At 36.8% G+C, this 57,671-nt stretch carries 48 protein-coding genes (1 of these 48 running past the window's edge); 25 read left to right on the forward strand and 23 right to left on the reverse strand.

Annotated elements, in window-relative coordinates; genetic code table 11:
* Positions 1–163: 163 nt before the first annotated feature.
* A complete protein-coding gene (locus tag MM239_RS08710) occupies positions 164–733 on the reverse strand; it encodes a hypothetical protein (RefSeq protein WP_241347818.1) in 570 nt (189 codons plus the stop codon).
* 15 nt (positions 734–748) lie between these two features.
* A complete protein-coding gene (locus tag MM239_RS08715; protein WP_241347819.1) occupies positions 749–1,252 on the reverse strand; it encodes a hypothetical protein in 504 nt (167 codons plus the stop codon).
* A gap of 279 nt (positions 1,253–1,531) precedes the next feature.
* On the opposite strand from MM239_RS08715, the gene MM239_RS08720 reads away from it, so the two are divergent.
* The 4 genes from MM239_RS08720 (at position 1,532) to MM239_RS08735 (ending at position 9,169) form a co-directional block, all read left to right on the forward strand.
* Positions 1,532–2,086 (forward strand): RNA polymerase sigma factor, encoded by a 555-nt coding sequence (locus MM239_RS08720; protein ID WP_241347820.1) that lies wholly within the window; start codon positions 1,532–1,534, stop codon positions 2,084–2,086.
* On the forward strand, positions 2,083–2,844 hold the full coding sequence (locus MM239_RS08725; RefSeq protein WP_241347821.1) for a hypothetical protein: 762 nt from the start codon (positions 2,083–2,085) through the stop codon (positions 2,842–2,844). Before MM239_RS08720 ends, MM239_RS08725 begins: the two co-directional genes overlap by 4 nt.
* A gap of 28 nt (positions 2,845–2,872) precedes the next feature.
* Positions 2,873–5,929: a CHAT domain-containing protein gene (locus tag MM239_RS08730; protein WP_241347822.1), complete on the forward strand. Its 3,057-nt coding sequence runs from the start codon at positions 2,873–2,875 to the stop codon at positions 5,927–5,929.
* A 183-nt stretch (positions 5,930–6,112) separates the two neighbouring features.
* Positions 6,113–9,169: a CHAT domain-containing protein gene (locus tag MM239_RS08735; protein ID WP_241347823.1), complete on the forward strand. Its 3,057-nt coding sequence runs from the start codon at positions 6,113–6,115 to the stop codon at positions 9,167–9,169.
* A 141-nt stretch (positions 9,170–9,310) separates the two neighbouring features.
* Here MM239_RS08735 and MM239_RS08740 read toward each other — a convergent pair whose 3' ends face one another.
* The 7 genes from MM239_RS08740 to MM239_RS08770 all read right to left on the reverse strand — a co-directional run bounded on the left by MM239_RS08740 (position 9,311) and on the right by MM239_RS08770 (position 15,948).
* Positions 9,311–9,736 (reverse strand): lipocalin-like domain-containing protein, encoded by a 426-nt coding sequence (locus MM239_RS08740; RefSeq protein ID WP_241347824.1) that lies wholly within the window; start codon positions 9,734–9,736, stop codon positions 9,311–9,313.
* 44 nt (positions 9,737–9,780) lie between these two features.
* Positions 9,781–11,181: an OmpA family protein gene (locus tag MM239_RS08745; protein ID WP_241347825.1), complete on the reverse strand. Its 1,401-nt coding sequence runs from the start codon at positions 11,179–11,181 to the stop codon at positions 9,781–9,783.
* Between the two features lie 212 nt (positions 11,182–11,393).
* Complete coding sequence (locus MM239_RS08750) at positions 11,394–12,764, reverse strand: carboxylesterase family protein (protein ID WP_241347826.1); 1,371 nt, start codon at positions 12,762–12,764, stop codon at positions 11,394–11,396.
* Between the two features lie 619 nt (positions 12,765–13,383).
* The gene (locus MM239_RS08755) at positions 13,384–14,094 is read right to left on the reverse strand and encodes a DUF3784 domain-containing protein (protein WP_241347827.1); all 711 of its coding nucleotides are present in this window, start codon (positions 14,092–14,094) and stop codon (positions 13,384–13,386) included.
* Between the two features lie 31 nt (positions 14,095–14,125).
* Positions 14,126–15,076 carry an alpha/beta hydrolase gene (locus tag MM239_RS08760; RefSeq protein ID WP_241347828.1) on the reverse strand — a complete coding sequence of 317 codons (951 nt, stop codon included), beginning with the start codon at positions 15,074–15,076 and terminating at the stop codon, positions 14,126–14,128.
* 1 nt (position 15,077) lies between these two features.
* Positions 15,078–15,677, reverse strand: coding sequence for a hypothetical protein (locus MM239_RS08765; protein WP_241347829.1), 600 nt, complete (start codon positions 15,675–15,677; stop codon positions 15,078–15,080).
* Entirely contained in the window at positions 15,670–15,948 is a 279-nt protein-coding gene (locus tag MM239_RS08770; protein WP_241347830.1) for a DUF2089 family protein, read from the reverse strand. Before MM239_RS08770 ends, MM239_RS08765 begins: the two co-directional genes overlap by 8 nt.
* Before the next feature lie 256 nt (positions 15,949–16,204).
* Between MM239_RS08770 and MM239_RS08775 the strand changes: the two genes are divergently transcribed.
* From MM239_RS08775 to MM239_RS08785, 3 genes are read left to right on the forward strand one after another with little or no spacing between them, the layout of a single operon-like run.
* Positions 16,205–17,053 (forward strand): SDR family oxidoreductase, encoded by an 849-nt coding sequence (locus MM239_RS08775; RefSeq protein ID WP_241347831.1) that lies wholly within the window; start codon positions 16,205–16,207, stop codon positions 17,051–17,053.
* A gap of 11 nt (positions 17,054–17,064) precedes the next feature.
* The gene (locus MM239_RS08780; RefSeq protein ID WP_241347832.1) at positions 17,065–17,796 is read left to right on the forward strand and encodes an Atu4866 domain-containing protein; all 732 of its coding nucleotides are present in this window, start codon (positions 17,065–17,067) and stop codon (positions 17,794–17,796) included.
* An 18-nt stretch (positions 17,797–17,814) separates the two neighbouring features.
* Entirely contained in the window at positions 17,815–18,732 is a 918-nt protein-coding gene (locus MM239_RS08785; protein WP_241347833.1) for a helix-turn-helix domain-containing protein, read from the forward strand.
* A 58-nt stretch (positions 18,733–18,790) separates the two neighbouring features.
* Here MM239_RS08785 and MM239_RS08790 read toward each other — a convergent pair whose 3' ends face one another.
* The gene (locus MM239_RS08790) at positions 18,791–19,156 is read right to left on the reverse strand and encodes a winged helix-turn-helix transcriptional regulator (RefSeq protein ID WP_241347834.1); all 366 of its coding nucleotides are present in this window, start codon (positions 19,154–19,156) and stop codon (positions 18,791–18,793) included.
* Positions 19,157–19,413: 257 nt separating this feature from the next.
* Between MM239_RS08790 and MM239_RS08795 the strand changes: the two genes are divergently transcribed.
* From MM239_RS08795 to MM239_RS08825, 7 genes are all read left to right on the forward strand, one after another.
* On the forward strand, positions 19,414–19,788 hold the full coding sequence (locus MM239_RS08795; protein WP_241347835.1) for a DoxX family membrane protein: 375 nt from the start codon (positions 19,414–19,416) through the stop codon (positions 19,786–19,788).
* 415 nt (positions 19,789–20,203) lie between these two features.
* Entirely contained in the window at positions 20,204–21,463 is a 1,260-nt protein-coding gene (locus tag MM239_RS08800; RefSeq protein ID WP_241347836.1) for a hypothetical protein, read from the forward strand.
* Positions 21,464–21,661: 198 nt separating this feature from the next.
* Positions 21,662–22,759 carry an MBL fold metallo-hydrolase gene (locus MM239_RS08805; protein WP_241347837.1) on the forward strand — a complete coding sequence of 366 codons (1,098 nt, stop codon included), beginning with the start codon at positions 21,662–21,664 and terminating at the stop codon, positions 22,757–22,759.
* A gap of 283 nt (positions 22,760–23,042) precedes the next feature.
* Positions 23,043–23,249: a hypothetical protein gene (locus tag MM239_RS08810; protein WP_241347838.1), complete on the forward strand. Its 207-nt coding sequence runs from the start codon at positions 23,043–23,045 to the stop codon at positions 23,247–23,249.
* Between the two features lie 287 nt (positions 23,250–23,536).
* A complete protein-coding gene (locus MM239_RS08815) occupies positions 23,537–24,283 on the forward strand; it encodes a hypothetical protein (RefSeq protein ID WP_241347839.1) in 747 nt (248 codons plus the stop codon).
* Positions 24,284–24,305: 22 nt separating this feature from the next.
* A complete protein-coding gene (locus tag MM239_RS08820) occupies positions 24,306–25,382 on the forward strand; it encodes a sensor histidine kinase (protein WP_241347840.1) in 1,077 nt (358 codons plus the stop codon).
* Positions 25,379–26,146 carry a LytR/AlgR family response regulator transcription factor gene (locus MM239_RS08825; RefSeq protein ID WP_241347841.1) on the forward strand — a complete coding sequence of 256 codons (768 nt, stop codon included), beginning with the start codon at positions 25,379–25,381 and terminating at the stop codon, positions 26,144–26,146. Before MM239_RS08820 ends, MM239_RS08825 begins: the two co-directional genes overlap by 4 nt.
* Positions 26,147–26,538: 392 nt before the next feature.
* On the opposite strand, the gene MM239_RS08830 is transcribed toward MM239_RS08825, so the two are convergent.
* From MM239_RS08830 to MM239_RS08845, 4 genes are all read right to left on the reverse strand, one after another.
* Positions 26,539–27,006: a DUF4625 domain-containing protein gene (locus MM239_RS08830; protein ID WP_241347842.1), complete on the reverse strand. Its 468-nt coding sequence runs from the start codon at positions 27,004–27,006 to the stop codon at positions 26,539–26,541.
* Between the two features lie 194 nt (positions 27,007–27,200).
* Entirely contained in the window at positions 27,201–28,157 is a 957-nt protein-coding gene (locus MM239_RS08835; RefSeq protein WP_241347843.1) for a DUF4625 domain-containing protein, read from the reverse strand.
* A gap of 41 nt (positions 28,158–28,198) precedes the next feature.
* Positions 28,199–29,158 carry a DUF4625 domain-containing protein gene (locus MM239_RS08840; protein WP_241347844.1) on the reverse strand — a complete coding sequence of 320 codons (960 nt, stop codon included), beginning with the start codon at positions 29,156–29,158 and terminating at the stop codon, positions 28,199–28,201.
* Positions 29,145–31,571, reverse strand: a complete 2,427-nt coding sequence (locus tag MM239_RS08845; RefSeq protein ID WP_241347845.1) for a TonB-dependent receptor — start codon at positions 31,569–31,571, stop codon at positions 29,145–29,147. The genes MM239_RS08840 and MM239_RS08845 overlap by 14 nt, the downstream gene beginning before the upstream one ends.
* A gap of 247 nt (positions 31,572–31,818) precedes the next feature.
* On the opposite strand from MM239_RS08845, the gene MM239_RS08850 reads away from it, so the two are divergent.
* From MM239_RS08850 to MM239_RS08865, 4 genes are read left to right on the forward strand one after another with little or no spacing between them, the layout of a single operon-like run.
* A complete protein-coding gene (locus tag MM239_RS08850) occupies positions 31,819–32,778 on the forward strand; it encodes a CobW family GTP-binding protein (RefSeq protein WP_241347846.1) in 960 nt (319 codons plus the stop codon).
* Positions 32,775–33,296 carry a dCTP deaminase gene (dcd, locus tag MM239_RS08855; protein ID WP_241347847.1) on the forward strand — a complete coding sequence of 174 codons (522 nt, stop codon included), beginning with the start codon at positions 32,775–32,777 and terminating at the stop codon, positions 33,294–33,296. The genes MM239_RS08850 and dcd overlap by 4 nt, the downstream gene beginning before the upstream one ends.
* Complete coding sequence (yidD, locus tag MM239_RS08860) at positions 33,293–33,532, forward strand: membrane protein insertion efficiency factor YidD (protein WP_241347848.1); 240 nt, start codon at positions 33,293–33,295, stop codon at positions 33,530–33,532. The genes dcd and yidD overlap by 4 nt, the downstream gene beginning before the upstream one ends.
* Positions 33,519–33,923, forward strand: coding sequence for a Fur family transcriptional regulator (locus MM239_RS08865; RefSeq protein ID WP_241347849.1), 405 nt, complete (start codon positions 33,519–33,521; stop codon positions 33,921–33,923). The genes yidD and MM239_RS08865 overlap by 14 nt, the downstream gene beginning before the upstream one ends.
* A gap of 4 nt (positions 33,924–33,927) precedes the next feature.
* Here the strand turns inward: MM239_RS08865 and MM239_RS08870 are convergent, their stop codons facing one another.
* The gene (locus MM239_RS08870; RefSeq protein WP_241347850.1) at positions 33,928–34,323 is read right to left on the reverse strand and encodes a phosphoribosyl-AMP cyclohydrolase; all 396 of its coding nucleotides are present in this window, start codon (positions 34,321–34,323) and stop codon (positions 33,928–33,930) included.
* Between the two features lie 61 nt (positions 34,324–34,384).
* Complete coding sequence (mog, locus tag MM239_RS08875) at positions 34,385–34,912, reverse strand: molybdopterin adenylyltransferase (protein WP_241347851.1); 528 nt, start codon at positions 34,910–34,912, stop codon at positions 34,385–34,387.
* A gap of 353 nt (positions 34,913–35,265) precedes the next feature.
* Here mog and MM239_RS08880 point away from each other — a divergent pair, with 353 nt between their 5' ends.
* Together MM239_RS08880 and MM239_RS08885 are read left to right on the forward strand one after the other, a co-directional pair.
* Positions 35,266–36,438, forward strand: coding sequence for a molybdopterin molybdotransferase MoeA (locus tag MM239_RS08880; protein WP_241347852.1), 1,173 nt, complete (start codon positions 35,266–35,268; stop codon positions 36,436–36,438).
* 5 nt (positions 36,439–36,443) lie between these two features.
* Positions 36,444–37,031 carry a molybdenum cofactor guanylyltransferase gene (locus MM239_RS08885; RefSeq protein WP_241347853.1) on the forward strand — a complete coding sequence of 196 codons (588 nt, stop codon included), beginning with the start codon at positions 36,444–36,446 and terminating at the stop codon, positions 37,029–37,031.
* A gap of 49 nt (positions 37,032–37,080) precedes the next feature.
* Here the strand turns inward: MM239_RS08885 and MM239_RS08890 are convergent, their stop codons facing one another.
* The 4 genes from MM239_RS08890 to nirB all read right to left on the reverse strand — a co-directional run bounded on the left by MM239_RS08890 (position 37,081) and on the right by nirB (position 42,870).
* Entirely contained in the window at positions 37,081–37,764 is a 684-nt protein-coding gene (locus tag MM239_RS08890) for a response regulator transcription factor (protein ID WP_241347854.1), read from the reverse strand.
* A gap of 23 nt (positions 37,765–37,787) precedes the next feature.
* Entirely contained in the window at positions 37,788–39,599 is a 1,812-nt protein-coding gene (locus tag MM239_RS08895) for a sensor histidine kinase (RefSeq protein WP_241347855.1), read from the reverse strand.
* A gap of 202 nt (positions 39,600–39,801) precedes the next feature.
* Positions 39,802–40,182 carry a nitrite reductase small subunit NirD gene (gene nirD / locus MM239_RS08900; RefSeq protein ID WP_241347856.1) on the reverse strand — a complete coding sequence of 127 codons (381 nt, stop codon included), beginning with the start codon at positions 40,180–40,182 and terminating at the stop codon, positions 39,802–39,804.
* A 189-nt stretch (positions 40,183–40,371) separates the two neighbouring features.
* Complete coding sequence (nirB, locus tag MM239_RS08905; RefSeq protein WP_241347857.1) at positions 40,372–42,870, reverse strand: nitrite reductase large subunit NirB; 2,499 nt, start codon at positions 42,868–42,870, stop codon at positions 40,372–40,374.
* A gap of 187 nt (positions 42,871–43,057) precedes the next feature.
* Between nirB and cobA the strand changes: the two genes are divergently transcribed.
* Positions 43,058–43,822 (forward strand): uroporphyrinogen-III C-methyltransferase, encoded by a 765-nt coding sequence (gene cobA / locus MM239_RS08910; protein ID WP_241347858.1) that lies wholly within the window; start codon positions 43,058–43,060, stop codon positions 43,820–43,822.
* Between the two features lie 61 nt (positions 43,823–43,883).
* On the opposite strand, the gene MM239_RS08915 is transcribed toward cobA, so the two are convergent.
* From MM239_RS08915 to MM239_RS08925, 3 genes are read right to left on the reverse strand one after another with little or no spacing between them, the layout of a single operon-like run.
* Positions 43,884–45,341: a rubredoxin gene (locus MM239_RS08915; protein WP_241347859.1), complete on the reverse strand. Its 1,458-nt coding sequence runs from the start codon at positions 45,339–45,341 to the stop codon at positions 43,884–43,886.
* A complete protein-coding gene (locus MM239_RS08920; RefSeq protein WP_241347860.1) occupies positions 45,341–48,844 on the reverse strand; it encodes a nitrate reductase in 3,504 nt (1,167 codons plus the stop codon). Before MM239_RS08920 ends, MM239_RS08915 begins: the two co-directional genes overlap by 1 nt.
* Positions 48,845–48,869: 25 nt before the next feature.
* On the reverse strand, positions 48,870–50,213 hold the full coding sequence (locus tag MM239_RS08925) for an MFS transporter (RefSeq protein ID WP_241347861.1): 1,344 nt from the start codon (positions 50,211–50,213) through the stop codon (positions 48,870–48,872).
* A gap of 411 nt (positions 50,214–50,624) precedes the next feature.
* Between MM239_RS08925 and MM239_RS08930 the strand changes: the two genes are divergently transcribed.
* The 4 genes from MM239_RS08930 to MM239_RS08945 all read left to right on the forward strand — a co-directional run.
* A complete protein-coding gene (locus MM239_RS08930; protein WP_241347862.1) occupies positions 50,625–51,950 on the forward strand; it encodes an alginate export family protein in 1,326 nt (441 codons plus the stop codon).
* 278 nt (positions 51,951–52,228) lie between these two features.
* The gene (locus MM239_RS08935) at positions 52,229–54,658 is read left to right on the forward strand and encodes a TonB-dependent receptor (protein ID WP_241347863.1); all 2,430 of its coding nucleotides are present in this window, start codon (positions 52,229–52,231) and stop codon (positions 54,656–54,658) included.
* Between the two features lie 244 nt (positions 54,659–54,902).
* Positions 54,903–57,281, forward strand: a complete 2,379-nt coding sequence (locus MM239_RS08940; protein ID WP_241347864.1) for a TonB-dependent receptor domain-containing protein — start codon at positions 54,903–54,905, stop codon at positions 57,279–57,281.
* 166 nt (positions 57,282–57,447) lie between these two features.
* Positions 57,448–57,671 carry the 5' end (the start) of a TonB-dependent receptor gene (locus MM239_RS08945; RefSeq protein ID WP_241347865.1) on the forward strand. 2,146 nt of this gene lie beyond the right edge of the window, so the window shows 224 of its 2,370 coding nt (coding positions 1–224); its start codon is at positions 57,448–57,450; its stop codon lies off the right edge, out of view.

Raw genomic sequence — 57,671 nt, forward strand, 5'->3', positions numbered from 1 at the left:
GGATAAACCAACTTTAAAGCTGATTTTCGTACATTAACATACAAATACGCGTCAATACGCTACAAAGGAGCACAAGACTCCAAATACTTGAATATTGGTCAGTAAATAATGTACCTGAGTAGTTACAATTTTTAAAATAGATGAAAATTAAGTTATAATTGATTTAGTCGAAATTATTAACAAATTGGAGGCTTCCTGAAATGTCAGTTGTTTCCTCATCTGATTTGTTTCTGAAAGTCCCAGAGAAGGTCATTTTGAAATCTCTCAAGTTGTAATTCTGATCTTTGATAATAGGGTCTTGGTAAACCACGGTCTTGATATCTGTGACTTGACAAGTGACATTCAGGGATTCAAAAATGGTAGTCTTGTCTCCTTCTACAGCAACTAGCCTGATATATCCTTCATCATACTTTGATTCATCAGGTTGAAAACCGAGTACCCGCTCGCCATCCCAATAGATTTTAAAAAGTGTATTTGTTGAGTAAGACTCAAAAAAAGACACTGATGATGAAAGCAACTCGCCATTCCCTGCTGTTATGAACCCAGGTGAGCCAATAGCAATTTGTTTGCTCATGAATTTTTTACCAGCCAACTCACCCGAGTTTACAGTAAACTCATAGGCAGATTTTCCATCATCAGCGGTGGGAACTGGATCATCGGATCCACAAGATGAAAACACAAGGGTCAAAGCGACCAAAATTAATTTTGAACAATTGATTAGACTAAGTTTCATTGTTTTGATTTTTAATTATTGAACATTGAAAGAAAATATACCTGGTTTGATTTGTCCTTTGTAGTCCAAAGGTTTTGCGATAAGCTTCACTTGGTAGCTACCTTTAGGAAGTTTCCCTGGAGCATCTTTGATCGAAGCTTTTGTCATTTCATTGAAGCTCAAAAGGGAAATAAAATCAAACCCCTCTGTACCGATGATCATATCCCCTGGAATGTATGGCATAGGATTTCTACTGGCCTTTCCTATCAGCTTTCCATTAAAATACACTTCTGTTACGAAGTCAAAAAATATGATTTCTCTATCATTTTTACTTTTGATATTATCCCCTTGAAAAGAAAAAAGAATTGGATATTTATCTTTTCTGAACTCGACAAACAAATCAATAATGTTATCTGATTTGGTTTCAATTTTGAGTTCAGAAGATTTCCCAATGGTGATGCCTCCTTTCACTGTTTGAGCTTGAGTCGCAAGTCCAAAACAAAGCATAATCGCTAAGAGAAGTAGTGTGGGTTTTTTCATGATTTTTTCATTTGATTAAAGACTATTTTACATTTTTTCAGAAGTTTCGATCAAGTAATAGGTCCACTTTACACTTTCTACACCTATGCAAAGGGCAAGTTCACAACAATCACAAAAGACTGATTAACTTAACTTTATAGAATAATACAAATGTGATTTGAACAAAATCCAGATAAATTCATACTATTCTTAGCTTAGTTATCATTTAATTAAAAAAGTAAACATCACTTAAAACTTTTATGACTATGTTTACAATTATGCCACTTTTAAGACTAAGCAATGATGGATAATAATTTACTGGAACGGCTGTCATTTGGAGACACTACCGCACTTGAAGAGATCTATAGGAAATACAGGGAACCATTCATTCAATTCGCATCTAAGTATCATGCTGACAAAAATCAGATTTGCGATATCTATCAAGATGTTATTATCGCCTTGTTTGAAAAAGTAAAAAAAAAGAAGCTTCAATTAACTACAGGTAGCTTGAAAACTTATGTTTTCAGTATGGGCAAATTCATGCTGTTTAGCAGATTGAAAAAAAATGCCAATACAGAATTCATTTCAAATGATAACGATTATTTTGAGGGGTTGGCAGATTATCATGATTTTTTAGATGAGAAAGACCCTCAAGTAATCTTGATAGAGAATGGAATAGCATCCTTGGGTAAAAAGTGCCAAGAACTTCTTAGGCTTTTCTATTATGAAGAGAAAAAGCTTTCAGAAATTCAAGAAATCCTAAACTATAACCATACCGACGTAGTCAAAAGCCAAAAATCCAGGTGCTTAAAGTCACTTAGATCATCAATCGAACTTAATCAAGACAAGATATGAGTAATCATTCTGAACTTATAGACAAATATTTTGAAGGACAACTTACTGAAGAAGAGAGAATTATTTTTGATGAAATGATGGCATCAAATCAGCATTTTCGGGAATCAGTTGAATTTCAAATCAAAACGAAAAAGGCATTTCAAAATCATGAAAGGAAATCCCTGAAAAGTTTATTGGGACAAATTGAAGAAGATATACTAGAATCCGAAAAGGGTGTTAAAATTAAAAAAATAAAGTCACGAAATCTTTGGCCATTCTTGATTGCAGCTGTATTGATTTCGGTAATTGCCATTACCTTCTTTATCAAAAGAAATATTGTTTCTTCTGATAATGAATACCCTCAAGATTTCTATGCCTATTATGAAGCTTATCCTAACGTGGTCAAGCCAATCACACGAGGCGAAGCAATAAATCCAGATGAGCTGGAAAAAGCAGCATTTCTGGCCTATGAAAGCCAGGATTTCAAGCTTGCGGATAGTCTATTTTCTATACTATTAGATCAACAAAAAGAGTATCTCCTTTTCTACAAAGGGATTACAAAAATAGAACTTGAGCAATACGATAGTGCCACAACCTATTTTGAAAACTACATCTATTCAGATGGAATGCAGTTTAGAGATCAGGCCAAATGGTATATGGCATTAAGCTACCTAGTCAAAGGTGACTCGATCAAAGGGAAAGAAGAGTTGATAAAACTCAGGAAAAGCAGTGGCTACAAAATGGAAGAGGTTGAACAGTTATTGTTGAGGTTAGATTGAACTAATTTTTCAGAAAACACAAAGTAATATGACTAGAATTTCAATTATCATTTTGTTGATTTTGCTGTTCGATTTGGCACATAAGAATGTAATTGCTCAACAAAATGCATCAATGGACAGCACGGAATATTGGCAAAAATCAGACCTTTTGGATGCTATAGCCATACAGCTTTCAAGGCAGGAAATAGAAATGGAAGAAGGTCGAAAAACTTTAAATACTTTAGCTAGGTACTTCAAAAAAGTAAATGCTACAGATCGACTTGCTTATGTCTACACATTACATGGTACAAGTTTCCATAGACAAAACAAATTAGACTCAGCTGATTTTTATCACTCAAAAGCCAATGATGTTCTAGACAATCAGGCATCTACAAATATGAGGTTGGTAAATTTGGTCAGAAGTACATATGCTGCGGTATTAGCAGGTAAAAATGAATACACTAAGTCTGCTGAATTTTTCTTGAAATCACTAAATTTTTTAAAAGCTAACAATCATGAAAACCAAAACAACGAGTATATAGCTAAGACTTATAACAATGTTGCTACGGTCTACAAAAGCATTAACGACAATGAACAATCATTACGGTACTATGATAGCTGTCTTGTGATATTACGACAGGACAAATCAGAAATGAATTCGATGCTTGGAGAGATGGTCCACTCAAATATTGCATTGATCTATAGCGCCATGGGTGTGGATGATTTGGCATTAGAGCACTTGAAACAATCTGAAATAATCAGAAACAATATCCCTGACCAATATGACCATATCATGGACAGGTTTCCTCTTGATTTGATATTTGCCAATGTATATTCCAGTAGAAAAAAAGGTCCAGGAGATGGGGAAATTGCGCTACAATACATTAATAGGAACTATGATCAATTCCAAAAACAATATCCGCAAGACCCAAAACTTTTGGAATACTACAACGAGTTCATTAATGCATACTATGTAACTGGGCAATATGATTCTGCTTTGTATTATACAAATAAAGCAGAAAAGTTTCAGCTAGAAGCATATGGAGAAGACAGACCGAATCTTGCTGATACTTATTCGAAATATTCTAAAATTTATAGAGCACTTGGAAATAAGGTTAAAGAAGAAAAATATAGGGATAAAGCGATTAAACAATTTGAGAAGCCAAACAATATAATCAGAGACTCTTACGGAATTTTGTTATTTAACAAAGCTGCATTTGAAATAACAAATAACAATCTTAAAAATGCCGAACTTCAAATTCAGAAAGCAACAAAAGTTTTTTTAGGAATAGAAGGAAAACCAATTACCCACAACCCCGATTTTCAAGAATTATCTGGCAAAGATTTTTTAATAGATTTTTTCTCCAAAAAAGGCTATTTATTGGCTCAAATATATGCTGTAAATAAGGATCAAAAATATCTTGAATCAGCCTTAGAGTCCTATTTACTTTCCATTAGACAATCTTTGAAGACTAAAAAAGGAATCTATGGACTTCGTTCAAAATCAAACATTTACTCCTCTAATTTTGATTTGGTTCAAGAAAGCATTTTGATTAGCAATCAGCTTTACGACCTAAGTGGTGAAAGTAAGTATCTTGACAAAAGCATACTATTATCTGATTTCTCAAGAACCTTGGCAATCAGAGAAGCCTTTTACACTGCTAAACTTGATGCAACTGGTGTTCCTGAGTATTTATTGGATCAGGAATATTCTCTTAGGTCTAAGCTGTTAGAGTATGAAGCAACAAGATTGACAACATTAAATTCAGAAGAAGGTCAGCTTCAAGAAGAATTCTACTTGGTAGACAAGAAAAATGAAGAATATTATCAAAGCAAATCAGCCTTGGAAGCTTTAATCACCACTTATAAGAAAGACTTCCCAAACTATTACGCCCTTAAATTTGGAAACATTTATGAAACAGAAAATGAATTAATTCCAGCCAAACTACCTTTAAATAGGTCCAACTCAAGCTATTTTTTGATTCAATATCAAGATTTTGGTACGGAATATTTAGCCTTTTATACCCATAGAGGTAAATCTAGCTATTTGAAAATCCAAAAGACTCCTCAATTAAAAAGAGATATAGAAATACTTTTGACTTCAATAAAGTATAAGACAAATGATTTTGTAGAACCTAGCTTTCGGATTTACAATGTCCTTTTAGAGCCAATATTGAAAAGGCAAAACGTGGAAAATATAATAATTATTCCAGATGGTGATTTGGCCGTATTACCTTTTGAAGTTTTGATCAGTGAGCCAGTTTCGAAAGACCTAAGTCTCAAAAACCTACCCTATTTGATCAAAAAACATCAAATTTCTTATCATTACTCTGCATTTCTTTTGAAAAATGACAAAGTCCCAAAAAAGTCAAGGGATAATGTGAATTTTCTAGGCCTAGCACCCTCTTATGATGATTTTACAAAAAATATAAAGAGAAATTCAAATGAAGTTACACGAGCATCCTTTACACCATTACCAAATAATGCTGCAGAAGTGAATGAAATATCAGTTGGATTCAATTCTACTATTCTATTAGCATTAGATGCGCAAGAAAGCAAATTCAAAGAATACGCTACAAAAGCTGACATTATCCATTTGGCTACACATAGTCAAATAAATAATGACAACCCGCTCTTATCCAGTCTTATTTTGATAGAAAATGATCTTGACGATGGTTATTTACACAGTTATGAATTATTCAATCTTAAGCTAAATGCTGATCTAGTAATCTTATCTGCATGCAATTCAGGAACCGGTGAATATCAAAAGGGAGAAGGAATCATCAGTATCGCTAGAGGGTTTATGTACGCTAATGTTTCAAATTTACTGATGAGCCTATGGGCAGTACCAGATCTGTCCACAAAACAACTCATGACTGGGTTTTACGAAAGAATAAAGAATGAAAAAACTTACGAAACAGCTCTTAGAGAGGCTAAGTTAGACTATTTGATTGAAGCTGATGAAAACACAGCACATCCTTACTATTGGGCAGCTTTTATATATGTCGGTGATGTAAAAGCTGAAAACTCAAACGCCATATTTATTTTCCTCTTTGCAGTACTGTTGATCATAGTGATTTTCTTCCTGTATAGACGCTTCTTTTGATAGGTATTATGTTTCCAATACTTCAATTGATATTTCTAGATTGATTAAAATCAAAATAGGTTTCAATTAATGTTATCAAAAAACTAATCATCATACTAGAGTGAGGGAAAGAGTGGCTTTCCTAATATCACTTAAAATTAATTGATCATATCGGTATTAAGCTTGGCATAATCATCAAATAAAATGAATCTTAGATCTACCATATCAGTTTTATTTACAGCATTCTTTTTTTTGCTTATATCCTTATCTCTTGCTCAAGAGACATCAAGTGATCGAAAGGCATTTGATCTCAACAAGGCCAAACTTGATTCCATCAAATCCCAAAGCAGGCTTAAGCAAAGAAGCGAGATAGAAAATAGAGGTGCTTTGCTAGAGTTAGAAATGTACTTTAGAAATAAGAAACATCATGATGAATATTTAGAGTGCTTGTCGCTCCTGTCCTCATCATACAGTCAAGAAGGCAAATGGGATAGTTTGTTGTATTACCTTAATGTAGGAATCGTTGATATAATCCGTCCAAAAAAGACGACTTATAAAGAACTGATAAACATTTTTTACAACCGATATGCTGCGGCATTGAACGACGCAGGGCAATACATCAACAGCAAAAAAATCTACGAGGAGCATTTAGATTATTTGAGAAAAAATGACACACTGGGATTAGCAAGGGCTTATAATAATTTTGCCGTATTGCTGAATAATTTAAAAGAAAATGAGCAGTCGCTAAGGTATTATGATAGTTGCCTGACAGCCTTGAAAAGATCTGGGCTAGATACGGCCAGTCATTTGGCATATGCAGCCTACTTGAATCAGGCCATGCCCAAAATGAATATGGGTCAGTTCCAAGAAGCACTGGAAAGTCTGAGAAAATCTGAAATCAATCTCGTGAATTTGAATATGCAAAACAATCCAGGAGAAGTGATCCTGATTTCATTGTACTATGCGTATGTGTATGCCTACAAAAACGAGTTTCCAGAAGACCTTGAGCTTGCCTCAAAGTACGCAAAAAAGGGCTATGAAATGCTTTATCAAATCAATAAAGACCATTTCTACATGGTCTATTTTTATCTTATAATGGGAGATATTGAAGAAAAAAAGGGTAATTTCTCTCAAAGCTTTGATTTTAATAATAAGGCAGTTGTCTTAAAAACCATGCTTCATGGAGAGTTCAATGATGATATGCCTTCGATGCTCACTATTTTGGCTAGAATTAGTTCTAAATTAGGTCAGCAAGAATCAACCGCTGGATTTTTTGCCAAAGTAGATAAATTCTATGCCCGTCCAGATCAATTAAAAACGTATGATTACATAGAATATCTTCTCGAAGATGCTGAATTTAGGTTAAAAATCAAGGACTTAAAATTGGCAGAAGACAAACTGCTTCAAGCCCTACAGGGCTACATTCCTTCTTATGCTTGGCGCCATGGAATTGCTGATAACCCAACCATTGACCTAATTCCGGACAACTATCAATCAGCATTCTTTTTTATTAAAAAAGGTGAAATCACTAAGAGAATAGCTGAAATCACCAACGATACAAATTTGTTAAATTCTTCCTTGGATGCCTATGTTTTAGGGATCCTGTTGTTGAACAAAAGTAAAAATGCAATTTTTAATATCAGATCAAAGTCACAGTATGGCCAGCAAAAAAGTGTCTACTTCTCCGAAGCAATTCAATTAGCCACATCACTATATCAAAAAACCAATGATAATACTTATTGGGAGAAAGCATTTCTACTAGCTGATCTAAACAAATCTTCCAATCTCAAGCACCACCTTAATCAAAAATCAAATACTTTTCAAAAATTGATCCCATCCGAACTACAGGCCAAGGAATTAGAGCTCAGAACTGATATAAATTTTCTAGAGCTACAAGTTTATAGAGACAGTTTTACCAAAGCGATACAATCTAGCTCAAATGATTCGACATTACAGTTAATCGTAAAAAAGAAAGAGGAGGTGAACCACCTGTTGACGAGTTACAAAACAGATTTCCCAAACTATTACAACCTGCATTATGGCGGTCAGAATTTCAACAGTAAAAGTATCTTTGATCCCAATCAGACCAAAGCATTGAGAAATTCCAAAAAGTTAATTATTCAATATATTGAGTTTGAAAATGATATTTTAATGATCTATTTAAAAGGGAATAATGAAGGGATTTTTAAGATTGAAAAAGATCAATTATTCACCTCTAATCTCAATAAATTCATCAGTGATTCTAAGAATCCAAAATCACAGCATTTTCAACCCGCTGCCTACTTCTTGTATGAGAAATTAATTGGCCCCGTCCTTAAAGTAGAACCAGCTGAGCATATCATCATAATTCCTGATGGTGCACTCAATCACATTAATTTTGAAATTTTAATAAGTAAGCCAATCGAAGAACAGAATGCTTTTGATAAATTCAATTATTTGCTGAAAACCCACAGCATCACCTATCAATATTCCAGTTCTTTGATTGATTTCAAAAAGGCTTCCTTAAAAAAGAGTAAAGGAAGTTTCTTGGGATTTGCTCCCTATCAAGGAAACGAAAAGCCTTTGTTTTTAGCTCAATCAGAACGAAATAGCAATATAGACCTGGCTTCTTTCACTTCCCTTCCCTACAGCGAATTAGAAGTAACAGCCTTGAGTGGTAAATTTTCAGGTCAAGGGTACATTGGCAATGAAGCCAAAGAGAGTTACTTGAAATCACAAGGCAAAAATTCTAATATCTTACACTTTGCAACCCATAGCCATATTGATAAGAATAATCCTCTATTTTCCAGTTTGCTTTTATCAGCTGACGATAATGATGACGGCATACTTTATACCCATGAACTCTATGAAATGAATCTCAATGCTGATCTTGTTACCTTATCAGCCTGTAATTCAGGGTATGGAGAACATCAGCAAGGTGAAGGAGTCATCAGCTTGGCACGTGGCTTTATGTATGCTAACGTATCAAATGTTCTTATGAGCCTTTGGGCAGTTTCTGACCAATCTACAAGTAAATTAATGTCTTCGTTTTATGACAATGTATACAATGGAGAAAGCTACAGTGATGCCATAAGAAATGCTAAATTAGAATACTTACAACATGCCGATGAAAATACGGCACATCCCTATTACTGGGCTGGCTTTGTCTATTTAGGGAATGTTGAAGCAGCAAAGCCAAATTACATTCTTTACCTATTCTTTGCAGGTTTGTCGATGTTGATTGTATTCTTGGTTTGGAGACGCTTCCTCAGGCATATTTAGATTGTTTGGCATTATTACCATACCATTCAAATATTGATATGAGATAAGCACCTCCAAAAAAGATAGAAACTGTCACAATACTGCAACAGCTTCTTTTAAAAAATTTCGTATAAAAAATAGTATTATTAATAGCTATAAAATTCACTTTACCCTCTCCAAAATCAAATGGCTAAAAGGCTCTTCTGATCTTAGAATGATCTTGTCATTGGATATCCGCTCGATGGTGCCTTCACCAAAGTCATTGGTGATTTTATTTCCATTGATAGCATAAGTAAGCATAAATGGTGTAGCTGTCACTGGAGCACAGTATGGTTGATCATTGGCATCATAATATGTCCCAACTGGTGTTACGATATAATCCATAGAAGTCGTGAACTCGATTATGGATTGTCGCTCGCATTCATCTTGAGCCATTTCTACACCATTTCTATCAAATTCCTGCACTGTGTACCACCTTCCTATTACCAATGTTGCAAAATTCACTTCGGGTTCATCCTCCTTTCCACAGGCTGTAGAAAGAGCCGCTAAAGCCCATATGATTAATATTATTCCTAGCAAATTCTTCATGATATATTAGCCGTTTTCTATTAGATAAATGTTAACTATTTGATTCAATTGAGAATAAATTCAACTCTTCTGTTTTTAGCTTTACCCGTAGGCGTATTGTTTTCAGCCACAGGAGAAGATTGTCCTTTTCCACTTGAATTAATTTCATTTTGGACACCAAATTCATTTTGCAAAGCTTCTTTTACAGCCATGGCCCTTTGTTCAGAAAGTCTCTGATTCAATTCCTCAGCCCCATCGCTATCGGTATGTCCTATGATTTGAACTGTTTTGTTAGCTTGAGCTTTCAATGCTTGAGCTATTTCTTTCAAAATGCCATAAGACTCTGGGTTAATATCAGCTGACCCTGAAGCAAAAGTGATCGCTGATGTAGTATATGACCCACTTTCTAAAAGCTTACTTCTGCTATCTGGCTGCCCGACAGCATACCTGATGTTGCTTAGATAATAATTGTCATTGTCCGTATAATTATTGACAAAAAATCTTGCACTCGTAAGTTTGACATCTTTCTGAAAAGCCGCAGTCAAGTCAAGGGCTTTTTCTTCATTAGCAAAGACCTGAACCCTTCTTCCCATTCTTGAAATAGAAATATGAATTGGTTCATTATTGCCTTCTGCGTTTATCAAATGCTTAGCAAGAAATTTATTCTGGAAATTAAGCCCCTTCTCCGTGTGTACCGCTTTTCGAGCAGTGATAAATGGCCCTCCATTAGAACCAATTCCTGAAAACTCGATTCCTAAATAATTATTGGAAAGCTTTTGAAGGTTGAAATACTCTCCACCACCATCCCAACCTAGATTTGCTTCTGGGTTTTCAATGTCGCTGAACACTAGCGTCAATGTCCTGCTATAGCTATAAGTTCCAAATTCAAAATCATACATTAAATCAAATTCCAATGTGAAATTCTCGGGAAAGTCTTTTAAATACTCAGGTATAAAATTCCCCTTTGTTTTATTAAACCACACCCAGTTCCCTTCTATCTCATCAAAGCTCACAACTTCAGCTGAACCTGTGGTAATCCAAGATCCTGGTAAGTCTCCTTCCTTATCTTGCAGAAAGTCGTCAAAGGCAATAATTTCCTCTCCTTGTACAAATGAAAAATTGGAGTACCTACTCAAGGATTTCTTTTCCTGAGTATCAAATTCAGCTGAATCTTGATTGGATTCAAAATCTTGATCTTGACTACCTTCCCAGCTTCGGTAATCACTACCTTCTTGCTTTTCAACGGGTGCTTGCTTCTCCTTTTTAGGCTTTTTTTTGAATAAAGATTTCACACCATTGATCATCTCATCAGCTACTTCCTCTATGGACTGATCGACTGTTCTTTCAGCTTTGCTTGTAGAACTTTCTTTAGCTCTTTCCTTGACTCTTTCCTTAATTTGCGCATATGAATTGGCACTTATTCCTATCAAAGAAATAAGAAAAATAAATCTAAGTATAACCTTCATGTTGTTAGTTTTTGGTGGAAATTGAAATACCCTTCTTTACACCTTAGTATAAAAATCTATCTGATGGTAAACCTTATTTAAAAAAATATTTATTTACAAAATATGGGTTTTTGCAGGTTTGAAAAGTAATCTAACAAAAGGATTTAAATCAATTATAGAGAAGGACTGGGCAAAAAAACTCGATAATCCTGTTGATTATACTTTGTCACTACTTAAATCTCCTTGTATTTAAGGACTCCCTCTATTCTACCTTTAGAATCAATCTTACCTGTCCTTGCAAATTGAGCCCAAAGGGCACAGACCCTTTTCGAACTATCGGAAATCTCCTCTGCCGATATTCCTTCTACCAACTTGGCATCTTTCCATAACGAACTGTCACCAAACAAAAGTGGTAAATCAATCGCATGTGTAGCACCAAAGCCATTAGTTTTAGAACCCCAATATATCTCATAAAGATAAACATTGTTTTCATCTACGGAGCAGTTTTTAGCAAATGCCTTGGCTTCCTTTTTATAAACTTTATTTGTTGTAATACCTACCAAAATGGATTTAAGCCCCCCTCCCACGACTGGTAAATTTGAAATTTTCCTAAACTTAGGGATCTGGGGAACAAAAAATGTCGTTTCTTCTTTGGTGTATCCGATGAGGATGTTTACTTCTCTTGCCCTTTTATGCCAAATTCCCCTTACCTCAGATTCTTCGGGAAAAGGATACTCACCATATTGGTTACCCAAAGGCATACCTGCCTGAAGGCCATAGTTCTTAGCAGCTGCCAAGACTTCTTCTTGTTTGTTAAGAAGAGTGTCGATCGGGGCATGCACAGGTATTTCTTTGGCTACCCTTATCATATCCTGTATCATCTCCTCTCTGTCAAATATCAATCCCAAAGGTGCACTTTGTATGATTACGTTTTGGAATAGACCTCTTGATTCTTCAATTAGCATCATTTGAGTGATGGCTTCCCCACCAGCAGATTGTCCGAAAAGCGTAATTTTATGGGAATCGCCTCCAAAGGAATCAATATTTTTATTGACCCACTTGATGGCTTCCAAGATATCCAAGTAGCCTAGGTTGGCAGGAATATCATTGTATCCTCCTAAAAAGCCCAGTAATCCTAAACGGTAAGTAACATTTACTACAATAACATTTTGATCTTTCACCAACTGGTTAGGATCAAAAATAACAGCATCGCCAGCTCCAGAGACATAACTCCCACCATGAATCCATATCATAACGGGAAGGCTATCCAATTCATTGTTTGGCCTGGTGATTGAAAGGTTCAAACAGTCTTCAGATTGCTCCATTAAATCTAAGGCTTCAACGCCAAACATGGTAGAAAACAAAGGTCTTTCTTTCTGAGGACATGCGGGAGATACCTGCTGTGAATTGATGGGGGAATCATAACCTTGAACAGGCTTTGGCTTTTCAAACCGGTTTGCCGTGGCATAAGGGATATTGGTCACTTTGATAACCCCTTTTTCCTGAAATGTTTTTATTTGTCCCGTAGGTGTTTGAATTGTATGCTGCGCATAAGAATAAATACTCACACAAAATATAAATGCCAGAGATAGAATTTCCTTCATTGATTAGGTTATTACTTCAAGCTACCTAACGATTAGCAAAATGAAATCGTTGGTATTTACTAACTTAATTTTTTACCAATAGCAGTGAAAATAACGTCAAATGACTTCCCTAACAGTTAAAAAACTTGATTATAATCTTCCCTTATAATGCTTTATGATTTTCTAAATCAAACAATTACTGTAATCATGTCTTATCCATTGAATTGAACAATTTGACTAAATTAAAAGGATTAAGTATGTATCATTTCTACAATGATACCAGCAAATAAGAAATCAAGACCAAATAAACTGGCAGCGATAATTCTCAAAATAAGTTAGGGTCATAGCTCAACAACGGAGAATGTTTCTCTATGGTAAGTTGAAATAAAGGAAAGACATTATTTATTGCTAATTTTATTTTGGTGAAAATTCGACTTAAAACCAATCAAATAATATGAGACCAATTAGGTGACCTTACTTAAAATTATTTTGTGAAATACTGGTATTAAAACATTTAAAGGAATAGGTAATCATCTTACCAACCCGACTAGCGTGAAAATCAATTACAAAGTAAAAGCCTGTAAATCATAAGATTTGCAGGCTTTTTTTTATCATTATCAATAAAACACATCTAATAACCTCAATCCATTTCCCTTACCGATTTGACTGCATGATAGATATGTGTTGTCTTTTCTTTTTCTTTGAAGTTGATGATGATGGTCTCTTTGTCAATAGTCGTGATTTTCAAATAGGGACCACGACCAGCATGGATCAACAAGCGGGTTTTTCCAAAGCCATCCACATTGAAAAAGCCTTTTTTGACTTGACCAATGCCCAAGCCATTTGTACGAGCCTTGATGATGGGGGCTTCTACTAGCAACGCTACCGATTCGATCTCTTCTGTTTTCAATTCAAATCCATAAGCCCCTGAAAATTTCAATCGCTTATTGTTCAACTCATATTTGGATGGGATCATACCATAAACAAGGCTTCCACAAGCAAAAACTACGACTATAACAGTAAAGACTGTTTTAAACCGTGTATCCACGAGCTTCTCCTTATTGTGATCGAACTTTCTTGCCTTCCACACCATCAAAGCAATACCTATCAAAATAATTCCTGGAACAAAATAACTCAATGCAGAAGCTAACGCAAGCCACTTCAATACATAATGTCCTACAATCACCACCACCCCCAACAACACAAGAGCGTTTCTCATAAAAGTAGATAAGCCTTCAATATCTACATTTTCCTTTTGCCTTTGCGACATGGTATTATAGCCAGCAATTAGATTTGGAAAGACTTTTACCAAGAAACCAAGAGCGATTAAAGTTAGGGCAGTAATAATCATAATTTATTGTTCTCCGTTTTACAAATACAATTCATCTACCATAAATAAAGTTGACTATTGATTCAATCAATTTATTTGAAATCGGCAAATCAGGAAGATTATATGCTTTTAGGTTCACCTGTCGATCTCCTTCGACGATTTTCAGCACATGGTTCATATTTTCTATCCTCACTAACTTTGCTTTCGGATTGGCCCTAGATAATTTTTCCGCATCCTCCACCTCTACTTGGAGATCATTTGTTCCTTGAACAATCAGTGTCGGAATAGTTAGCTTGCTAATAATTTGTTGAGGATCATACTGAAACCATGAAATCAAATAGGGCTGTACACTAGGTCGAAAAAGTGAGTACAACATTGGATTCACTTCATCCACTGTCTTCCCAATCTTCAGGCTATCTAATATGGGAAAAGCAAGGTCTTGAACAGCCTTTGGTTGAGCTTCCAGCTGCCTTTTCAAAGTAAAGTCTGCTGACTCAGATAAACCAGCAATCCCAATAAATTTATCTGCATGATCACATGCGATCAATCCAATCAATGCTCCTTCACTATGTCCAATTACTGTCATACTCGAAAACCTATCATCACCCTTGAGCATGGAAATCCAATCCTTGACATCGTTGACATAGTCTTCAAAACGAAGCACTATTTCACTCTTACCTGCTTTCTGGCTCTCTCCTACTCCTCTCTTATCAAACCTTAAGGTTGCAATTCCTTTTTCGGTGAGGCCATGTGCAAGCATTTTCAATGAATTATTTTTCATAGCAGGATTGTTACCATCCCTATCAGTTGGTCCTGATCCTGAGATTATCACAGCAAGAGGAGGTTTTTCAGGAATAACAGGAATAGTCAAGGTTCCAAAAATCTCACCTGTTGTTGTACTTAACTTGATATCAAATTCTTGGAAAGTGGTATCCGAATCAACTTTAGCAATGACTGCTTCAGTAAAAAGGAATAGAAAAAATAGCGAGTATGTTAGTTTCATATTACTTGATCATTGAAAGGATAATTGGAGATAGGTATGTCAAAACAACCATGGAAATGATCATGATAACAATAAATGATGCGATTAATCTTGCACCTTTCAGATTTGCAGCAACCTTATAAGCATTAAACATTAATGTCACCAGCCAAATGGTCAGTAGCAAGGAAACAAACAGAAAGAATACCGCTATCGATTTCTGCACCATTGTAATTTCAATAGGCTCTCCATGCTTCATATATACCCATAGCAAATACTTCCCATAAAGATCGATGACCTCAGAAAAACTAATTAGGGATACAAAAAAGTAGGGTATCCTGGCTAATGCTTGTGTTCCAAAAATATCGACAATCCGAATTTTGGATTTTGATAGGCTTATGGCAGCAAGGTAGAACAATAAGGATACAACAATCCAATTCAAGAAATTCTGAGTGACACCACTAATTAAGGAAAGATCAACTCCCATTTTCACTGATATGATATCGGGAAAATAAGTATTACTGTAAAACGCTACAATTGAGGTAGCAAATATCACCAGTAAGCCTATCAATAGAGATTTTTTCCCTGCAATGTATGTAAAAGGATTTGTTAGCTTTTTAAACATCTTGATCTAGGTTTTCGATTTTAATGATTAGCTCATCAAGCATATTCCTCACGGTTGGATAACTGAGTTTTAGCTGTGATGCCATGATTTTCAAACTGCCACTACAGCGGACAAAATCAAGGATAAAATCCTGTTCCTTCTTTTCTAATCTAAGTAATACAGGAAGGCTAAATTTTCCAGTCACCGTCGTATCGCAAGCATCACAATGAAGGCTTATTACATCCAAGCCAGAGCTACAACTAGGACAAACAATGGGGAGTTTTTTAATCATACTTCAATAATATAAATAATATTTAACTGATTTTTAATTTTATTAAAATTTTTATTGATAATTATTATTATAAATTTATTATTATAAATTTATTATTATGAACCTTAACTTTAAATATTGATGTCTTTGATTAGGCAATGATATTTATCAACCTCAAATCCACGAAATGACTACTTCATCCTTTGATTTGGTTAGGTAGCCCATATTTATTCCCACCATCTTTGTTCCATCGTTTTACTTTAAAAATCACCTAAAAATGGAAACTAGAAAAGTTTGGTTTGTCACAGGAGCTTCAAAGGGATTGGGGCTGAAATTGGTAAAAAAACTCTTGGCAAATGATTACCATGTTGCGGCAACTTCCCGTAACATGGAATCATTGATCAAAGAAATTGGGGATGTATCTGGATCGTTTCTTCCATTAGAAATGAATCTGACGGATAATGAAAATGTGAAAGCTTGTATTGCTGATTGTATCAATCATTTTGGAGGGATTGATGTAGTGGTAAACAATGCTGGTTTTGGCTTGATAGGTACCTTAGAGGAGCTTTCCGATGAGGAGGTGAAGTACAACTACGAAGTAAACGTGTTCGGGCCACTAAATGTAATACGTCAGGTGGCACCACATTTCCGCAAGCAGCAATCAGGGCATTTCTTTAATATTTCCTCTGTAGGAGGATACACTGGCAATTTCCCTGGATTTGGAATTTACTGCTCGACAAAATTTGCAATGGCTGGTTTTACTGAAGCACTTGCCGAAGAAATGAAGGCATTTAATGTCCATACCACATTGGTTTATCCAGGCTATTTCAGGACAAATTTCTTGAAGGAAGGTTCTATAAAAGTAGCTTCAAAGCCTATTCCAGAGTATAAATCTGCCCGGGAGATGGAGCAGGCACATTTGGAGCAAATAGACAATAACCAACCTAATGATCCAGAAAAAGCGGCAGATGTACTGATTGCATTAAGCAAACAAGCTAAGCCACCTGTCCATTTTTTCATGGGGAATGATGCCAACCAATATGCAAAACAGAAAATAGCGCTTATTCAAGAAACAATGGCAGCGTATGAAACGCTGGCCACTTCAACTGCCTTTTCCAACAATTAAATTTTAAATCAATGAACATACTATATGCTATCTTTTCTATAGGTATGCTGTTGCATTTTCAAACTGGCTCAACGCAAGGGAATTCTGGTACGGAAGAAAATAAAATCACAGTTGCCAAAGCCTTTGAACAATGGCAACATGGTAAGGGAAGTTTCTTTGACCTCCTGGATGAACATGTTGAGTGGAGAGTTTCCGGTAATGGGAGTTTTTCTGGCAGCTACAAAGGAAGGCAAGAATTTCTGGAAAAAGCAGTAATCCCAATCAATGATCAACTGACTACAACAATAAAACCAAAACTCATTGACATAAGTGCAGAAGGAAAAACTGTCTGGCTGCACTGGCAAGGGACAGCATGCACCAAATCCGGAGGGATCTACCACAATGAGTATGCTTGGAAACTGGAATTTAATAATGGGAAAATTGTAAAAGCAGTGGCTTTTTTGGACATACAAGCATTGGATAATTTATTTACAAATACATCAGACACTATGCAAGCAACTATTGAAGAAACAAAGGGATATATTGGTATGTGGGTGACCAAAGATGGCTATATACGGCATGAACTCTTGCCCAATAACCGATATGATGAAGCGCGAGGCAAGCGGAAGAGTGCCTATCAGGGTGCTTATAAAGTTTCCGGAAACCATATCGATTATAAAGACGACACTGGCTTTACAGCTGATGGTGAGTTCAAAGATGGCATCCTTTACCATGCAGGGATGGTTTTGTACAAAGAAAAATAATTTAGTAAATTAGTTATCATGACAAAGACATTTCGTTTTAATTCCCTATCTGAGTTTCATACATTTTGTAAGCTCTCTCCGCCCGAGCATCCGCTGATAAGCTTAATCGATTACAGTAAAGTCACCTATCCGGTGAATGACAGTGAGCTGAAATGGATACAAAATTATTATTCGATAGGTTTAAAGCGGAATGTCAATGCCAAATTTAATTATGGACAACAGCAATATGATTTTGATTCAGGCTTGTTGACCTTTGTCTCTCCACTACAATTTTTGAAAGTCGAGATTAAAGCGGTGAAGCAAGAAATAAAACCAACTGGGTGGCTTCTTCTGATCCATCCAGACTTTCTCTGGGATACTTCATTGGTCAAAAAGATAAAATCTTATGATTTTTTCCAGTATGCTGTGAATGAGGCACTTTTCCTTTCGGATAAAGAGGAAAAGGTGATTACTGAAATTCTACTGAAAATAGAACAAGAGTACCAATCCAAAATCGACAAGTTCAGTCAAGAACTCATCATAGCCCAAATAGAATTGCTACTTATCTATGCAGAGCGGTTCTATGAACGCCAGTTTATCACTCGGAGGAAATCTAATCATGAAATCCTGATTCGTTTCGAACAAGAGCTCTCACAATGCTTTGAAAATGGATATTTAGTGGAAAATGGCATTCCTACCGTAACAACTTTAGCTGAACGGCTGAACATCTCCCCAAATTATTTAGGTAGCCTGCTACGACTTCATTCAGGACAAAATACCAAGCAGCATATTCAAAGTAAAATGGTTGATTATGCCAAAGAATGTCTAAGTACCACAAACCTATCAATCAGTGAAATAGCATACCAATTAGGTTTTGAGCACCCTCAATCTTTCAGCAAGTTGTTCAAGCAAAAAACCAATCAAACTCCTTTGCAGTTTAGGGCTGGTTTTAACTGATCAATACCTTGAAACAAACAGTCATCCATTGTAGTAAAATGCTTCCTTTTTGATAAATCTAAAGATGAGCTTTTAAGCCATCACTTCCTAAAATTTTCTTTCGGTGGTTTACACCCCAAGCATGCAATTCTGCTATGACACTTTTGAGCGTTTCAGAATATGCAGTTGATTTGTATTCGGTCCTTACCGGAAAACCGTTGATAACGGTACGTGTGATCAATTGATTAGCCTCCATGTCTTTCAATTCACTGGAAAGTACTTTGGTACTCAGCTTGGGAATACTTCTTTCAATCTCTCGAAAGTGCTTATTGCCTTCCCATATCGAAATCAAAATTAAAATCTTCCATTTGCCTCCGATAATATCCAGTGTATCCCTCACGGGTAATAAGGCAGATTTACACTCATGATGTTCTAATTTTTTCATCTTTGCTTAATTGTTTTACTCTAGTTACAACACATTCAAATAAGCTGTAAGCACACCAAGAACATGGCTCTGTAAGGTTTAATAAAGATTGTCTTTGCTAAATCACCCTTAGAAACCCAGTTTCAAGCAAGCTTAATTCCAACTTTTTGCTATTCGTGATAACCCGAAGGTAACTGATTACCTAAAGGTATCTGATTACTAATAGTAATCAAAGCTAAGTAATTTTGCACCATTAATTAACCAAAATCAAACGTAAAATGAAAAACAAGATTCAAACCGCACTTTCTGTACTTTTTGCAATAATCATGATTAACGCAGGCTTAAATAAGTTCTTTAACTACATGCCCATGCCTGAATTATCTGATGAGATGATGGAAGTCATGGCTGGATTTATTGCCGTCAAATGGATTCTCCCCTTGGTAGCCATGGTAGAAATCATTGCAGCAATTTTGATTGTGATTCCAAAAACAAGGGTTTTGGGAGCTTTAGTTATTCTCCCAGTAATGATTGGTATAGTTGTTCATCATGCGGTACATGATGTGGCAGGTATTGGCATTTCTTTGGTACTGTTTGCAATAAATATTTGGGTCATAGCAGCTCATTGGAACCGATTATTACCTATCATTAAGTAATCAACAGGAGTTGGGTGCAAGTTTTAAATAACCCAACTCCAATAATTTGGCTACCAAAACATCAATCATTGTAAAGCTAAAGTATGTAAAATGATTTCCAGTTTTAGGTTTCTAAAGTGATATAATTGATCTATATGGCTCCATAACCTAAGTGAATAATTTATTGGTTATTTGGAATATAAAGTAGGTGAATTAAGTAAGTATGGGCAAAAATAAATTGAACTAAATCAGATTTATTTAAAGGATTTAATTTATACATTTATATAAATATTTCGGTTATAAATATTTCGGTTATAAATATTTTAAAATCATTCTTGTATTTATGAAGTCAAAAAATATTTGGGTGTCGATCACCATACTATTTAGTGTTCTCTATTACACCTCATGTGAACCGAAGGAAGAAGTTTCTGAACCATTGTTTGAAGTTTTAAATACTCCAGCTTTAATAAGGTCAGGAGAAAGTTCAACTAACTTTCAATTAAAAAACACAGGTAAATCTACCTTTTCATGGGATGTTTTTTCTGACTTACAATTTATAAGCATTTCACCATTTAGTGGAAAGCTGAGCCCAGGTCAGGTAGTAGATATCACCGCATTAATAAAAAATGACGAAATTGAGGAAGATGTTTATTATACCAACCTTACTTTTAGAGTCAATTTCTCCCAATATTATAATTCAGGTATAGGTGTGATTAATTATACAGAAAAAAAATGGTTACTTGATGAGGCAGTTATTGATGCTGCTTATGATAAAAAAACTGACCGAATCTATGCCGTGACTGATTCAAAAAAGCTACTTTTTATTGATCCGATTTTAAAAACAACTGAAGCGTACCCTTTGATTCATAAGCCTACATGTATTAGTCTTCATCCTGATGGAAATTTATTACTAATCGGAAATGAATCAAGTATAAGCCATTTTGATATATCTCAAAAGAACATCATAAAAGAAACTGAAAATCTTGCACCAGTGACTAGCATAGTATTTGGTGAATCAAATTGGGCACATGTCTTAACCTCCTATCATGCAGTTTTTTTTAGCTTAAATCTTTTAACTAACGAAAGAATCACCGCTACGGGTGATTTTGAACTATATAATAACGGTTCTTTGGTCAAACATCCAACCGAACCACTGGTATATTATTTCTTTAATTTATCAGAGAAGACCCCTATTCGTATTTTCAATATTTCTCAAGGTCCTGGCCAATATGAAGGAGAGCTTATTTCAAATTCTGGTAATCCAATACCAGGAAAGATTTGGTTCTCAGATGATGGTCAGCGGCTTTATAATTTAGAAGGGAATATTTTTGAAAAAGATTTACCTAATCCAACAAGCTACAAACATGTAGGAACATTAAATCCTTATTATAGATTTTTTTCACTTATCAAACAAAATAGTATTAGTGAAGATATTATTGGGATTCAAAACTATGCTGGGATTTTTCAGTTATCGGATAGTAAATTTTTAAAGTATAAGCCTAATTTTGAAAGGTTTGAAGAAAAGACTTTCCCTAAATTTTTGTTTGATGAAAATGATTATTTTCACGCTGTGGATAGTGAGGTATTGACTAGTTTTTTTAGTAATGATGGTCAATATTTACATTTTATATGCTCCCCTGTATTTAATGGAGAAAAGTTAAAAAATAGTGCCGTTTACACAGTTAAGGTAAGATGATGGTACTCTTTAGGATAATAAAAAATATAGATCTTTAGATCTATATTTGAGAATTTCAATCAGTGAAGATGTTAAATACTAAAATTATGTTGAAAACTTTTTAATGCTTTTACTAAATGAGTAAACAAGTATGAAAGACATTTCTCTTTGACTTTAACACTTCCATAACTAAAACTCTTCATAATTTTGAAACGAACAATGATTCTAACGATAAGCATTACTTTACTGATGGCAGTTGCCATTTTTCTTTATACGCTCCAACCAAAATTTGGCACAGCTCCAAGTGGAGAGCGACTGGCGTCAATACAAGCCTCTCCTAATTTCAAAAACGGTAAATTCCAGAACATTAGTTTTACGCCTATCATGACTGAAGGCTATTCTATGACTGAAGTGATATGGAACAGCCTGTTTAAAAAATTCCCAAGACAGAAACCTTTGGAGCCTATTCCCTCAATCAAAACTGATTTATTAAATCTTTCTAAAGACAAAAATATACTGGTTTGGTTTGGACATTCATCCTACTTTATACAGCTTGAAGGAAAGCGATTTTTGATAGACCCCGTCCTAAGTGGGAACGCATCCCCTATTCCTGGAAGCAACAGATCCTTTGATGGGACAGATATTTACTCTCCTGCAGATTTTCCAGACATTGATTATCTACTAATCTCCCACGATCACTATGATCACTTAGATTACGAAACGATCATTGGTTTGAAAAGTAAGATAAATTATGTTGTTTGTGGATTGGGTGTAGGGGCTCATTTTGAACATTGGGGTTTTGATCCTGCGAAAATAATTGAAAAGGATTGGAACGGTAAAGTAGAATTTAATGATGGAATTACCATTCATACCGCTACTGCCAGGCACTTTTCAGGAAGGTTGTTTAAAAGAAGCAATACCTTATGGATGTCTTACATTTTAGAAACACCAGAGATGAAAATATACATTGGTGGTGATAGTGGTTACGATAAACATTTTGCTGAAATCGGTGAAAAATTTGAGGGCATAGACTTAGCAATTCTTGACAATGGTCAATACAATTTAGCCTGGCAAGCCATTCACATGTTGCCTGATGAAGTGTTGAAAGCAGCAAAAGACCTCAACGCAAAAAGGCTAATGCCTATTCATTCTTCCAAATTTGTACTGGCAGAACATCCTTGGGATGAACCTCTTGTGCATATCACAGCCCTTAACGAGGCATCCAACATTCCTTTAGTAACCCCCATGATCGGTGAACAAGTAGACTTAAATGATGAAAACCAACAGTTTAAGCAATGGTGGACTAGTCTGAAATAGGGAGAATTGCGCCAAGTTGCAAGTTGCAGCTTGCTTAACAACCAAGTACTTTGACTGTTGTAACACTCTCATCCTTAAGGAATAAAGCCTTTTTTTTTTTTGCAACAACCTTAAGTGTTCCTCAAAAAACTAAATTATTTTAGATGATAAAGAAACTATAAAATTATCTCCAACCTCAATCTTTTTACCAAATGGTAAACATTGAAAAACTGATCAAAGCTAGGTCTCAATGAATGAATTGATAAACTACATTTTATAGTTTGGGAAATTAAACAAACAACAAATGGTTGACCCAAAATATACCAGTACAGATTTCACATACTACCAAGGTACTGAAGTTGAGGAAGCAGTCAGACCTATTGTGAAATATGCATTGATTGATCAAAACGGACCAATAGAAAAATTCTTTAGTGAAGAAATAAATCCTGAAACAGGTGAAATTCTCTGGAAGATAGGGGTTGACAAAGCAATTTCTTGGTGTAGGGTTTGACTCTAATGGATTCATTGAGCTGGTTTCAATACAAGATATATATAATCAGCTTGAAATAAATATTTACAGCGGATTGCAATTGCCGCAGCTGGTGCTGTCCAATACCGTGAAAAACTGGAAAGTTTTTCAATTAAGGTTTTTCAAAATAAACATGAAACCCAAATTCCTGTTTATGCTTAATTCTCCTTGACTCACTCGATTTATTCCTGCACTCATTGTTTTGTGATTGAGAAAAATGAGGGCACTCTATACTTTTGATTCATCATACAACTAAAAAAACCAAAAAGATGAAAAGAGAATTAGTATTTTTAAGAGCCTTTGCGGTAGCAAGCGTTGCCGGAATGATATTTATCACTTCTACGGCTTTCAAAAAACAAGGCAACCACAGATTCAGCGAAATTGATGTGGAACGCATTAATATCGTTGAAAATGATGGAACAGTAAAAATGGTCATCACCAATGTAGAACGTTTCCCTAGTGGAAATGAAATTATTAACGACAGGCCAACCAATGAAGGAAGGAAAAAGCGTTCAGGAATGTTATTCTTCAACGAAGAAGGTATGGAGTGTGGTGGCTTTATCTATGATGGTAGAAAAACTGAAAATGGACACACTGCTGGACTTTCATTGACCTATGATCAATATGATGGAGACCAGGTAATGCAGCTAATTATGAATGATGATAAAGTAGGTGATGAGCGGTTTGTGAGAAGTAGCATTGCCTTTATCGATCAACCTTCTAATGAAACTCAAGCAAGAAGAAGTGAAATAAATCAAGAATTGGCTGAATTAAGAAAAACCGATCGAAACGCCATGCAAGAGAAATATCAAGAATATAAAAAGCAGGGATTGGTAGGTACAGTAGACCGCATGGTCTTAGGACAAACAAGAAGTAAAAGCAATGGACTATTCCTTTTCGATGACCAGGGTATGCCAAGGGCCATGTTCTTTATAGACAATGAAAATACGGCCAAGCTAGAATTCTATGATGATAAAGGAAATGTGATCGCTTCATTTCCCGAAACCAAAGAATAAACAAGCTCAAAAAAGTAGTTCTATGAATCATAGAACTACTTTTCATTATTTGACTTATCAATTTCTAATGAACTATTTCTTCCAAAAAATACAGCAAAATTGGCGATTTCTGCTGTTCATTTTAGTATTTGCCTATATTCAGTCCATTTACACCAGAATAAGCGTTCGAGGTAAAATATCTCCATATATTTTTACTCCTGAGTCTGCAGTGATTTCTTTGATCGAGGCTGGAGTTTTATTTTTTATCATCCTATTCTTTATCAAAAAATGGCAAAAATCTGATGTGCCAAGAGCCAATACAATGTTGAAAATATTTGGAGCATCTTTATGTTCCTACTTGGTCTTTATTCAGCTACTTGCGTTTTCTGTTGCTTTAGTATTCAACAAGATTGAACAAAACTACAACCTGCCCACTTTTACCCTTTCATTATTTTCTGATTTTTTGAAAGCAGTTATTTATGGCAGTTTTTTTCTCAGCTACTACTATTACGACAGTTACAAAAAGCATCAGCAAAAGTTGGTGATGTACAATAAAGCCCTTTCAGAAAGCAAAATCAACCAACTGAAAACACAGCTAAACCCACATTTCTTATTCAATAACCTGAATGTCTTAGACCAATTGATTGAAGAGGATAAATACAAAGCTTCTGACTTTCTCCATGAATTTGCCGAAATTTATCGCTATGTGCTCTACGCCTCTGACAAAGAATTGGTAAGTATTCAAGAAGAGCTGGATTTTGCAGAGCAGTACTTCAGGCTTATTCAGCACAAGTATGGAAGCGCTTATCAATTGAACATTGAAGCAAAGCATAAAAGAGGTCTAATCGTTCCTCTTACCTTACAATTGCTCCTTGAGAATGCCATACAGCACAATTTGGGTACGCTTGAATCCCCGATTTATATCAACTTAACAGTTGATGGTTCAATACATGTTACCAATAACGTCCAAACAAAACGAAATACAAAACCGCTTTCAGGACGCGCACTGAAAAATCTAGCAGAACAATACCGCATACTTTCAAAACAACCCATTGAAATTAATCAATCTGAAAAGGAATTTAAGGTAAGCTTTCCAATCATTTACCAAGCATTGAAATGACAAAGGTACTCATCATTGAAGACGAAATCCCAGCAAGGAAAAAACTGAAACGCTATATAGAAGCATTATATCCTACTTCTGAAATTATGGCTGAATTGGATACCGTGGAAGCTGCTGTGGCTTTCCTTAAAATTAACCAGCCTGACCTTATTTTTTCAGACATAGAATTACTTGATGGAAATGCTTTTGAGATATATCAGCAGGTTGCTACACCCTGTCCTATAATTTTCACCACAGCCTATGATCAATTTTGGATGGATGCATTTGAGGGCAATGGCATAGCCTATTTGTTAAAGCCTTTTTCCCAAGATCGATTTCAAAAGGCATGGGAAAAATACATTCTACTGCAAAAATCTGCTTCAGAACAGGTCAATGTCATCACCAGGCTCGCCAAATTGATGCAGGAGAATTTACAAGAGAGAAAGTATAAAAAACGCTTTGTTATCAATTCAAATCATGGCATTTCTTTTTTGGATACAGCTAACATCCTATTTTTTATCGCCTCTGAAGGTGTGGTTTTCGCTTACGATAACCAAAGCAAAAAACATATGCTCACCGAGCCAACTTTAAAAGTAATAGAAGAACAGCTAGATCCTATGGCATTCTTCAGGATCAATCGATCAGAACTTGTGCACAAGCCCTTTATCGAAAAGTTAGAGCGCTACAATAAAAATACGCTTGCCATCAAATTAAAAGGGTATTCAAATCACCTCATCACCAGTCAAAGTACTACAGCTGCATTCAGGGAATGGGTAGAAAAATAGGAGTTATTATTCTTTTTTGAACAAGAAGAAGTTTCTGTTAAATCAAAAAGGTGACTTGGAGAAGACCAAAATGATTATACAACATGCTCATTTTGTGATTAAATCTCTGAGTGCTAGATGAGCTTAATTTTAAAAGAAATGCTTGAGACCACCTGTTACATATTACTTGTAAGCTCTAGCTTCCCATCCACGGTTTTGTCAGACTAGCCAAAAACCCTTTTAATTTTAGTAGATCAATAACTCTTCAAATCAAGGGGATTTTTAGCTAATATTGGTGTCTATTAATTTTCCCTCGGATCTTTCCACTCTTAGATTATCAGTAATAAAATTGTCTGCTAGACAATGCTATTAGCTTCTTACTCTTTATAAGAATAAGTTCTTTTTAACTAAGCTCATTCAATTTTTATACTGATTCCTCTTAAAGTTTGCCACCCTTCTTTATCCGTAACACGAATCATAAAATGATAATCACCAGGATCAATATCTAAAGGGACCTCAATATCCATAGAAGTCTCGTAATTCCTTTGACCTGCTGGAATAGGATAATTCCGAATAAACAGAAAGGGATTTACTGGGGTTTTCATTGGATTTAGATCACACTCCTCTACTTCAGTACTATGAGAATGGTGGTCAAAGTTATGGTGAATATCCAAACTATAAGACCCTAATGCTACATTATCATGCAGTAAAACCCTGAAAGTAAATGATTCTCCTCTCTTAAGGGTACTACATTGAACAGGAAATGCATCAGGAATGGTCATTATTATTTCTGGGTACTCTGTATCTATTTCCATTTTCTCTTCACAGCCAAAAACTAGGGCTAGGAGTGTCAAAAATATTATATTAAGGTTCTTTTTCATGGAAGCGATTTGATTTAGCAATATGAAGGAATGCTGGAATTTTAGTATTTCCAGCATTCCATAATTTTCAAGATGTAATGCAACTCAAGGGGGAAATCCCCCCATTGAGCTGAGCCAGCCTGCACTTATTAATTTGATCTAAGTAGTTATAAATTGATATGTTATTGATTTCTGCAACTGTAAGGTTCTATCAATCATTCCATAGTTATTGAAACCTCTATGTATTGAAATAAGCCGATATTATAGGTATCATTATGATAGATTGCACCTATATAATAATCACCTGTTTCCCATGATTTCTCCCCAGAAACTGCATTTGCAGGAATATTATTATCCATCTCTGTACCTATCACAAAAGTAGGCTGACGGGTGCTGCTAGTAGAATGATCTGATAAAGTACTCAAAACCCTCGTTTCTGCAATATCCTTATGTTCCCAATAATCAGAGACTATTACCTTAGAAAAATCTAATGCTTCGATAGTTTCTGGCCTATGGTTATGCTTCTTATTGATGATAACAAAGTACATTTTTCCATCTCCCTTTACTCCAGAAACATTTCCAAAGGTGGATATTATTTGACCTTCACTAGCCTGTCGATCCCCCGATTCTGGAAGTAATATATTGTAAATACGTCTTAGCTGATTAAAATCCTCATCTACTTCGATCACTGCAAAACCAGAGAGTTGTGGGTCTACTGGTAAATTCTCTGCCTCATAAATTGTGATAGCCCTTAATTCTTCAAGCTTAGTACCATTTTGATCATTTACGATGATTAGAAAATCGTACTTGCCTTCTACGGCATCTTCAGGAATATTGAAGTGTCTATGCACATTGGTATTTCTGGCATCTATGTACTGATCCCAAGTTACTTCATGACTCCATGCTTGTGCGTAGGTTTCATCTTCTCGCTGCATAATTTTGATTTGAATGTTTTCAATTCTATCTCCTGCCACTACATCAGCATTGAAATGAAAATCACGTCCAACAACGCCAATCTCATTATTATTCAAACCTATTTCTACATTTTCTATGGTCGGTATAGCTAGATCTGGGGCTACATCATCCTCATCTTGACAGGAAAATAAGACGACTAGAAGAAAGACAAAAAGCGATTGTAATCGCATTAAAGGATTTACTTTTGACTTGAACATTGTTTTTAGTTATTTAAGTGTATATGTTTGAAAGTTTTAGATTAAAATCCAGATATATTAAAACTGAAGTAGTAAAAGGCACTCATGTTGTGGGTGGTATTTGTGTAAACTACGCCATAGTAGTACGCTCCATTTTCCCAAGCTTTATTATCTTCGATAGGATTAGGTTCAGGGGAATGATTATCCATAGTTGATCCGATCGTAAGTTTCTGAGGAGCATTTCCTGGCACTCCAATGTAATTATTAACTGTAGTGACTTCTTCTAACCCAACATGCTCCAAGACATCTGCAACAATCACTTTCGAGAAGTCAATATTGTCTATCGATTCTGGCAAATGTTGCTCACTCTTTTTTATAATGAGTACATATAAAGTCCCATTGTCTTTAACATTTCTAATATCAATGTAAGTGTTCATGATTTCATCTTTTGAAAAAGTTATTAGCTCAGAATCAACAAAGCCTCTATTCATGATATAGAAGAAACCTTGATCGACTTTGTTGACCATCAAGGAGTAAACTTGAGGATCTACAGGAAGTGATGCGGCACTGTTAAGTTCAATTGAATGTATTTCTTTGTGGACTCCACCACTTTCATCACTTACCCGAATTACAAAATCAAACACACCTTCAGGTGCATCATTCGGAATATTAAAATGTTTGTGAACGTTCGTATTTCTTGCTCCTTTAAATTCCTCCCAAGTTATTTTGAAAGACCAATCCTCAGTGTAAGTTTCTTCTGTTCGTTGTTCAATTGACACTTCGATGATATCAATGCGATGGTGAGCCTCAACATCCATGTCAAAATGAAAGTCTCTTCCAATAATTCCTATACCGTTGTTTCCAGATCCTATTTCAACATTTTCTATAAAAATTGAAACCACAGGATCAATATCTGCATCCTCATTACAAGCAAAGGAAAATGTCAACAAGAGGACAAACACTACCTTTGTAAGGTGGTTATTACAAATCAAATCTTTAATTGAGTAGTCACTTTTTTCCATTTTTATTTAGTTTGGTTTGTTTAGTAAATGGTATGCTTAAGTTTATGACAATGTTTCTACCAGCTTCAGGAAGGGCTATTAAGCGATAAAAACTCGTGTGGTTCAGATACCTTGTATTCAATAAGTTTTGAGCTTGTACACTAAGTAAAAATGGCCGATTATTCCATTGAAGTTTTGTACCTAGCTGTACATTAATCACTTGATATCCGGGAGTTTTCCTCTCTGGAGGCACGATATGATGTTGTTTGGCAGTGATGCGATAATCGAATGAGAAATAAGTATCCTGAAAAAAACGCTTTATTTCAGGTGACCAAGTAAGATTCAATATCAGAGAAGGAGGTGGTGAAAAAGGTAATGTATATCCTTTCTTATCCCCAGACAACTGATAGGAATATACATATTCACCTAAAAGTGCTGAAGTAAGGTTTTTAAACAGGGCATATCCTAATTGGATTTCACCTCCATACCTTAACACCTGACTTTGGGTATATTCAAACACCTGATTTCCTGCACCATAATAATAATCATGATCTGGAGTAGGATTCAAATAAATGTAATTTGAGAAATAATTCAAAAAAGGACTAAGCTGGATCGTCCATTTACTTCTTGTCCAATTTATACCGAGGTCGGCTTGATAAGATTCTTCAGGAGAAAGTTTAGGATTTCCACGTTCATAGCTGAAATAATGATAATTGACACCGTTTGCTGCTAACTCTTTAGCAATTGGCATGCGAAAACTTTTTCCAATATTGGCTTTTACTTGAAATCTTTCAAGGTTATAATTTAGCCCAGCAGACCAAACCAAGCTGTTAAAACTTCGACTTAGCGAAGCTGCCCTTTGAATATTTTCAGAGAATTCCTCCCCATCTGGGGTAGTAATATCAGAGGTAAACCAATCCGTGTATTCCAAAGTATTGATATGTCCATAATCATACCTGATAGCACCATGGAGCATTAGCTTTTCATTGATGGAAAACTTATCATATAGAAAAGCTCCACTTGTAAGCTGCGTAAAGGCAGGCACCAAAAAACCCCATCCACCAATAGCATTATCTTGATATTCACTATTGATACCGAAGGTGAATTCGTGTTTTCCAAGCAGATGAATATCACGCATGTTGATCGAATATACCTTTTTATCAAACGCTCTCTCTAGCACTGAAGACACATTCATATCAGCAGGATACACAGGAGGCATATAACCGTGATTCACATACGGACTATACTCTTGTCGGAAATTCCATTGGTAACCTAACTCCATTTCAATTTGGTGTTCACCAAAATTAAAATCACTTCGGTTGATGATTTTGTAATGATCTACGTGCTGACTTGGCATCAAAATATCTCGATTCGAGCTATCATGGAGTTTTGTATCTACCCTTCTCGGTTCCAATCCATGGGCGTTGGCGAAAAAACCACTTTTACCATGAATATGGCTGAGATAAAAAATAGATTTTAGCTTTTCTGTTATATAGCCTGTTTGAATGTGAAAACCTTTATCTAAGCCAGCAGTATTCCGTAAGTAGTTATCAGATAAACTTACTGGAAAATCATACACATGGACGATATCAGTTGGTACACGATAATCACCATAGCGCTGGTATGTTAATCTTGTATCAAAAAAAAGCCTGTTTTTTCTAGCATAAAGATTGACTGAAGTGCCATATAGGTTATTATTTGATTTTGCGATTACATCAACTGAACCTCCAAAAGTGTTAGCAACTGGAGGCCTTGCAGGTTTCACATTAATGGCACCACCAATGGCGTCTGATCCATAGATGAATGAAGCAGCGCCTTTGATTAGCGCTACTTCTTCTGCAGCAAACTGATCCAGTTCTAAGCCATGATCAGCTCCCCATTGCTGGCCTTCATGCTTCACCCCTTTATCCAATACCACCACCCTATTGAAGCCTAAGCCCCTTATCAAAGGTTTTGACTGACCTGAACCAATTCCAATACTACTGATTCCAGGAAGGCGCTCTAAGGATTGCATAAGGCTTCCACCCAAATTTTTTTGAATAAAATTCCTTCTCACAATTTCTATATTCATTGCATCTTCTTGTTTACGATGCGAAATAGTATTGGCCTCTATCATCACTTCAGAAAGCAATTGATCGGAAGGTTTAAGTTTCACTTTTAAAAACCTTTCCTCTTGCATTGATGAAAGCACGATCTCTAAGGTTTCGAATCCCAAATGGGCAATCAATAAAGTATCATTCTTATCAAAAGGTCCAGAAAAATTAAACTTGCCTTGCTGATCAGTTAAAACTACTAAGCGAGCTGATATGAGTTGAACAGTTGCCCCTTCTAAAGATTTTAAGTTTTCATCAAAAACTACTCCTGACAATTGACTCTTTTGAGCAATGGCATAGTTTGAAATGATCAATAAGAAAAAGGTCAAAATGCCTCTCATGATTAAGATGAAACCCAGCTTGATTAGATAAACAGTTGTCAGAAAACATGGCTTTCATACCATTATCCCTTTGTTTTATTGCGAATTTTATAGCAGTAATGTATAATCATTACATAACATGCAACAAAGTTGCATCTATAAATTTTAAATTGCAAATGGATTGGGTAAAAAAGGATGAGACCTTTTATTTAATGCAACATTGTTGCATTTATTATAAATATAGGATATCTTGCCGTAAAAAAGGAACATGTCCAAAAGAATCAAAACCTATCTTCTTACAGGATTTTTGGGAGCAGGAAAAACAACTCTTTTAAACCACCTGTTGTCTAGAAGTAAATCAGCGTTCAACTATGTAATAGAAAATGAATTTGGTAAAAGTTCAGTGGACTCAGCACTGGTCACCAAAAATTATAACAAATTGTTCGAATTGAACAATGGTTGTATTTGTTGTTCCCTAGACAATGAGCTGATCGAAGTAATGTCTCAAATGATTCAGGCAGATGTCCAGCCAGACAATTTGTTTATAGAGGCCTCAGGTGTGGCAGATGCAGGACAGTTGGCATCAATATTTAAGCGTGAGGACGTGATGCAATACTTTGATTTTCAACAGGTAGTTTGTTTGATAGATACCGAAAATTTTGAAGACAGGGTAAAAGAGGTTCCAGAAATGTACCGTCAAATTGTGGCTTCAGATTTGATTTTGATTAATAAAACTGATTTGGTACAAAAAAAATATGCTGCATCTGTTAAATCAGATGTTGAAAAAATCAATCCTCTTGCAAAAATCACACTTACCACATTTGGGAAATTTGATTTTGAGCTGTTGGATACAAGTACTGACAGTATCCTTACCCAGGTAGATCATTCAACACTGGATGCAATTAAGCCTGTTCACCGCATGAAAAGCATCGCTGTGGAAGTACCTTTTGAATTTGACAGAGATCAACTTTATGCTGTACTTTCCACTTCTATTTTTTTATACTACCACCAGCTGTACAGAATCAAAGGCTTTGTAAGGCTAAAAGGGGAAGAACAAGCTGTTTTGGTTCAGTCGACTGGAAACAAGCTTACAATTTCCAAACAGAAAAGGAAAGATGAATTCCCAAAATTGGTATTGATTTTCATCGGTCGAGATATTGAAAGAAAAGGTATCGAAAGGCTTATTCAAAATGCAATTACCACCAAAGTAAATACCCCTACCGTATGATCTTAAGTGGCGTAGAAATCAAAAGTCGGCTAAACAAAGATATATTTATCCATCCTTTTAGTGATAAAAGGATTAATCCAAACAGTTACAACCTCCGCCTTGACAACAAGCTGCTGATTTACAGAGATGAGGTTTTAGACATGAAAAAACAACATGCTAAAGAAGAAATCATTATACCAGAGAAAGGACTAATACTGGAACCTAACAGGTTGTATCTGGGTAGAACAATAGAATATACTCGAACGGAGAATTTAGTCCCAATGCTTGAAGGAAGGTCATCAATTGGACGATTGGGACTTTTCGTACATATCACTGCAGGCTTTGGGGATGTAGGATTCAGCGGCTACTGGACATTAGAAATTTTCTGTGTACAACCCATAAAGATTTATGCAGGAATAGAAATTTGTCAAGTGTATTATCATGATATTTCAAAACCCTTTGAAACTTACAGCTCAGGAAAATACCAAAACAATGATGCTATACAGCCAAGTATGCTTTATAAAGATTTCAAACCATGATTAAGTGGCTGTTCATATTGCCTGTTAAGCTCTATCAATGGTTCATCAGTCCAATGTTTCCATCTTCTTGTAGGCATCAACCAAGTTGCTCAAATTACATGATTCAGGCCATACAAACCCATGGTGCTTTTGCTGGACTGTGGCTTGGTTTAAAGAGACTTTCTAAATGCCATCCTTGGAGTACTCATGGCTATGATCCAGTTCCAAAAAATTATAAACACAATGGAAAAATTTAAAAACATCCTGAAAATGCATGGAATCAGGCCCAATAGCAATAGGGTAAGTTTACTCAAGCATTTGACTGAAAACAACAAGGCCTACTCCTTATGCCAACTTCATCAATTGCTCAAGGAGAAAATGGATAGAACCACAGTATACCGTATTTTAATACTTTTGACAGAAAAAGATATACTTCAAAAAATCCCCTGTACTGACGGAAACCTCCTTTTTACACTTAAAACTACAAATAAAGAAATCAAAAACAGTCCCAAATTCAGGTGTAAATGCTGCCAGAAAGTTGAAGTCCTTCCAGATTTACCCATCGAATACCTTAATGATTTGACAGGAAAAAACATCAACTTCGAGACTATCGCCGTAGAAGGTTACTGCAAAGATTGTCATGTATAATCATTTAAGGTTCTAAAAAATCCAATATTTGGTTTTCTACATTGACTGACCTGTAAAAACAAGCCTTTCGGTTGTTTCCTTGTTTGTTAAATGTATGACAAACCCCACCTTTTTCCAAGATAACCTGATATACCAAAGCATCCTGATCACAGTCTATGAGTACCTTTTTTACCAGCAACCGGTTTCCTGATGATTCTCCTTTAACCCACAGTTTTTTTCTTGAGGTACTGTAAAAAGCCGCAATTTTATTTTTTAGCGTAAATTCTAACGCCAGCTTATCTACAGAGGCCATCATTAAAATCTGACCTGAGCCAAATTCCTGAACTGCGACAGGAAGTAGCCCGCCTCTTTTGGAAAAACAGGGGGTTAATTGATTGATTTCTTCCAAATTTTCATCCATTGTTATCTAATTTATAAGTGTATTTTCCTGATTTGAATGATTCATTGCTATTAAAAAACCGCTAGGTTTTTAGCCTAAAGACTTTAATCTTAGATTCATCGCATTCCAAATAGGAAGCCCCTATCAATTCTAAGCAATAGGGAATTGCAGGGAAAACGGCTTCGAGACATTGACGTATTGCAGATGGCTTACCAGGCAAATTGACAATGAGACTTTGCTTATAGATTCCTGCAGTCTGCCGAGATAAAATCGCCGTTGGCACATACTGCATGCTCACCTGACGCATCAATTCCCCAAAGCCTGGTAACATTTTATCACAAACCTCTTCAGTAGCTTCTGGTGTTACGTCCCTTGGTGCAGGACCAGTACCTCCTGTGGTGACGATCAAAGCACATTGCTCTACAGCCATTGATTTCAAGGTAGAAACGATATTTTCTTTATCATCTGGGATCACCTGATAAATCGGCTCCCAAGCCCCAACAAGCACCTCCTCAAAAAAGCACATTATTTCTTTGCCTGAAATATCTTCATAAATGTTGGCTGCTGCTCTATCTGAACAAGTAAGTACACCAATTTTGATTTTATCCATTGTCTAAAATAGTTCAATAATAATTTAAATGCAACATTGTTGCGTATACAGGTATTTATTTCTTCGAGAATTAATTTTTTTGACTTTCTTTCACTAATTACCTGCGAGTAAGGAGTGGTTTGCTATAATACCGACCCATCTTTCTGTTTATCAAGTATTGTTGTCAAATTCAAAATAGAAAGCTTTCAGAAACCTTCAATAGAAATTAAGTGCAATTCATAAGCTGAAAACAGAGAACACTTGCTCTAATAGCGTAATATTACTTATTTTTTTAAGTACTATTACTTGTATTTACTTATTTTTTTTTAATTTAGTGCAGTGATTAGACACTTCATATCTAACAAACTCGAGTAATGATTAGCGTACAAGAAGCAAAATCGATTCTGAAAAATACCTGCCCTATAGGAGCTTGTGAACTGCAAGACCTTAACCTCGCCGTTGATAGCATCACCGCTAAACCTATAAAGGCTTCAATTGAAACCCCTGCCTTTGACAACGCTGCAATGGACGGTTATGGCATTGCCTGGTCTTCTGATGACAACTATCAAGTCGTCTCAACTATTCAAGCGGGTTCTAAAAAAATCAATAATATAGCCTCAGGTCAGGCCTGTAGAATTTTTACAGGTGCAAAAATACCTCAAGGTGTAGATACCATAATTCCCCAAGAATTGATCAAGAGAAAGGAAGACAGGATATACTTTGACAAACAAAGAATTCAAAAAGGAGCTAATATAAGGCTAAAGGGCTCTCAAAACAGGGCTGGAGATACGCTAATTGACCAAGGAGTGCTTATTACTCCTGGCATTATGGGACTATTAGCTTCAGTAGGTATAGACAAAGTGCCTGTCTATAGAAAACCATCTATAGGTATAATTCTTACTGGAAATGAAATAAAAACAGTAGGTACTGAACTTGAAGAGGGTGAAATCTATGATGCGAATGGACCGATACTTAAAGGCTTTCTACGTCAACTTGGGATAAATACTGTGGAAACGGTTAACCTGAAAGATGATGAAAAACTAACTTCCCAAACCTTGGTTCGCTTTCTAGCTAGCCACGACATCATCATCGTGTCTGGTGGAATTTCTGTTGGAGAATATGATTTTGTAAAACAAGGTATGGATCAAGCTGGTGTGGAAGAATTGTTTTACAAGGTAAGTCAAAGACCAGGAAAACCATTTTATGCAGGGGCTAATTCAGGTAAATTGGTCTTTGGACTACCAGGAAACCCTTGTGCTGTCTTCACTTGCTTTTCACAATATATCAAACCATCAATTTTACAGTGGATGGGGCATTCTGATTGCTGGGAACCTTCGGGTTTCTTACCACTAGAAAATACATTCTCTGGGAAAAATGGATTTACTCATTTTTTAAAAGCTAAAAAATCACAAAATGGAGTGTCAATTCTTTCTGGACAAGAATCATTTAATCTTATAGCTTATGGAAAAGCCAACGTTACTGTCGAAATTCCAGCAGAACATACCATCAAAGCTGTTGGAGATCGGGTAGCATACTACAACTGTTAGAAACAATGGATCCAAAAAGCATAGAAGCATTCATATTGGCTGGGGGTAAAAGCTCTAGAATGGGAGAGGATAAAGGACTTGTGAAAATTCTGGGTAAAGCCATGGTTCAACACCTCATTGAGAAATTGAATCATCTTCACATCCCTTGCAACATCATCAGCAACAAAGCAAATTACAAACACTTTGAAAGCCCATGCTTTGAGGACATAATTGAGAACCGAGGTCCTCTAGGTGGACTATTTACAGCCCTATCATTTTCCCAAAAAAAGCACATCCTCCTTTTGAGTTGTGACATACCATTGATCCCAATACAAGCTTTGACCTATTTGCTAGATAAGTCCTTGGAACAAAGAATCAATGTCAGCTCAATAGCGGGCAGGTATAATCCCCTATTTGCTATTTATCCAACATCAGTATTGGAAATGATTGTTACTTGCTTAAGAAGTAATAAGCTAAAAATGCAAGATTTTATAAAAAAATCGATTCATCAAGAAATTCCATTGGATAAATTGGTGGCACCAAGCCCATTTTTATTTACAAACTTCAACAGCAAAAAAGATTTAGAAATCATTCCTTCTGGATTGGTTTTATGAGCTTAGATTTTTTCACCCTCACCATAATCCCAATTGAAAATTACTTACCCTATTTTAGCCCTATGGCTCTCATCAATTCACCTTCTTCATCTACTTTTTTGATCAACTCAACTACATTATTGACTTTAAGCTTTTTCATGATATTGAAACGATGTGACTCAATGGTTCGAACACTTTTTCCAGAAGCAGCTGCGATATCTTTATTGCCTATTCCTTGATAGATCTGCTTTAAGATCTCCTTCTCCCTCTGAGTCAAATCATAGTTTTTCTCTTTGCTATTTCCTGAAGCTGTATTTTTGGTATTCACCTTATTCAAATAGGAATTGACCAAAACATTGCTAATATCTCCACTAAAATACTTTCCCCCATTGAATACCAGCCTGATCGCTTTTAAAAACTCTTCTTTGGAAGTATCTTTTAGCAAATAACCTGCAGCTCCAGACTCCACTGACTTGATGATATAGTCCTCATCGTTGTGCATGGATAAAACCAGTGCTTTGGTATGTTGCGAGTAAGCATGTAGTTTGCTTGTAGCCTCTAAGCCATTCATATTAGGCATTCTAATATCTATGATCAAAATATCTGGATTTTCGGCTTTCACCACATCCAATGCTTCCAAGCCATCAGAAGCTTCACCAACCACTTTAATTTCCTCTTCACTTTCCAGAAGCATTTTTATCCCATTTCTTACCACCACATGGTCATCAGCTAGCACTACTCTTATGTTTTCCATAAAATTATCTTTGGGTTTAAAACCTAATTTTCCAACTCAACTTCTACTCTTATACTTGTACCATTGCCCAATGAGGTAATTAATTCAAAATTACCATTTATAAGGCTTACCCTCTCTTTGATATTGAAAATCCCATGACCTGAAGCCGTGAAGTGCCCATCTTGCTTAAGCTTTTCATAATCAAAACCAATCCCATCATCTGCCACCTCAATGTGAAGAAATTTTGCATTGTGGGACAATTTTATGGTGATTTGAGAAGCATCTGCATACTTAATAGCATTGTTAACTGCCTCTTGTACGATTCGGTAAAGGTTATTTTCTATTTTTGAATCTAGTCTGGAGATAAATCCTGATAGATTTTCGAAAATAACGGGAATTCGTGAAATCTTACTCATTTCTTGACTGAATTTATTCAATACAGAGGCAATACCGTGGTCAGACAGGATCACAGGGGTCAGGTGAAATGAAACCCTGCGAACTTCTTTGATTACTTTACCGATCAACTCTTTGGACACATCTAGGCGAATCACTTCTTGCTGAGTTTTAACATCGTTGATCCCATCTAAGCTATATTTTAGTGCAGTGAGGTACTGCCCTATTCCATCATGTAAATCCCTTGATATCCGCCTTCTCTCTTCTTCTTGCCCTTCCAAAATAAGCGAAGACCGATATTGTTGTTCTTTAAGTTTCTTCTCAAGATTTTCGCGGTGAATCTCTTGAGACCTGGCCCGTGCCTCCTTCACTGTAGTCATGTCAGTGGCTGTAAAAAGTATCTCTGAAACCTCTCCTGACTTCTCTAGCAAAGGTGTTAGATTCATATCCAGCCAAATGAAATCCCCTTCTTGATTAAAAAGGCGTAATTCTCCTTCCCAAGACAATCCTTTAGACAAAATCTCTTGAATTTTTGACACATAAATCTCCTCTACACCTTGCTGAACCAACCAATCAAAAAAGTTTTGAGGTGGATTTGAGAATTGCATGACGTCTTTAAAATGTGCCGAGATCAACTTAAATTCCCCTTGAATTTCAAATTTACCAAAGACTTGTAATTCATTAAGAAGAGGCTCTGTGTCAACTATCTCTAGGTAAGAATTCACTAAAGTTTCATACAAGGAGGACAGTTCCAATGCCATTGACTTTGCCTTGGCCTCTCCTTCCGACAATTTGATGAAATTATCTCTTATCAAGACAGCAGAAGGCCAAAATATAAACCTAACTTCTATTAAAATTAAAAGGAATGTAATCCCAAATAGCCAAAATTCCACTTTTCGCAAACTCAGTACTTTTTGATGGGCATTTCTATCAAAAGTGTATACTATTTGATCCATTCCTGTCAAAAACACCCTTTCATTAGCAAGAATTTGATTGATCCAGAGGTCATCATAAGCATTGGGCACTCTTCCTTGCTCCACCCAGATCAATATGTTGGATACATTGTCAACAATTGCATCAAAATTTTCTTGGATCTGCTCAAAGTAAGTCTTGATTTTGGCATCCGAGATGCCTTTCAAACCTAAATTAGTTTCTCCAAACTGTAGTGCTTGGTGTGTTTTTTGCCAATCCAGTAAGCTTGATTCAATTTCAGTTTTGTATTCATTTACCAGCACATTATCATCCACTGTTGTCAAAATCAAAGCCGCTTTTGAAATTCTTTGGCTAAGCATACGCTGTCTTCCCGAAAGGTTTATTTCAACAGAATCGGAGGTTTGCATGGATATATGATGTTGAAGGAGTGCTTGACTAACTACGATAGTCAATGCTATTGCTGATAAAGCAATAAGATATCTCCAACGTAAATTTTCAAAGGTCAGGCGTCCAGAAACCACTTTCTTCATGTTAAAAACTATTCAATAAGATCAAATTTAGGTAATAATACTTAAAACCTACCAATTAAATTAATAATATACCCAGTAACACCTGCAACGCAAGGACTAAAGCTAAACTTTTGCTTTTCTTGATGCCAGAGGGTAAGTAGCTGCAAGCTTTTACATGCTCATTTTTAATTTCTAAGAAAGTAAGAGAAAGAAGCAAAGAAGTTTAATAGCTACTATCAAAACCTACGTATACATGTCCTTCCTCAACTTTGACTGGAAAGGTTTTGATGCAATACGCCTCCTCATTCAGGCTTTCTCCTGAATGCAATGAAAAACTTTTTTTATGAAAAGGACAAGTCACTTTTGGTTCATCTTTACATGACCCTGTAAGTCCTCTGGCCAGTGCCATTTCTTTTTTATGTGGACAAAGGTTTTGGCATGCATACCATCGCTGTTTGTTATCAAAGTTGAAAACAGCCACCTGATAGCCTTTGTATTTTATACAGGCCCCACCATCGTCTGGAAAGTCACTTATCGCTGCGGCTTTAAACCAAATAAGGGAATCTTGTTGTTTTGAACTTAATTTTTCTACTAATGCTGACATGAACATGTATTTTTAGAAGTTTAGAAATTTTCTAGCATAAAAATGCTTAGACAGTAAAATTTAAAGGTTTTTGGGCTATGCTAATAGACTAAAAGCTATGCTTCGAATTAGGAATAAGTCTGAATTTCATTGCAAATCAATCGCTAGTTATACAATAATGTTTCTACTATTTTATTATTCGTGATTTATTCAATCCTGTGAAAGCGCTGGTATTTTTTGGCCTCTTAGTGCTTTGAATTTGATAGAGGGGTCTCCTTCATTTGAATTGACAAAAGGCTTGAATTTAGCTCTCAATTCAGGATTGTTGACGACTTCTTTCCATTCACATGCATACGTATCAATCACAAACTGCATTTCCTTTTCCAACTCCTCCCCTATACCCAATACATCATTTACTACGACATCTTTTAAATATGCTATACCACCTTCTAACTTATTTAGCCACGTAGCAGTACGGTTCAGCGGCTCTGCTGTCTTGATATAGAACATCAGAAACCTATCAATGTATTTGATGCAGGTTTCACTATCAATATCGTTTGCCAGTAATAGCGCATGTTGTGGCTTAGTGCCTCCATTGCCACATACATATAAGTTCCACCCTTTCTCAGTTGCAATGATCCCAAAATCCTTACTCTGTGCTTCTGCACATTCTCTGGTGCATCCAGAAACTGCACTTTTTAGCTTGTGAGGAGACCTAAGTCCTCTATACCGCTCCTCTATTTCTATTGCAAAGGAGACAGCATCCTGCACGCCGTACCTGCACCACATAGAACCAACACAACTTTTGACCGTTCGCAATGATTTACCATAGGCATGTCCACTTTCAAAACCTGCATCAATCAATCTCTCCCAAATATCTGGTAGTTGCTCTACCCGTGCACCAAACATATCTATGCGTTGACCTCCTGTGATTTTTGTGTATAAGCCGTAGGACTTGGCTATCTCTCCTATGACTATTAACTTATCAGGAGTAATCTCACCGGCAGGGATTCTAGGAACTACAGAATATGTCCCACCTTTTTGGATATTTGCTAAAAATCGATCATTGGTATCCTGAATGGTATCTTGCTTGGTGATGTGCTCATTCCATGTACTGGCCAATAAGGAAGCGACCAACGGCTTACAGATTTCGCAACCATCTCCCTGTCCCACCTCTGTGAGCAAAACCTTAAAGGACCTTATTTGCTTCACTTTGATGATATCTAAAAGCTCTTGCCTAGTATACTCAAAATGTTCACAAACAACATTTTTAACCACCTTACCCATGGTTTTGAGCTGATGCTTTAGCAAATCATTCATCAAAGGAAGGCAGCCACCGCACCCTGTTCCGGCTTTAGATTTTGATTTTAACTGACCTATATCTTCAATTCCACTTGCTATGATTCCACATAGCGCTGATTTACAAATGTTTTCACAAGAACAAATTTGAGCTGAATCAGGGAGCGCATCAATGCCTAATCCCGATCCTGCTGTCTGGTCTCCCCTGCTTCCTAATATAAGATCTTCAGGATTGGGTGGTAATACCAGTTGATTTTGTACGATTTGCAAAAGCATGCCATAAGACGAAGTGTCCCCTACCAAAACCCCACCTACAAGTCTTTTTCGTGCTTTGGAAATATTAATTCTTTTATATATCCCTTTTACCTTATCCTCAAAAACAATGGTTTCCACTGGCTCTGATTCACCTAAGGGATCTCCAAAGCTACCTACCTCCACACCTATCAACTTTAACTTGGTGGACATATCAAATGATGTGAATGGTGTCACTTCTTGTCCCATCAGCTGATTAGCAACCTGCCTGGCCATTTCAACACCAGGAGCAATCAGACCATAAACAATGCCTTCAACAGATGCCGCCTCTCCTATTGCAAAGATGTAAGGGTCGGAAGTTTGCAACTTATCATTAACTACAAATCCACCTCTATCATGAACTTGAAGACCACAAGTTTGTGCCAATTCATCTCTGGGTCTAATGCCCGCTGAAATGATCAACATCTCCGTTTCAAGGGAGGTACCATCTGCAAAGGCTAAACCTGCTATTGCCTTGTTGCCAGTAATCTCGGTAGTCATTTTACTCAAGTGAATCTGAATTCCCAGTTGTTCTAACTTAGTTTTTAACAAATGAGCCCCAGCTTCATCCAATTGTCTAGGCATTAACCTACTTGCAAATTCTACTACATCAGCGCTCAATCCCATGTCTAAAACAGCTTTTGCAGCTTCCAACCCTAAAAGCCCTCCTCCAATCACTGTTGCACTTTGAACCTGTTTACCATAAGACATGATATGTTCTAGATCTTCCAAAGTCCTGTACACAAAAACTCCTTTTTTGTCTATTCCTTTGATGTTGGGAACAAATGCACCTGAGCCAGTAGCCAGGATTAAATAATCATAAAAATAGGTTTCCCCTTTATGTGAAATAACAGCTTTTGACTGCCTATCAATACCGACGATAAGTTCTTTGATTCTTAGGTCAATGCCATGCGCTTCATACCAACTCAATGGTGCCATGTACAATTTTTCAGCATTTGCCTCTGAAAAGTATGAACTCAAATGAACCCTATCGTAGGCAGGCCAAGGTTCTTCTCCAAACACAGTTAGTGTATAATGTGCTGCGTAATTTGAAGCTACCAGCTTTTCACAAAACTTATAGCCAACCATGCCATTTCCAATTACAATGATCCTTTTCATTTCTATCAAATTTTATTCAAAATGTAAATATTCAAAGCTGAAGTCTTGGAAGTTCCACAAACCCTATTAAGACGATTACAGTACATACACTTAACTTCTCCGCTAATTTAAGATATAATTTTAAAATAAATAAGTATTTTTAAGTATTTTTACTTAAATTTATACGCAGAAACCAAAACCAAAGGTTATGAATACGGAAGCAAAACTTACTTTAGTGGGTGCTGGACCGGGTGATCCAGAACTGATCACCTTAAAAGGTCTCAAAGCAATACAATCAGCCGCTGTTATCCTTTATGATGCATTAATCAACGAGGCATTGCTAGATCATGCCCACCCAACCTGCTTAAAGGTTTTTGTGGGAAAAAGAGCAGGACACCATTATAAGCAGCAAGGAGAAATCAATGAAATGATTGTAGGCTATGCACGGGCAATGGGACATGTGGTAAGGTTAAAAGGTGGAGACCCCTTTGTATTTGGTAGAGGTCATGAAGAAATGGAGTATGTTTCAAGCCATGGAATTCCAAGTACTTATATTCCTGGAATTAGTAGCGCATTATCAGTACCAGGTCTAGCTGGTATTCCGATCACCAAAAGGTTGATCAATGAAAGCTTTATGGTAGTTACTGGAACTTTAAAAGACGGAAGCCTTTCAAAAGACATCAAAGCGGCTGCTCAGTCAAATACCACAGCCATCATTCTGATGGGAATTAACAAGCTTGATCAAATCATAGAAATCTTCAAAAATGAGAGAGGAGGTAATGAGCCTATCGCATTGATTCAGCAGGGATCACTTCCTCAAGAGAAGTCTGTATTTGGAACACTTTCGGCTATTTCTGATTTACAAAAGAATGCGCAAATTGCAGCACCTGCTATTATTATCATTGGACAAGTTGTAAAAGAAAAAATCGAGCAAAAAAGCTATTTGATAAACCAAAAATTTCAGACTACTTAGCAGTGGAGACATTTAGATTGTGTTCAAATCAACTATACACAGCTGCATTAGGGCATGCTTCTCAAACTTCCCGATAGGCAGATTTCGGGCTATCACAGACAGGGCAGGAATAATCCTGTCCCAGTTTTGAAAAAGAAGTCCCTTCTTGTATCCCAGATGCAGGATCACCAATCGCTTCATCATAGACAGTAAGACAAGAAGCGCACTGAAATCTCTTAAAACGATTGGTGGACACCACTTGAACTTCCTTTTTTCTCTCTAACATCAGTTTATCCTCATCCCATTGATCATAGTACTTTTGACTCAATTCGATTAGCACAGTGGGCACTACGGCAAGTGGAATATTTTTCACAAAATAGAAGTACTCCGATTGATTGGGATTGAAGCCCTTCGCATACATCACATTAAATGTAACAGGATCTTTATCGCTTGACCCTATACATTTTTCAATTACTATCGCTGTAAAAAGTACCATGCGACTTACTTTGATTGAAAAAGACAAACCATAAGTGCTAATATCTTGCTTATCAAGTGCTCTTACAAGGAAATCTTTGATATCTAATGCTTCTTTATTTAGGACTGGTATATGCCAATTTAGCTCAAGTGCTGAATGTCTGATATTGATACCAAATTTCCCTAGGAGCTTTTCCCAACTCAGCCTCTCTTTCTCTGAGATCCCCCTAACAATCAAAGACTTCCATGGGGTCAAACTCAGGGTACCAATATTGGTCTCCATACATAACTTACATAAGGCTTTTAAAAAACTTATGCTAAACTTATTGTTGCGCCAATAAAGCCCCAACCAATATTTCCCTCCAGCGATCCTATTCATCCCTTCATAATAAGGAGTTATCGTTTCTGTAAATTGGAGCTCTTCTTCCCATGGATGGCAATTGAGTTTCAAGCCTTCCATTGCTTTTTGGTATATGGATTCATAGCCTAGGTTGGATGCTAACGGATCCAAATCTTCAATCCTCTTGGCTATTTGAGCTAATTCAAATCCAAAAAACAGCATGGGTGCACACCAAGGCTTTTGGTTGATTTCAGAGAACCTCAAAAACATGTACCAATAATTCTCTTGTCTAGAAGCCACAAAATTCACATTTCCAGTAAATAAGGGCACTAAGTTTTGAACTGGGTCTGTAATATTAATCTTTAACTTTGGCTGGTAATCAAAGGTATCCAAAATATAATGATAAATATGGGATGCCAACCACTGTGTAGTCGGCATAACGTCTAAAGAAGTATAAGAGGTCACTATATTTTGATAAGCCTCTTTGTCTGTGTCATATCCAATATTGATAGACTGAAAGGTCTTATCTAATACCTCTACATGTTTTTTGACCACAGGGAAAAGAATATCTTGTCTTGAACCAAGATGCACATAGGCACTACCCTGCTCATGAGCTACTTGAATGATTTTATTGAAATCTCCTGGAGATATAATCCCCCCCTTGACAAATACCCTAACCAAGTCTGACTTTTCGATAGGCCTTAAATCATCCTTATTTTCTACCATCACACTGTTTGTAATTGACTATTTTCTAAAAGTAAATTTTTAATTTCTGGCTTGCAACTTCCACAACCTAAACCCGCTCCTGTTACCTGACAAATCTCTTGAAGACTTTGTACTCCTTGTTGAATCGCGGCTTCAAGGTTACCCTGACCTACATTGCCACAGGTACAAACAAGCTTACCGATGGGAGCTGCGTGACTAGATTTACCCCTTAGCAATTCTTTCCTTTTGTCCGAAAGCTCTATCCGATCTTCGATTAGGCTCTTGAATTCGGAAAACTCTGACTTATCACCTAACAATATAGCTCCTACCAACCTATCTTGATAGACAATGCATTTTTTATAATACCTTTGAGAGGTATCCATAAGTAATATTTCCTCATACCCCTCTTGGTTGGCTGGCACTTCAGGAATACCAATTGAACAAAGGTCTAAGTCAGCAAACTTCAATATATTCATGGGAACCGTTCCTTCATAGGCACTCAGTTCATCTCCATTGATGTATCTTGCCGCTACTTCTGCATGCTGCTCAGCCGCAGCCGTGATACCATTGAGCCGTTGATTGTATTCTGCTATTTCACCCAAAGCATAAATATAAGGATCTGAAGTCTTCATGTGCTGATTGACTTTGACACCAGCCCCACTCGCTAAACCTATCTCTTTGGCTAACTCCATATTGGGTCGTGTACCTATGGCATAGACTACAGCAGAGCAGTCCAAAACAGCACCACTTTTGAGGTGTACTTTAAGCCCCTGTGGATTTGCTTGTTCTAGTTTATACACTTGATTATTCAAGTATAAACTTACCCCCATCTCTTCAATTTTATCTTTCAACAGGGCACTAGCGACTGGATCCAGCTGCCGTTCCATCAACCTTGAGGCAAGCTGAATCACAGTCACTTGTATATCAATTTCGCGAAGTGATGCTGCTAGCTCTAAACCTAACAATCCCCCTCCAATGATCACTACATGTCCTTTTCCATTGAGGTAATTCACCAAATCATCGGCGTGGTTTTTACTCCTCATGGTAAAAATGCCCGGCAAATAAACAGGAACATCTGCTGGTACAAATGCCCTACTTCCTGTGGCCAATATCAATACATCATAAGGGTGTTGGTTTCCTGACTCATCTAGGACAAATTTATTTTCAGCATCAATTTGCTCAATTCCATTTTTCACAAATAACTTAACATTGAGTTGCTCTAGCTCCCCCACTTTGAGCTTTTGAAGCTCTGCCCAAGTTTTGTGTTTAGATACATAATCTGGCAATAGGACTCGGTTATAGAAAGGGTGTTCTTCTTTGGAAAATACTGTAATTTCATCAACATCATTCAATTCTCTATAAGTCTGAATGAACCTGTAGGAAGCAGCGCCTGCTCCTACCACTACAATTCTTTGTTTTGGCTTTACAAATTTACTCACTTGGACAGCCGTATATTTAAAATCCGGCTGCTTGGAAATTGGATCTATGGCATTTCCAGTGAGGTTATTGGTTCTGGCAAAGTCACTTCCAAAAATTCTTCCCCAGTGCATGGGCAAAAAAACCACCCCTGGCCGAATATCAACTGTGATTTTTACAAGTAATTTTACTTTTCCTCTGCCTCCAATCACCATGACCGTGTCGTTTTCAACCAGCTTTCTTGCTTGAGCATCCAAGGGGTGAATTTCGAGATATGGTTTTGAAATGTGCTGCTTCAATTTATTGACTTTCCCTGTTCTGGTCATCGTATGCCATTGGTCTCTGATTCTTCCTGTAGTAAGTACAAGAGGAAATTCCTCGCTTAAGGGCTCATTTGTTGCTATATTTTCTTCAACACTGATTTGTGCACGCTGATTTGCCGTGAAGAATTTCTTATCTAAAAACAGGCGTGTTGTCCCTTTACTAGCTGTTGAAGTGAATGGCCATTGGACTGTACCTCTTTCCTTTAGCATAGCATAACTCAATCCTGACACATCTATGTTGGTACCTTTGGTAAGCTTACAGTGCTCCTGAAAGACCTCTGACATTTCACCATAGTCAAATCCCTTAAACCCCATCATTTTGGCAAATCGAATGATTATCTCCGCGTCTGGCAAGGCTTCACCTGGTGCTTCTTTGACCTTTCTGAGGTAAGAAACTCTCCTTTCCGAATTAGTCATGGTTCCCTCCTTTTCTGACCAACCTGCTGCCGGTAAGACCAAATCCGCATAAGGTATAGCTTCTGCCTTATTAGAAATGTCTTGAACTACTACAAACTTTGCATGCTTCAAAGCTTTTTCAACCTTGTTGGTATCTGGAAGACTTACCAAAGGATTGGTGCAAATAATCCAAATGGCCTTCATCTCCCCTGATTCCAGTGCATCAACCATTTGTGTGGCTGTAAGACCAGGCGAAGCAGCGATATCCTCTACGCCCCAAAAATCAGCAACTTCCTTTCTGTGTTTTGGGTCTGCTAGCTTACGATGTGAAGACAACATGGTGGCCATCCCTCCAACTTCTCTTCCTCCCATGGCATTCGGCTGTCCGGTAAGGGAAAATGGCCCCGAACCAGGTTTTCCTATTTGACCTGTGATCAGGTTGAGGTCAATCAATGCCAGATTTTTAGCGACCCCGTCAGCACTTTGATTGAGCCCCATGGCCCACATGGTCAAAAAACCTTTAGCTTCTCCAATATACTTAGCTGCCAATTGGATAGCTGGGATTGGTATCCCACAAACCTGCGAAGCTACTTCCAGGGAAGTTTGCATCACTTTTTCCAAGTACTTCTCAAATCCATCTGTATGATTTTCAATAAATTCCCTATCTACAGCTTGGTTTTCAATCAAGCAACGACCAATGGCGTAATATAGGATTACATCTGTACCAGGAATAAGTTGCAAATGCAAATCGGCCAATTGACAAGTTTGAGTTCTCCTAGGGTCTACGACAATGATCTTTACATTAGGATTGGTTTCTTTATGTTTTTCTACCCTTCTCCACAGAATAGGATGGCACCAGGCAGGATTAGCTCCAGCAACCATGATACAATCGCTTAACTCAATATCTTCATAAGTTGTAGGGACTATATCTTCACCCAATGTCAATTGATAGCCCATCACCGCTGAGCTCATACAAAGCCTAGAGTTTGTATCAATATTGTTTGTCCTTAAAAATCCCTTAGTCAGCTTATTTATCAAGTAATATTCTTCTGTGAGACATTGCCCAGAAACATAAAACCCTACTGAATTTGGCCCATACTTCTTTATCAGAGATGTAAACACAGCTGCAGCCCTGCGCATGGCACTTTCCCAATCCACCACCTTCAATCCATACCCCTTCCCTTCTCTCATCAAAGGAGTCAGTAACCTATCCGACTGATCTTCTACCACATAATGAAGGTTCATTCCTTTGGAGCAAAGCATACCCTGATTTACCGGATGGGTTTCATCTCCAGTAACCTTGATAGCACCTTTTTGATCACGACTGATTACCACTCCACAACCTACTCCACAATAAGAACAAGTACTTTTAAAACTTTCTGATTTCATAAAACTGATCCGTTACAAAAGCCCATTAAGCCGGCTCTAAAATCCCCTTGCTTGCTTCAATGTTCTCAATTTCTTCAGCAGCTACTTTTTCTTCTGAACTTGAAAATTTAATAACCAAAGTAGTGCTTGAAATCCCTATCACAATCAAGCCTAGTATCCAAAGAATATCAGGATAAGACAGGTTTTCAGACCTGAATAAAAACCCTGCCATTACGGCTCCAGCATTCCCCCCAGCACCCACTATCCCTGAAACGGTTCCGATGGCTTTCTTATTGATAAAAGGCACGACCGAATAGGTAGCTCCTTCAGCCATTTGAACAAACATGCTAAAAATAACCATGGTACCAATTGCCAGAAAGAGCACAGTCATTTGAGAAAAAATCAATAACGAAACCCCTTCAAGTAGCAAAACAGTTCCTAAGATCCATACCCTTCCCTTCAAACCCCATTTCATGCCAGCTTTATCTCCCAAGTACCCTCCTGTTGACCTTGCGAACAAATTCATCAATCCAAACAAACCTGCAATCAGTCCCGCTGTTTTCAAGTCCAAATTAAAGTAGTCATGGTAATAAATAGCTGCAATGTTATTTAAGGTCAACTCAATCCCAAAACAAGCCCCATAAATTAAAAACAATGCCCATACCCGCTTATCTTTAAGTGCAGTAACAAAAGCACCTTTGCTAGGTTTATCACCTTCTCTTCCTTTTATTTGATTATTTTTCAGGTCTTTGAAATTCCCTTCCGGCAAATCAGTGGTGTATTTGTAATACAATACTCCACACACCACCATCAGGATCCCAGGAATGATCATTGCCAGCCGCCAGGCTTGTCCATCAAGATAACCTAGGCTAACAAAAAGCCCAAATAATAATGGCATCACAATTTGAGTAACACCCCCACCTAAATTCCCCCACCCTGCTGAAGTAGCATTGGCTGTCCCCACAATATTGGAAGCAAACATCACTGAAGTATGGTATTGCGTCACTACAAATGCCGCTCCGATAGCACCGATAGCTAATCTAAAGATTAAAAAACTCTCATAGCTATTACTAAGTCCAATAAACATCACCGGGATAGCTCCCAATATTAACAAATAAGTATAGGTAATTCTTGGACCAATACGGTCAAGCAACCATCCAATAAACAACCTCGCGACTATGGTAACAGCTACAGATGAAATTATAATGTTTCCAATCTGGGTTTTGGTAAGCTCCAATTCTTCCCTGACCACCGCCATCAATGGCGCTATTCCAAACCAACCAAAAAAGCAAAGAAAAAAGGCTATCCAAGATAAATGAAATGCCTTCATCTGAGGAGTCTTAAAATTAAGTAAATCAATACGTGTAGCCTTGTTTGATAGATTTTTCATGGCAATAAAGTTTAAGTTGTTTGAAAATTTTTTATCTAAATGGTCAGCTTGGGTCTCTTTACTGATTGGCAAGATATAAATTTTTAACAAAATTAAGTATTTTTACTGAAAAAAATATATACATTTATTAAGTATTTAAACTTAATTATCAAAAACCATAAAATTTACGGTTAAATAAAATCAAGCAAACTATCAGCTCAAACTTAATAACAGTGTCAAAAGTGATCTTATAAAAAGAAAGCCACACATTAATAGACCTTATTATATAGTTATACTACTTAATTTATCACTTAAGAAATATCAGTAGTTACCTCAGAAGAAAGTTTGGTTTAATGAAAAAATTGATAACTCAACAACAATACCCAAAAACCATTAAGAGAATTCAATCAAAAACCATAAACCTTTAACATCATGAAACAATTTATAACATTTATATTAACCATGCTGCTAACAATCAGCTTCTTTGATCTTCAAGCACAATTCAATATTGATGGTCAATTTATTCAGCGCTCTGAATACCGAAATGGATTTGGGGGTTTGATCAGCAAAGATCAAACACCCACAGTTTTCACCGCACATAGGGCAAGACTACAGGCTACATATCAAACTGAGAACTTGAAATTTTACATGAGTATACAAGATATCAGAACTTGGGGCAGTACGCCACAAATCAAGGCAACAGACAATTTCCTTTCCGTGCATGAAGCCTGGGGAGAAATCAACTTGACTGAAAACTGGGCAATTAAATTAGGCAGGCAAGAATTGAATTATGATAATTTCAGGTTCTTAGGAAATCTAGATTGGGCACTACAAGCTAGGTCACATGACTTTGCACTAGTTAAATATGAAAAGAATTTGATGAAACTTCATCTTGGTGGTGCATACAATCAAGCTGAGCAGACACTCTTTGAGCAACCATACCTTATTCCTCATCAATATAAAACAGCCCAAATGGCAAGGTATGAAAACAAGTGGGGCAAGTTCATGTTTTCGGCACTTGTCTGGAATGATGGTAGGTATTGGCACGAAGTCGATAATCTAGGAAATATGCTAGAAGAGGGAATCAGGTATAAGACTACCATAGGAATTCCTACTTTGAAATATCCAGTTGGAAACACAGCGTTTTCTGGATTCTATTACCATCAAGTAGGGCAAGATATAACAGGGACAAGCGTCAACGCTTATAATTTCAATTTAAACATCAAACATTCCTTTGCAAATAAAAATGTAGTAGGCAGGCAGTGGACAATTTCGGCAAGTGCAGAACACCTAAGCGGTACCAGCAACTTGACTTCATCCATAAACAATTCATATCAACCACTCTATGGAACAAACCACATTTTTAATGGATATATGGATCTCTTTTATGTCGGTGGAAGACACGAAAACACTGTAGGCTTAGAAGATTATGCTATAAAGACGCGCTTCACTTTAAACCCAAAGTTCTTCATTCAAGGTGACTATCATTTCTTTCGTGCACATAGCCAAGTTTTTTATTTGAGAGAAACAAGTCCTCCACTTTTGAATCGTTATTTGGGTAGCGAAATTGATTTCACTTTTGGCTGGCTTATCAACGATGCCTTATCGATTCAATCTGGGTATAGCCAGTTTTTTCACTCAGATACCTTCGCCTATATGAATGGAGAAAACATGCTTAAGTCCTCCCAAAACTGGGCTTACATCATGTTGATCGTTAGGCCTACGATGAAAAATAAATTTATCGGTATACTGCTGTAGGCATTACTCCCCATAAAGTTAATCCATAGATCCAACTATCCCCAGGTCTTGGCTAAAAACTATGCCTTAAAAGCTAAAAATACACACATGCATCAGTCTAACCAATCATTAATATAGTCAATAGGATCTCTAAAATCATAGATGAAACCATGATTTAAAAGAGAAATGGCTTTAGAATTTCCATAGAAAAATATTATTTAAAATAATTCTAAATAGTAAACAATCAATTACGTAAGATCTATACATTTGCATTAATTTAGATTTAATCCAAATAAATAATGAATAGATTATTACTCAATACAGTGGAGTTAAAAAAACTTCTCCTTCTGGCATTAAGCATTCTCATCAGCCTTCATTTACCCGAAAATGTAATGGCACAGCACCAAACCAATATGGGTGGTGTGGTGAAAAACAATAAAATGGAACCTTTACCATTTGTGAGCATAAAGCTAAAAAACACGGTGATTGGTACAACTACCAATGAAATGGGCTTTTTTGAAATCAAAGGGTTAAAACCTGGAAATTACATTTTGATTTTCTCTTATGTAGGCTATAAATCACAAGAGCGTGAGGTGGTCATAGGTACACATGAAACGTATCACCCAATTGAAGTTATACTTCAAGAGGATGGAAATCAGTTGACAGAAGTAGTAGTCAGCGACGGAAAGATAAATCCTTTTGATGGAAAGGCATCAGAATATCCAGCCAGAATGCCCTTATCAAATCTTGAAAACCCACAAGTTTATAATGTGGTCACCAAAGAATTGATGAGAGAGCAGCAAATTGTTGGTTTTGACGATGCATTAAAGAATGCTACTGGAGTTCATAAGCTCTGGAGTGCTACAGGAAGAGGGGGTGACGGTGCAGGATATTATTCCATGAGGGGCTTCAGTGTACAACCAAGCCTGATGAATGGTGTTGCAGGCATATCAAATGGTAGTCCAGACCCTGCCAATATAGAACAGATTGAAACAATTAAAGGACCTTCAGGAACCCTATTTGGTGGGAGTATTATTTCCTTTGGAGGTTTGATCAATATAGTCACCAAAAAACCTTACGAAGGCTTTGGAGGTGAAATTTCTTATACAGCAGGTACTTTTGGTCTAAACAGAATTACGGCTGATATCAATACACCTCTGGGTGACAATGACAAAGTTCATTTACGGGTGAATACGGCTTACCATCATGAAAACAGCTTTTTAGATGCTGGGTTTAGGACAAGCAAATTTTTAGCTCCTTCCCTATCCTATAAAGTAAATGAAAGGTTATCATTTTCAGTGCAAACAGAGTTTTATCAGGCTGAAAGTACCAATCCACTGATGATATTCCTCAACCGATCTAGACCTTTAACAGCTAACTCCCCAGCGGGACTTGGACTAGATTTCAATAGGTCCTACACAAGTAATGACATTACTATACAAACCCCAACGACAAATATTTATGCACAAGCAAATTATAAAATTTCTTCTAAATGGACTTCTCAAACCAATGTCTCTAGAAGCCTAAGGCAGGCAGAAGGGTTTTACCAGTACTCCATGTTTGCTATGCCAGGAGACTCCTTACTAACAAGGTATGTCAGCCTTCAAGATTCCAAAAACTTAGTTACTACTATCCAACAAAATTTTATTGGAGACTTCAGTATTGGTTCACTAAGAAATAGACTTGTCGTGGGCTTAGATTATTTCCATCAGCAAGGAATAAATAACAACTCAGCATACATTCCATTTGATACTGTTAGTACTTTAAGGGCAGATCCTAGATACATTCAACTTACCAGTTCTGCCCTAAATGCACGCTTAGCGAACAACCAAAACCCTTCTAAAACTGAAACCAATGTATACACCTACAGTGCCTATTTCTCAGATGTAATTAATTTGACTGAACGCATGATGGCCATGATGAGCCTGCGATTAGATAGGTTTGACAATAAAGGCTCATACAACCAAAGGACGAATACCACAAGTGGAGAATACATGCAAACAGCCCTATCGCCAAAACTTGGTCTAGTTTATCAAGTCCTGAAAAAAAGGGCATCCATTTTTGGGAATTATATGAATGGTTTTCAAAATGTTGCCCCAATCACTCAACCTGATGGATCTGTTGAAATTTTCAATCCGCAGCATGCTAATCAATGGGAGCTAGGGGTCAAAACAGAACTTTTTGATGGTAAATTAACAGGAAGTGTTAGTTATTATGACATTTATGTCAAGAATGTAACCAGACCTGACCCAGAAAGAATTGGCTTTAATATTCAGGATGGCAATATTTCCAGCAAAGGACTTGAATTTGAGGTGATTGCTAATCCAATCAATGGATTAAACATATTGCTTGGTTATACCCACAACGAGAGCAAAAATGATCGAACAGCTGAAGGGATCAATGGTCGACGTCCTGTATCAGCTGGTCCAGAAAACTTAGCAAATGCATGGGTCAGTTATCGCATCAGCAATTCAAGACTTCAAGGTTTAGGCTTTGGGGCTGGCTTCAACTACGCCTCCGAAAACCACATCACCAATTCTCAAGCTACTGGAATTTTCACCCTACCAGCATATACCGTATTTGGATCAACTATGTTCTATGACACAACACACTACAGGTTAGGCCTTAAAATAGACAACCTTACCAATCAACAATATTGGGGAGGATGGACGACCATAGAACCACAAATGCCAAGGAGAATCTTAGCTTCAATGGCTTTCAAATTTTAAAACAAGTTTGCTAAAACAAAGCAAGAAGCTTCACCATAGGTGCTAATCAACGCCATTTGAACCTTTCAAATTCAGGTTGAAGAAATTTGAATTTTGATTCGGACAAGCATTCTATGCTAAAACAATGATCAGTCTTTCTCTCAGGCAAAAGGTCGGTCGTCCCACACAAACTAATCCTTACTTCAACACTCACAAATAGCATACATAAAGCCATTATTTAGGTATGCGCTAAACATCCAAAATCATGAAAACCATTATAAAATTATTCTTAATTGGAATGATGTTGATCAATGGTACATCATCAATTGCCCAACAAGATGCATTTAATGTCACAGGGATTTTAAAATCAAAAGATACAAACCAGCCTGTTGCCTATGCCACAGTAATGCTTAGATCCAGTGAAACTCATGAAATGCTAGCTGGAACCACAAGTTTAGAAAATGGTAGCTTTACGATCTCAACTACTTCCAAATCGTTTTACTTGGAGATCAGCTTCATTGGCTATACTACAAAAAAGGTTCAGCGCCCTAACACAAACTTAAACGAAATAAATCTCGGTATTATCCTTATGGAAGAAGATAGCCAGACTTTGGATGAGGTGGTGATTCAAGGCGAAAGATCTCGTACAGAATTTCAATTGGACAAGCGAGTTTTCAATGTTGGTCAAGACATCAGCAGTACAGGGGCTAGTGCATTGCAAATACTGAACAATATCCCTTCAGTAAGTGTCAATATTGAAGGACAGATCAGCCTGCGAGGAAGTCAAGGTGTTCGCATTCTTATCAATGGTAAACCTTCCGTTCTAGCAAGTGAGCAAGGTAATATCATGGGCACCATCACTGCTGACATGATCGAAAGCATTGAAGTCATAACCAACCCTTCCGCCAAATACGAAGCTGAAGGTACTTCAGGCATCATCAACATTATCCTCAAAAAAGAAGGAGAGAAAAACTTAAATGGTTCCATTACCCTCAACACAGGGATTCCAAACAATCACAGCCTTGGTCTAAGTCTCAACAAAAGAACAGATAAAGTCAACCTTTTTGCTCAATTGGGTGTCGGCTACCGAACCTTTCCACATCACAATGAGACTTTGAATAGGGAAATTGTAAACAACTCAGAACTACACACACTGAGTGATAGAGACTTCAAAGAGGAGTTTTATAACTTGATACTTGGAACTGACTATCGGGTCAATAACTCAACAGTCATCAGTCTTTCAGGCCAATTTGCTTATGAAAAGGAGACCACTGATTCCAAAAATGATTATACACTAAAGAATTTAGAGGGGACAATTACTGATATTTGGTCCAGAAAAGAAGATTCCTATGCAGACAACCCGAAATGGCAAGGAGAATTTCAAGTCAAAAAGGATTTTGACGAGTCAGGCGATCACAGCCTCTTGGCCAGTGCCACAGGGGCATTCTTCCGCAAAGATCAGGTCTCAGATTTTCAAAACAGTACTATCCTAGGAGACAGACCCGATGCTCTACAAAAATTGAATACAGATTATAAAGAAGGCATCTATACCTTTAAATTAGATTACACTAGGCCATTTTCATCCTATTATGAGCTTGAAACAGGAACACAGTATGTTATCAATGGCGTATCCAACGACTTTGCTGTCCTTGATCAGCATGAAGGCGAGTGGATTCCGGATCCAAATTTCACAAATGTATTTGTGTTCGATCAGGATGTATTGGGACTCTATAGTACCATTTCCAGAGAGAAAGACAAATGGGGAGCAAAACTTGGGTTACGTTTCGAATATACAGCTCAGGATACCCGACTTGAAGAAACACAAGAGAACAATAGACAACGCTATGGTGATCTCTTCCCTACGGTGCATACTTCCTACAAATTTTCAGACAAATACTCCCTGCAGGCGGGCTACTCTGCAAGAATATTCCGACCAGGGCTCTGGGAGTTGAATCCTTTTTTTGCTTTGCAGGACAATTTCAACATCTATACAGGCAATCCAAACTTAGTGCCTGAATACACTGATTCTTATGAAGTGACCTCAATCTACCATTTGGACAAAGTATCTTTCAATATAGGTGTATACCAGCGCATTACTACCAATGTAATAGAAGAAGTGTTGACTGTGGAAGACAATATAAGCATTAGAAAACCAGATAATGTAGGCCGAAGCCGAACGACAGGCTTAGAATTCAACAGCAAATACACCCCATGGGACTGGGCTACAATCGATATTGACTTGAACTACAATGCTTTTTCCAGAAAAGGTACTTATAAGCAAGAAACTTTTGAGTTTTCTGGTAACCGTTGGACTTCAAGGGCTATGGGAAAGGTAAAATTACCAGCAAACTTTGACTTGGAAGCTGCCTGGACATATGAATCTGCCTATGAAACCCTGCAACTTGATATACTGGACAATTACTTCTTAGACTTAGGCTTGCGCAAAAAACTACTCAAGGGTAAGGCAGTAGCAAATTTAAGCGTTAGAGATGTATTTGCGACCAGAAGGTTTAGGGCTGTTTCATCTCGAGAAGACCTTGAATTCAACCGACTTGGTATGTCTGGAAGGTTTATCACTTTAGGAATCAGTTACGGCATTGGTAAAGGAGATGCCATGGAATTCTCTGGGCAAAAGCGATTTTAATCACTAAGTAGGTAAATCTAAAAAATACGCTTATACCCTCTCTATTAAATGCAGTTCAGTTGTTCTGCATGCCGCATTTTATAGGAGAATTTAAACGACTCAACTGGTGGATACAGTAAGCCCAAAACCAATTTTCCACTAACCCTCAATGCTAACTCATACAAAAATGAAGACATTAATTTGCAGTCTGCCGACAGCAGACAGGAAATCATTTGCTATCTACTTAATAATTTTGATCAATTTTATATGGATATCAAATAGTCAAGCCCAGCAAAACACAGCCAAAATCCAAGGAAAAGTGCTCACTGATAAAGGACTTCCCATACCCTTTGCCAATGTCTATCTCAAAGACAAAAACAAAGGTGCACTCACCGATGAAGAAGGTCATTT

Origin of the sequence: Belliella filtrata, assembly GCF_022549775.1 — a bacterium.
In the GTDB taxonomy this organism is placed as follows: Bacteria; Bacteroidota; Bacteroidia; order Cytophagales; family Cyclobacteriaceae; genus Belliella; species Belliella filtrata.

Bases quoted from the DNA above. Each gene is read 5' to 3' on its own strand.
- MM239_RS08710 (WP_241347818.1), bottom strand. From the start codon at position 733: ATGAAACTTAGTCTAATCAATTGTTCAAAATTAATTTTGGTCGCTTTG.
- MM239_RS08715 (WP_241347819.1), bottom strand. From the start codon at position 1,252: ATGAAAAAACCCACACTACTTCTCTTAGCGATTATGCTTTGTTTTGGA.
- MM239_RS08720 (WP_241347820.1), top strand. From the start codon at position 1,532: ATGATGGATAATAATTTACTGGAACGGCTGTCATTTGGAGACACTACC.
- MM239_RS08725 (WP_241347821.1), top strand. From the start codon at position 2,083: ATGAGTAATCATTCTGAACTTATAGACAAATATTTTGAAGGACAACTT.
- MM239_RS08730 (WP_241347822.1), top strand. From the start codon at position 2,873: ATGACTAGAATTTCAATTATCATTTTGTTGATTTTGCTGTTCGATTTG.
- MM239_RS08735 (WP_241347823.1), top strand. From the start codon at position 6,113: ATGAATCTTAGATCTACCATATCAGTTTTATTTACAGCATTCTTTTTT.
- MM239_RS08740 (WP_241347824.1), bottom strand. From the start codon at position 9,736: ATGAAGAATTTGCTAGGAATAATATTAATCATATGGGCTTTAGCGGCT.
- MM239_RS08745 (WP_241347825.1), bottom strand. From the start codon at position 11,181: ATGAAGGTTATACTTAGATTTATTTTTCTTATTTCTTTGATAGGAATA.
- MM239_RS08750 (WP_241347826.1), bottom strand. From the start codon at position 12,764: ATGAAGGAAATTCTATCTCTGGCATTTATATTTTGTGTGAGTATTTAT.
- MM239_RS08755 (WP_241347827.1), bottom strand. From the start codon at position 14,094: ATGATTATTACTGCCCTAACTTTAATCGCTCTTGGTTTCTTGGTAAAA.
- MM239_RS08760 (WP_241347828.1), bottom strand. From the start codon at position 15,076: ATGAAACTAACATACTCGCTATTTTTTCTATTCCTTTTTACTGAAGCA.
- MM239_RS08765 (WP_241347829.1), bottom strand. From the start codon at position 15,677: ATGTTTAAAAAGCTAACAAATCCTTTTACATACATTGCAGGGAAAAAA.
- MM239_RS08770 (WP_241347830.1), bottom strand. From the start codon at position 15,948: ATGATTAAAAAACTCCCCATTGTTTGTCCTAGTTGTAGCTCTGGCTTG.
- MM239_RS08775 (WP_241347831.1), top strand. From the start codon at position 16,205: ATGGAAACTAGAAAAGTTTGGTTTGTCACAGGAGCTTCAAAGGGATTG.
- MM239_RS08780 (WP_241347832.1), top strand. From the start codon at position 17,065: ATGAACATACTATATGCTATCTTTTCTATAGGTATGCTGTTGCATTTT.
- MM239_RS08785 (WP_241347833.1), top strand. From the start codon at position 17,815: ATGACAAAGACATTTCGTTTTAATTCCCTATCTGAGTTTCATACATTT.
- MM239_RS08790 (WP_241347834.1), bottom strand. From the start codon at position 19,156: ATGAAAAAATTAGAACATCATGAGTGTAAATCTGCCTTATTACCCGTG.
- MM239_RS08795 (WP_241347835.1), top strand. From the start codon at position 19,414: ATGAAAAACAAGATTCAAACCGCACTTTCTGTACTTTTTGCAATAATC.
- MM239_RS08805 (WP_241347837.1), top strand. From the start codon at position 21,662: ATGATTCTAACGATAAGCATTACTTTACTGATGGCAGTTGCCATTTTT.
- MM239_RS08810 (WP_241347838.1), top strand. From the start codon at position 23,043: ATGGTTGACCCAAAATATACCAGTACAGATTTCACATACTACCAAGGT.
- MM239_RS08815 (WP_241347839.1), top strand. From the start codon at position 23,537: ATGAAAAGAGAATTAGTATTTTTAAGAGCCTTTGCGGTAGCAAGCGTT.
- MM239_RS08820 (WP_241347840.1), top strand. From the start codon at position 24,306: ATGAATCATAGAACTACTTTTCATTATTTGACTTATCAATTTCTAATG.
- MM239_RS08825 (WP_241347841.1), top strand. From the start codon at position 25,379: ATGACAAAGGTACTCATCATTGAAGACGAAATCCCAGCAAGGAAAAAA.
- MM239_RS08830 (WP_241347842.1), bottom strand. From the start codon at position 27,006: ATGAAAAAGAACCTTAATATAATATTTTTGACACTCCTAGCCCTAGTT.
- MM239_RS08835 (WP_241347843.1), bottom strand. From the start codon at position 28,157: ATGTTCAAGTCAAAAGTAAATCCTTTAATGCGATTACAATCGCTTTTT.
- MM239_RS08840 (WP_241347844.1), bottom strand. From the start codon at position 29,158: ATGGAAAAAAGTGACTACTCAATTAAAGATTTGATTTGTAATAACCAC.
- MM239_RS08845 (WP_241347845.1), bottom strand. From the start codon at position 31,571: ATGAGAGGCATTTTGACCTTTTTCTTATTGATCATTTCAAACTATGCC.
- MM239_RS08850 (WP_241347846.1), top strand. From the start codon at position 31,819: ATGTCCAAAAGAATCAAAACCTATCTTCTTACAGGATTTTTGGGAGCA.
- dcd (WP_241347847.1), top strand. From the start codon at position 32,775: ATGATCTTAAGTGGCGTAGAAATCAAAAGTCGGCTAAACAAAGATATA.
- yidD (WP_241347848.1), top strand. From the start codon at position 33,293: ATGATTAAGTGGCTGTTCATATTGCCTGTTAAGCTCTATCAATGGTTC.
- MM239_RS08865 (WP_241347849.1), top strand. From the start codon at position 33,519: ATGGAAAAATTTAAAAACATCCTGAAAATGCATGGAATCAGGCCCAAT.
- MM239_RS08870 (WP_241347850.1), bottom strand. From the start codon at position 34,323: ATGGATGAAAATTTGGAAGAAATCAATCAATTAACCCCCTGTTTTTCC.
- mog (WP_241347851.1), bottom strand. From the start codon at position 34,912: ATGGATAAAATCAAAATTGGTGTACTTACTTGTTCAGATAGAGCAGCA.
- MM239_RS08880 (WP_241347852.1), top strand. From the start codon at position 35,266: ATGATTAGCGTACAAGAAGCAAAATCGATTCTGAAAAATACCTGCCCT.
- MM239_RS08885 (WP_241347853.1), top strand. From the start codon at position 36,444: ATGGATCCAAAAAGCATAGAAGCATTCATATTGGCTGGGGGTAAAAGC.
- MM239_RS08890 (WP_241347854.1), bottom strand. From the start codon at position 37,764: ATGGAAAACATAAGAGTAGTGCTAGCTGATGACCATGTGGTGGTAAGA.
- MM239_RS08895 (WP_241347855.1), bottom strand. From the start codon at position 39,599: ATGAAGAAAGTGGTTTCTGGACGCCTGACCTTTGAAAATTTACGTTGG.
- nirD (WP_241347856.1), bottom strand. From the start codon at position 40,182: ATGTCAGCATTAGTAGAAAAATTAAGTTCAAAACAACAAGATTCCCTT.
- nirB (WP_241347857.1), bottom strand. From the start codon at position 42,870: ATGAAAAGGATCATTGTAATTGGAAATGGCATGGTTGGCTATAAGTTT.
- cobA (WP_241347858.1), top strand. From the start codon at position 43,058: ATGAATACGGAAGCAAAACTTACTTTAGTGGGTGCTGGACCGGGTGAT.
- MM239_RS08915 (WP_241347859.1), bottom strand. From the start codon at position 45,341: ATGGTAGAAAATAAGGATGATTTAAGGCCTATCGAAAAGTCAGACTTG.
- MM239_RS08920 (WP_241347860.1), bottom strand. From the start codon at position 48,844: ATGAAATCAGAAAGTTTTAAAAGTACTTGTTCTTATTGTGGAGTAGGT.
- MM239_RS08925 (WP_241347861.1), bottom strand. From the start codon at position 50,213: ATGAAAAATCTATCAAACAAGGCTACACGTATTGATTTACTTAATTTT.
- MM239_RS08930 (WP_241347862.1), top strand. From the start codon at position 50,625: ATGAAACAATTTATAACATTTATATTAACCATGCTGCTAACAATCAGC.
- MM239_RS08935 (WP_241347863.1), top strand. From the start codon at position 52,229: ATGAATAGATTATTACTCAATACAGTGGAGTTAAAAAAACTTCTCCTT.
- MM239_RS08940 (WP_241347864.1), top strand. From the start codon at position 54,903: ATGAAAACCATTATAAAATTATTCTTAATTGGAATGATGTTGATCAAT.